Source organism: Streptomyces sp. NBC_00876 (assembly GCF_045207435.1).
Taxonomy (GTDB): domain Bacteria; phylum Actinomycetota; class Actinomycetes; order Streptomycetales; family Streptomycetaceae; genus Streptomyces.
In genome coordinates this window covers 5,965,072-6,022,405 of record NZ_CP108800.1, presented here as the reverse complement: position 1 = coordinate 6,022,405, position 57,334 = coordinate 5,965,072, and the positions used below count along the sequence as shown (strand labels likewise).

General features: G+C 71.0%; 51 protein-coding genes, 1 pseudogene and 1 riboswitch (2 of these 53 running past the window's edge). Of the genes and pseudogenes, 17 read left to right on the top strand and 35 right to left on the bottom strand.

Translation table 11 applies throughout. From position 1 onward, the window contains the following. A protein-coding gene (locus tag OG782_RS26655; protein ID WP_406455088.1) for a PQQ-dependent sugar dehydrogenase crosses the window boundary here: on the top strand, positions 1–351 show its 3' portion. It extends 846 nt beyond the left edge of the window; only the last 351 of its 1,197 coding nucleotides appear in the window; its start codon lies off the left edge, out of view; its stop codon occupies positions 349–351. A gap of 31 nt (positions 352–382) precedes the next feature. Beyond that, complete coding sequence (locus OG782_RS26650; RefSeq protein WP_406455086.1) at positions 383–592, top strand: DUF6191 domain-containing protein; 210 nt, start codon at positions 383–385, stop codon at positions 590–592. Between the two features lie 39 nt (positions 593–631). On the opposite strand, the gene OG782_RS26645 is transcribed toward OG782_RS26650, so the two are convergent. From OG782_RS26645 to OG782_RS26630, 4 genes are all read right to left on the bottom strand, one after another. After that, positions 632–3,784, bottom strand: coding sequence for an AAA family ATPase (locus OG782_RS26645; RefSeq protein ID WP_406455084.1), 3,153 nt, complete (start codon positions 3,782–3,784; stop codon positions 632–634). A 58-nt stretch (positions 3,785–3,842) separates the two neighbouring features. After that, entirely contained in the window at positions 3,843–4,022 is a 180-nt protein-coding gene (locus tag OG782_RS26640) for a hypothetical protein (RefSeq protein WP_406455082.1), read from the bottom strand. 258 nt (positions 4,023–4,280) lie between these two features. Beyond that, a complete protein-coding gene (locus tag OG782_RS26635; protein WP_406455080.1) occupies positions 4,281–4,919 on the bottom strand; it encodes a hypothetical protein in 639 nt (212 codons plus the stop codon). Positions 4,920–5,020: 101 nt separating this feature from the next. Further along, a complete protein-coding gene (locus OG782_RS26630) occupies positions 5,021–7,246 on the bottom strand; it encodes an MMPL family transporter (RefSeq protein ID WP_406455078.1) in 2,226 nt (741 codons plus the stop codon). A gap of 339 nt (positions 7,247–7,585) precedes the next feature. Here OG782_RS26630 and OG782_RS26625 point away from each other — a divergent pair, with 339 nt between their 5' ends. Next, positions 7,586–9,520 carry a protein kinase domain-containing protein gene (locus OG782_RS26625; protein ID WP_406455076.1) on the top strand — a complete coding sequence of 645 codons (1,935 nt, stop codon included), beginning with the start codon at positions 7,586–7,588 and terminating at the stop codon, positions 9,518–9,520. Positions 9,521–9,598: 78 nt separating this feature from the next. On the opposite strand, the gene gatB is transcribed toward OG782_RS26625, so the two are convergent. The 9 genes from gatB to OG782_RS26580 all read right to left on the bottom strand — a co-directional run bounded on the left by gatB (position 9,599) and on the right by OG782_RS26580 (position 20,718). Continuing rightward, entirely contained in the window at positions 9,599–11,107 is a 1,509-nt protein-coding gene (gene gatB / locus OG782_RS26620; protein ID WP_123461806.1) for an Asp-tRNA(Asn)/Glu-tRNA(Gln) amidotransferase subunit GatB, read from the bottom strand. Between the two features lie 16 nt (positions 11,108–11,123). Further along, the gene (locus OG782_RS26615) at positions 11,124–11,357 is read right to left on the bottom strand and encodes a hypothetical protein (RefSeq protein ID WP_311314467.1); all 234 of its coding nucleotides are present in this window, start codon (positions 11,355–11,357) and stop codon (positions 11,124–11,126) included. A 5-nt stretch (positions 11,358–11,362) separates the two neighbouring features. Continuing rightward, positions 11,363–12,865 carry an Asp-tRNA(Asn)/Glu-tRNA(Gln) amidotransferase subunit GatA gene (gene gatA / locus OG782_RS26610; protein ID WP_406455074.1) on the bottom strand — a complete coding sequence of 501 codons (1,503 nt, stop codon included), beginning with the start codon at positions 12,863–12,865 and terminating at the stop codon, positions 11,363–11,365. A gap of 5 nt (positions 12,866–12,870) precedes the next feature. Beyond that, positions 12,871–13,167, bottom strand: coding sequence for an Asp-tRNA(Asn)/Glu-tRNA(Gln) amidotransferase subunit GatC (gene gatC / locus OG782_RS26605; RefSeq protein ID WP_003966094.1), 297 nt, complete (start codon positions 13,165–13,167; stop codon positions 12,871–12,873). Between the two features lie 317 nt (positions 13,168–13,484). Further along, a complete protein-coding gene (locus tag OG782_RS26600) occupies positions 13,485–15,782 on the bottom strand; it encodes a putative bifunctional diguanylate cyclase/phosphodiesterase (protein ID WP_406455072.1) in 2,298 nt (765 codons plus the stop codon). 109 nt (positions 15,783–15,891) lie between these two features. Then, positions 15,892–18,219: an NAD-dependent DNA ligase LigA gene (ligA, locus tag OG782_RS26595; RefSeq protein ID WP_406455070.1), complete on the bottom strand. Its 2,328-nt coding sequence runs from the start codon at positions 18,217–18,219 to the stop codon at positions 15,892–15,894. Positions 18,220–18,249: 30 nt separating this feature from the next. Then, the gene (locus OG782_RS26590; protein ID WP_406455068.1) at positions 18,250–19,275 is read right to left on the bottom strand and encodes a methionine synthase; all 1,026 of its coding nucleotides are present in this window, start codon (positions 19,273–19,275) and stop codon (positions 18,250–18,252) included. 175 nt (positions 19,276–19,450) lie between these two features. Further along, a complete protein-coding gene (locus OG782_RS26585) occupies positions 19,451–20,140 on the bottom strand; it encodes an SDR family oxidoreductase (RefSeq protein ID WP_406455066.1) in 690 nt (229 codons plus the stop codon). 38 nt (positions 20,141–20,178) lie between these two features. Beyond that, positions 20,179–20,718, bottom strand: coding sequence for a TIGR00730 family Rossman fold protein (locus OG782_RS26580; RefSeq protein WP_406455064.1), 540 nt, complete (start codon positions 20,716–20,718; stop codon positions 20,179–20,181). A 77-nt stretch (positions 20,719–20,795) separates the two neighbouring features. Between OG782_RS26580 and OG782_RS26575 the strand changes: the two genes are divergently transcribed. Beyond that, positions 20,796–21,131, top strand: coding sequence for a DUF427 domain-containing protein (locus tag OG782_RS26575; protein ID WP_406455062.1), 336 nt, complete (start codon positions 20,796–20,798; stop codon positions 21,129–21,131). A 63-nt stretch (positions 21,132–21,194) separates the two neighbouring features. Further along, a pseudogene (locus tag OG782_RS26570) lies at positions 21,195–21,833 on the top strand (alpha/beta fold hydrolase); the annotation flags it as partial. Between the two features lie 126 nt (positions 21,834–21,959). Here the strand turns inward: OG782_RS26570 and mnmA are convergent. Continuing rightward, the gene (gene mnmA, locus OG782_RS26565) at positions 21,960–23,090 is read right to left on the bottom strand and encodes a tRNA 2-thiouridine(34) synthase MnmA (RefSeq protein WP_406455060.1); all 1,131 of its coding nucleotides are present in this window, start codon (positions 23,088–23,090) and stop codon (positions 21,960–21,962) included. 61 nt (positions 23,091–23,151) lie between these two features. Between mnmA and OG782_RS26560 the strand changes: the two genes are divergently transcribed. Then, positions 23,152–23,829, top strand: a complete 678-nt coding sequence (locus tag OG782_RS26560) for an N-acetylmuramoyl-L-alanine amidase (RefSeq protein WP_406455058.1) — start codon at positions 23,152–23,154, stop codon at positions 23,827–23,829. A gap of 60 nt (positions 23,830–23,889) precedes the next feature. Here OG782_RS26560 and OG782_RS26555 read toward each other — a convergent pair whose 3' ends face one another. From OG782_RS26555 to OG782_RS26545, 3 genes are all read right to left on the bottom strand, one after another. Next, a complete protein-coding gene (locus OG782_RS26555; protein WP_406455056.1) occupies positions 23,890–25,059 on the bottom strand; it encodes a cysteine desulfurase family protein in 1,170 nt (389 codons plus the stop codon). 143 nt (positions 25,060–25,202) lie between these two features. Beyond that, positions 25,203–25,559, bottom strand: coding sequence for a DUF4190 domain-containing protein (locus OG782_RS26550; protein WP_406455054.1), 357 nt, complete (start codon positions 25,557–25,559; stop codon positions 25,203–25,205). Between the two features lie 61 nt (positions 25,560–25,620). Next, complete coding sequence (locus OG782_RS26545; RefSeq protein WP_406455052.1) at positions 25,621–25,782, bottom strand: hypothetical protein; 162 nt, start codon at positions 25,780–25,782, stop codon at positions 25,621–25,623. 102 nt (positions 25,783–25,884) lie between these two features. Here OG782_RS26545 and OG782_RS26540 point away from each other — a divergent pair, with 102 nt between their 5' ends. After that, positions 25,885–26,526, top strand: coding sequence for a TetR family transcriptional regulator (locus tag OG782_RS26540; protein WP_406455050.1), 642 nt, complete (start codon positions 25,885–25,887; stop codon positions 26,524–26,526). A 145-nt stretch (positions 26,527–26,671) separates the two neighbouring features. Here OG782_RS26540 and OG782_RS26535 read toward each other — a convergent pair whose 3' ends face one another. The 11 genes from OG782_RS26535 to OG782_RS26485 all read right to left on the bottom strand — a co-directional run bounded on the left by OG782_RS26535 (position 26,672) and on the right by OG782_RS26485 (position 39,038). Then, positions 26,672–27,664, bottom strand: a complete 993-nt coding sequence (locus tag OG782_RS26535) for a helix-turn-helix transcriptional regulator (protein WP_406455048.1) — start codon at positions 27,662–27,664, stop codon at positions 26,672–26,674. Positions 27,665–27,821: 157 nt separating this feature from the next. Beyond that, on the bottom strand, positions 27,822–28,688 hold the full coding sequence (locus OG782_RS26530) for a thioesterase family protein (protein ID WP_406455046.1): 867 nt from the start codon (positions 28,686–28,688) through the stop codon (positions 27,822–27,824). Between the two features lie 135 nt (positions 28,689–28,823). Continuing rightward, positions 28,824–29,483: a trimeric intracellular cation channel family protein gene (locus tag OG782_RS26525; RefSeq protein ID WP_406455044.1), complete on the bottom strand. Its 660-nt coding sequence runs from the start codon at positions 29,481–29,483 to the stop codon at positions 28,824–28,826. 18 nt (positions 29,484–29,501) lie between these two features. Next, a complete protein-coding gene (locus OG782_RS26520) occupies positions 29,502–30,794 on the bottom strand; it encodes an ABC transporter ATP-binding protein (protein WP_406459294.1) in 1,293 nt (430 codons plus the stop codon). Between the two features lie 50 nt (positions 30,795–30,844). Beyond that, positions 30,845–31,933: an ABC transporter ATP-binding protein gene (locus tag OG782_RS26515; protein ID WP_406455042.1), complete on the bottom strand. Its 1,089-nt coding sequence runs from the start codon at positions 31,931–31,933 to the stop codon at positions 30,845–30,847. Then, a complete protein-coding gene (locus OG782_RS26510; RefSeq protein ID WP_406455040.1) occupies positions 31,930–32,940 on the bottom strand; it encodes an ABC transporter permease in 1,011 nt (336 codons plus the stop codon). The genes OG782_RS26515 and OG782_RS26510 overlap by 4 nt, the downstream gene beginning before the upstream one ends. Before the next feature lie 142 nt (positions 32,941–33,082). Then, positions 33,083–34,801: an ABC transporter substrate-binding protein gene (locus OG782_RS26505; protein WP_406459292.1), complete on the bottom strand. Its 1,719-nt coding sequence runs from the start codon at positions 34,799–34,801 to the stop codon at positions 33,083–33,085. Between the two features lie 117 nt (positions 34,802–34,918). Then, a complete protein-coding gene (locus OG782_RS26500) occupies positions 34,919–35,917 on the bottom strand; it encodes an ABC transporter permease (protein ID WP_406455038.1) in 999 nt (332 codons plus the stop codon). 427 nt (positions 35,918–36,344) lie between these two features. Continuing rightward, positions 36,345–37,148, bottom strand: coding sequence for an enhanced serine sensitivity protein SseB C-terminal domain-containing protein (locus OG782_RS26495; RefSeq protein ID WP_406455036.1), 804 nt, complete (start codon positions 37,146–37,148; stop codon positions 36,345–36,347). A 328-nt stretch (positions 37,149–37,476) separates the two neighbouring features. Beyond that, complete coding sequence (locus OG782_RS26490) at positions 37,477–38,247, bottom strand: enhanced serine sensitivity protein SseB (protein WP_406455034.1); 771 nt, start codon at positions 38,245–38,247, stop codon at positions 37,477–37,479. A gap of 104 nt (positions 38,248–38,351) precedes the next feature. Beyond that, positions 38,352–39,038: an AAA family ATPase gene (locus OG782_RS26485; RefSeq protein WP_406455032.1), complete on the bottom strand. Its 687-nt coding sequence runs from the start codon at positions 39,036–39,038 to the stop codon at positions 38,352–38,354. 171 nt (positions 39,039–39,209) lie between these two features. Beyond that, positions 39,210–39,303: riboswitch (glycine riboswitch) on the top strand. Between the two features lie 141 nt (positions 39,304–39,444). Here OG782_RS26485 and gcvT point away from each other — a divergent pair. From gcvT to OG782_RS26465, 4 genes are all read left to right on the top strand, one after another. Further along, entirely contained in the window at positions 39,445–40,560 is a 1,116-nt protein-coding gene (gene gcvT, locus OG782_RS26480) for a glycine cleavage system aminomethyltransferase GcvT (protein ID WP_406455030.1), read from the top strand. 101 nt (positions 40,561–40,661) lie between these two features. After that, the gene (gcvH, locus tag OG782_RS26475; protein ID WP_406455029.1) at positions 40,662–41,039 is read left to right on the top strand and encodes a glycine cleavage system protein GcvH; all 378 of its coding nucleotides are present in this window, start codon (positions 40,662–40,664) and stop codon (positions 41,037–41,039) included. Positions 41,040–41,057: 18 nt separating this feature from the next. Then, positions 41,058–42,317 (top strand): serine hydroxymethyltransferase, encoded by a 1,260-nt coding sequence (gene glyA / locus OG782_RS26470; protein WP_406455027.1) that lies wholly within the window; start codon positions 41,058–41,060, stop codon positions 42,315–42,317. Positions 42,318–42,530: 213 nt separating this feature from the next. Then, complete coding sequence (locus OG782_RS26465) at positions 42,531–43,913, top strand: L-serine ammonia-lyase (protein WP_406455025.1); 1,383 nt, start codon at positions 42,531–42,533, stop codon at positions 43,911–43,913. Positions 43,914–44,061: 148 nt separating this feature from the next. Here the strand turns inward: OG782_RS26465 and OG782_RS26460 are convergent, their stop codons facing one another. Continuing rightward, positions 44,062–44,376, bottom strand: a complete 315-nt coding sequence (locus tag OG782_RS26460; RefSeq protein WP_406455023.1) for an ABC transporter transmembrane domain-containing protein — start codon at positions 44,374–44,376, stop codon at positions 44,062–44,064. A 236-nt stretch (positions 44,377–44,612) separates the two neighbouring features. Between OG782_RS26460 and OG782_RS26455 the strand changes: the two genes are divergently transcribed. From OG782_RS26455 to OG782_RS26435, 5 genes are all read left to right on the top strand, one after another. After that, a complete protein-coding gene (locus OG782_RS26455) occupies positions 44,613–45,695 on the top strand; it encodes a 3-deoxy-7-phosphoheptulonate synthase (protein ID WP_406455021.1) in 1,083 nt (360 codons plus the stop codon). Between the two features lie 369 nt (positions 45,696–46,064). Continuing rightward, on the top strand, positions 46,065–47,051 hold the full coding sequence (locus tag OG782_RS26450; RefSeq protein ID WP_406455019.1) for an alpha/beta hydrolase: 987 nt from the start codon (positions 46,065–46,067) through the stop codon (positions 47,049–47,051). 726 nt (positions 47,052–47,777) lie between these two features. After that, positions 47,778–48,758 carry a terpene synthase family protein gene (locus tag OG782_RS26445; protein ID WP_406459290.1) on the top strand — a complete coding sequence of 327 codons (981 nt, stop codon included), beginning with the start codon at positions 47,778–47,780 and terminating at the stop codon, positions 48,756–48,758. 322 nt (positions 48,759–49,080) lie between these two features. Further along, on the top strand, positions 49,081–50,586 hold the full coding sequence (locus OG782_RS26440) for a carboxylesterase/lipase family protein (protein ID WP_406455017.1): 1,506 nt from the start codon (positions 49,081–49,083) through the stop codon (positions 50,584–50,586). Between the two features lie 217 nt (positions 50,587–50,803). After that, complete coding sequence (locus tag OG782_RS26435; protein WP_406455015.1) at positions 50,804–51,214, top strand: STAS domain-containing protein; 411 nt, start codon at positions 50,804–50,806, stop codon at positions 51,212–51,214. 80 nt (positions 51,215–51,294) lie between these two features. On the opposite strand, the gene OG782_RS26430 is transcribed toward OG782_RS26435, so the two are convergent. Continuing rightward, positions 51,295–51,510 (bottom strand): EF-hand domain-containing protein, encoded by a 216-nt coding sequence (locus OG782_RS26430; RefSeq protein WP_406455013.1) that lies wholly within the window; start codon positions 51,508–51,510, stop codon positions 51,295–51,297. A gap of 141 nt (positions 51,511–51,651) precedes the next feature. Here OG782_RS26430 and OG782_RS26425 point away from each other — a divergent pair, with 141 nt between their 5' ends. After that, complete coding sequence (locus OG782_RS26425) at positions 51,652–52,302, top strand: GNAT family N-acetyltransferase (RefSeq protein WP_406455011.1); 651 nt, start codon at positions 51,652–51,654, stop codon at positions 52,300–52,302. 75 nt (positions 52,303–52,377) lie between these two features. Here OG782_RS26425 and OG782_RS26420 read toward each other — a convergent pair whose 3' ends face one another. The 5 genes from OG782_RS26420 to OG782_RS26400 form a co-directional block, all read right to left on the bottom strand. Next, positions 52,378–53,565 carry a beta-propeller fold lactonase family protein gene (locus OG782_RS26420; protein WP_406455009.1) on the bottom strand — a complete coding sequence of 396 codons (1,188 nt, stop codon included), beginning with the start codon at positions 53,563–53,565 and terminating at the stop codon, positions 52,378–52,380. Further along, positions 53,565–54,374, bottom strand: a complete 810-nt coding sequence (locus OG782_RS26415) for a polysaccharide deacetylase family protein (protein ID WP_406455007.1) — start codon at positions 54,372–54,374, stop codon at positions 53,565–53,567. The genes OG782_RS26420 and OG782_RS26415 overlap by 1 nt, the downstream gene beginning before the upstream one ends. 450 nt (positions 54,375–54,824) lie before the next feature. Continuing rightward, complete coding sequence (locus tag OG782_RS26410; RefSeq protein WP_406455005.1) at positions 54,825–55,340, bottom strand: ATP-binding protein; 516 nt, start codon at positions 55,338–55,340, stop codon at positions 54,825–54,827. Positions 55,341–55,591: 251 nt separating this feature from the next. Beyond that, positions 55,592–56,359, bottom strand: a complete 768-nt coding sequence (locus tag OG782_RS26405) for an enoyl-CoA hydratase/isomerase family protein (protein WP_406455003.1) — start codon at positions 56,357–56,359, stop codon at positions 55,592–55,594. 172 nt (positions 56,360–56,531) lie between these two features. Continuing rightward, positions 56,532–57,334, bottom strand: the 3' portion of a protein-coding gene (locus OG782_RS26400; RefSeq protein ID WP_406455001.1) for an Ig-like domain-containing protein. 451 nt of this gene lie beyond the right edge of the window; only the last 803 of its 1,254 coding nucleotides appear in the window; its start codon lies beyond the right edge, outside the window — the gene reads right to left on this strand; its stop codon occupies positions 56,532–56,534.

Below are 57,334 nucleotides of genomic sequence, written 5' to 3'. Positions count from 1 at the left end.
GGGAACTACGGCTGGCCGGAGGCCGAGGGCAAGGCGGGCGAGACCGGTTTCATCGATCCCGTGGCACAGTGGAAGACGTCCGAGGCGTCGCCGAGCGGCATCGCCTTCGTCAAGGGTTCGATCTGGATGGCCGGTCTGCGCGGTGAGCGGCTCTGGCGGATTCCGCTGTCCGGTACGCCGGACAAGGAACCTCTGGCGGCCCCCCAGGCGTTCCTGGAAGGGAAGTACGGCCGTCTGCGCACCGTACTCGCGGCGGGCGGCAACAAGCTCTGGCTCGTGACGAGCGAGACGGATTCGCGAGGCACCCCGAAGCCGGGGGACGACAGGATCCTGGTCGTCGAGGTGCGGTAGCGGCTACAGCAGGCGGAAGGGTGCGCGGCCCGTGTTCAATTTCTTCGAGGAACTCTTCGCACCCGGCCGCAAGCACACGGCCGAGGAACAGAAGCGGCTGGAGCTGACCCGGGTGGACCTGGGCGTCGGCGACCCCGCCCGCGGCCCGATCGACCTCACCTCGGGCAAGGTCGTGGTCCGCCGCCCGGACGCCGGGGACGGGGACCCGGACGCCTCCGGGGACGAGGACGCGCCCGTGTGACGCCCGGGGCCGCCTGGCCGCGCTGCCCCGGGTAGCGGGTCAGGAGCTCTTCGGCATGCGGTAGAGGCGCAGCCTGTGGGCGAGTGCGGCCGCCTCGCCCCGGCCGGTGACGCCGAGTTTGGCGAGGATGTTGGAGACGTGCACGCTCGCGGTCTTGGGTGAGATGTAGAGCTCCTCGGCGATCCTCCGGTTGGTGAAACCGGCGGCGACGAGCCGGTGCACGTCCTGTTCGCGCCGGGTCAGCCCGAACGATTCCACGGCGGCGGCAGCCGCGGCCCGGAGCTGTTCCCCGGAGTGGTCCGGGCCCGCCGGTTCATGGCCGGTGTCCGCGACCACGACGGCCGTCAAGATCGCGTCACCCGGACCCGGGGCGGAGCCCTGGGAGGCCTCGCGCCCGGTGAGGGTGATGCGGGCGCGGCCGGCCAGCAGCTCGATGGTCTCGGTCAGGGGACGCGCCCCCAGACGCAGGGCGGCGCCATGTGCGTCGCGCAGCAGCGGGGTGGCCGCCGCGCGGTCACCGGCGGTGACGAGGAGGGCCTCCGCCCAGCGGTGGTGGATCTGGGCCAGTTCGTACGGGCGGTGCAGCGGGGTGAACGCTCCGGCGGCGCGCGACCAGTGCTCGGGGGTGTCGAGCCCTTCGGCCCTGGCCAGTTCGGCGTCTATCAGCAGACTGTAGGCAGCCCATACGGGGACGAGCGTCGGCAGCCGCTTGAGGTGGCTCCGGACGAGCTCGAGGATGGCCGGCCGGCCCGGTTCGGCGGCGGGCAGTCCCCGGGCATCGGCCTCGGCCGCCGCGACGACGTGCAGCATCGGGAAGGCGTACCGCTGGGTGCCGGTCGGGAAGCCCAGCCCGGCCTGGAGCTCGAACGCCGCACGGGCCTCGGTGAGGTTCCCCTGCTGCACGGCGATGATGATGGCGTGGCGGAGTGGGTTGATCGAATGCTGCGGCTGCGGGTCACTGGATCCGAAGCTCCGCCTGGTCAGGGCCAGTTGCTGTTCGGCCTCGGCGAGGTCACCGCGTGCCAGGGCGACTTCGGTGCGGCGTGCGGCGACCAGCCCCTGGGACTTGCGGGACAGCGCCTTGCGGGCGGCGGCCTCGGTGGTGGCCAGGGACTCGTCCCAGTGCCCCAGGGAGAACAGCGACATCGCCTGGTTGGTACGGACCCAGGCCTCCATGTCCGCGACACCGTGGTTGTGGCAGACGTCGATGCCGTGGTCGGCGGCGGCCACGGCCTCCAGCGAACGGCCCATGGCTTCGAGGGTGGAGGGGAGGTTGATGCCGGCGCGGCCCATGATGCCGACGAGGCCCAGTTCATCGGCGCGGTCCCGGACGGCGTACATCTCGGCGATGCCCTCGTCGACGGCTCCGGCGTCGGCGTTCAGCCAGCCCCGGGTGAGCCGTGCGTGCAGCTCGATGTACTCGTCGCCGACCAGCCGGGCGTACTCCACGGCCCGGTCGGCGGCGGCCAGGGTGTCGGCACCGGGGCGGTGCAGGGCGCCCCAGCCGGCCACGCTCATCAGCACGTCCGCGTGCACGGCCGACGGGGGCAGGCCGCGCACCAGCTCCTCGGCCGTGGCCAGTTCCTCCCAGCCGTCGCCCCGGGTGAGGTCCTGGGTCAGCCGGGAGCGCTGGACCCAGAACCAGGCGGCGCGCAGGGCGTCGTCCACGTCTTGAAGGATGCGCAGGGCCTTCTTGCAGATGGCGAAGGCCCGTTCGCGTTCACCGCCGAAGCGGGCGGCGACGGTGGCTTCGGCCATCAGGTCGAGGTAGCTCAGCGGGGCGGATCCGTCGCGCCCGCAGGCCGGATAGACCTCCGCGTAGTCGATGGGGCGCAGCGTGGCACGTATCGCCTCGGGGGCGTCGTCCCACAGCTCCATCGCCCTTTCCAGCAACCGCAGTTGTTCGGCGTAGGCGTTGCGGTGGCGGGCCTCCACCGATGCTTTCAGTACGGCGGGCAGGGCCTTGGCCGGATCATGTGCTCCGTACCAGTAGCTGGCCAGGCGCGTGGCGCGTTCCCCGTCCCGGACGAGGGTGGGGTCGGCCTCCAGGGCCTGGGCGTAGCGGCGGTTGAGCCGGGAGCGTTCGCCGGGCAGCAGGTCGTCGCTGACCGCTTCCCGGACCAGGGAGTGCCGGAAGCGGTAGCCGTTGCCCTCCGGGGTGGTGAGCAGGAGATTGGCGCCGACGGCTCCCCGCAGGGCTTCGATGAGATCGTCCTCGCCGAGGCCCGCGACGGCGGCGAGGAGTTCGTACTCCACGGCGGAGCCGCCTTCGGCGATGATGCGGGCGACTCGCTGGGCGTCGTCGGAGAGCGCCTCGACGCGGACGAGGAGGAGATCGCGCAGGGAGCCGGGGAGTCCGGTCCCGTCGCCGCACTCCAGGCTGCAGGCGAGCTCCTCGACGAAGAAGGCGTTGCCGTCGGAGCGCTCGAATATCTCGTCCACCAGGGCGGGTTCGGGGGTGTCCGCGAGGATGCCGACGAGCTGGCGGCGGACCTCGGCCCGGTTGAAGCGGGCGAGCTCGATACGGCGGACGGTGCGGACCCGGTCCAGTTCGGCGAGGAGGGGGCGCAGCGGGTGGCGGCGGTGGATGTCGTCGGCCCGGTAGGTGCCGATCACGACGAGCCGGCCGCTGCGCAGCGTACGGAACAGGTAGGCGAGCAGGTGCCGGGTCGAGGAGTCGGCCCAGTGCAGGTCCTCCAGGACGAGTACGACCGTGCGGTCGGCGGAGATCCGCTCCAGCAGCCTCGCGGTGAGCTCGAAGAGCCGGGCGGTGCCGTGCTCGTCGGCCGCGTCCCGGCCCGTCGCGCCGAGTTCGGGCAGCAGCCGGGCCAGTTCGCCCTCCTGGCCCGCGCAGGCCGCGGCCATCTCGTCGGGCAGGATGCCGCGCAGGGCGCGCAGGGCGGTGGAGAAGGGTGCGTAGGGCAGGCCGTCGGCGCCGATCTCGACGCAGCCGCCGACGGCGACGACGGCCTCGCGGCGGACCGCCACCGCGAGGAACTCCTCGACGAGGCGGGTCTTGCCGACGCCCGCCTCGCCACCGATGAGCAGCGCCTGCGGCTCCCCGGCGAAACCGCCGGACGGGCCGGCGGTTTCGGCGGTGGTGCGGGCGAGCGCATCGGTGAGCGCGGCGAGTTCACCTGCGCGGCCGACGAACACGGGACTGACTGACCTGGTCTCCACGTCGCCGAGCATCGCACACGGGTCCGACAGAGCGGACCCGGGAAGCCGGCCGGTCACTGTCGTCCGGCCCTTACGCGGCGTGCGCGAACCGCTCCCGGTCCGTGTCCGCACTCACCGTCCTCTCGCCTTCCTTGCGTGCGGAACCGCGGGCGGCCCGATGGGCCCGCCTGGCCTCGCGGACGAGCCGTGCGTTGTCCGCGCGACGGATGAGTTCGGCTTCCATGATCTTGTGGAGCTCCAGCTCGTACATGTGATTCCCCCTGGGGACCGGCCCGTTGGGCCTCGGTGGCGGCAGTGCTTCTGCCGTGCCACCACTCTCGTCCCCCAGGGGGTGGTGCCGCATCGGGCGGGTTGCGCATCTGTGGCGGGCCGGGTGCCTTAGGGAGGTGCTTACGTCACCGCACGAGGCCGGTCACCGCGCCGTACATGCCTTAGACGCCGCCGCGGGGCGACGTACGGAACGCGGATTCCTGGCGACGCGACGGTGCAAGGCCTGCCGGGAGGGGCACTAGCCGGCCGGAGTTCCCGCGGTCGGCAGGGCGACGACGAGATCGAAGTACATGGCCACGGCGATCAGCACGCCCAGGGTGCCCAGCGCGATTCCGCCCTTGGCGACCGCGCGGATCCAGCCGGGCTGCGGGTGGGCGGACGGGGCGCCGAACGCCGGCCGGACCAGGACATAGACGCCGACGAGCAGCGCGACCAGTCCGAAGAGGCCGTTGACCAGTGCGGTGGCGTGCCATGCGTCGCCGTAGATCTCGGAGATCTGCTGTGCGGCGGAACCGCCGGAGGAGGTCTTGATCTGCCCGATCAGCGTTTCGCGCTCGGCCGCGACGCGGCCGCTCCAGGCCCCGCTGAGCGAGACGACGCCGAGTCCGACGGAGACGACGGCCGCGGCGGCGGTGGCGAGGCCGGAGGACTCCTTGTCCGACTCGTCGTCGTCCAGATCCAGGTCGAGGTCGAGGTCCTGCTCCGGGTCGCGGTCGAGGTCCCGCTCCGCGCCGGCGCCGGACTCCGGACCCGCCTCGTCGGGCTTCGCCGTCGAGCCCTTGGCCACGGCGGTGTCGGTGATGGTCTTCTTCTCGCCCTCGTCCTCGGCGACGGGAACAGTGGGAGCAGTGGGAGCGGTGGGAGTCGTGGGGTTCATCTGCCGCACGCTAGGCGCGGCAGATGAGAGCCTTCTTAACGCCCCGCCCCGACCGGATCTCCGAGTCGCGTCTCACACCGTCCGGCGCGGCTCCGCGTCGGTCAGTGGACGCGCTGCGCGGCCGGTGCGGGCTCGTCGTCCTCGCTCGCGCAGGCCGCCGGGATCTCCGCACGCGGCGCCCCGCAGTCGGGCGGCTCGATGCTCAGGCGCGGCAGCCGCCGGTCCAGCCAGCCGGGCAGCCACCAGTTCGCCCCGCCCAGCAGATGCATCAGGGCCGGAACCAGCAGGGTGCGCAGGACGAAGGCGTCCAGGGCCACGGCGGCGGCCAGGGCGATGCCGAACATGGCGATGACCCGGTCACCGCTGAGGACGAAGGCGAGGAAGACCGAGATCATGATCACCGCAGCCGAGTTGATCACCCGGCTGGTCTCCGCGAGACCGACCCGGACCGCCCGCCGGTTGTCGCGGGTCTCCAGCCACTCCTCGTACATCCGGCCCACCAGGAACACCTGGTAGTCCATGGAGAGGCCGAAGAGCACGGACACCATGATCACCGGCAGGAAGGGTTCGATGGGCCCCGCGCTGCCGAGACCCAGCAGGTCGCTGCCCCACCCCCACTGGAAGACCGCGACGACGGCGCCGAACGAGGAGGCGACCGCCGCGACGTTCATCGCGGCCGCCTTCAGCGGGATGCCGATGGACCGGAAGGCCATCAGCAGGAGCAGACAGCCGAGCCCGATGACGACGCCGATGAAGAGGGGGAGCTTGCCGATGATGATCTGCGCGAAGTCGTCGTAGCTGGCCGTCACACCGCCCACATGGGCCTGGAGCGAGGTGTTCTCGGACGCCTTCGGCAGGACGTCCGTACGCAGCCGGTCGACGAGCTCGCTGGTCTGGCGGGACTGCGGGGCCGAGTCCGGGACGACGGTGACGTACGCGGTGTCGCCGCTGGAGTTGTACGTCACCGGGTAGGCCCGGGCTACCCCGTCGGTGGCCCGCAGCGTCGCGGGGAGCGCGTCCATCGCGAGCCGGTCGTCGGCGCCGTCGAGCTGCGCGGCGACGGTCAGCGGGCCGTTGACGCCGGGGCCGAATCCCTCGGCCAGCAGGTCGTACGCCTGCCGGGTGGTCGAGGACTTCGCGTTGTTGCCCTGGTCGGAGCTGCCCAGGTGGAGCGAGAAGGTGGGGAGCGCCAGGACCAGCATCACCGCCGCGGCGAGGGCGCCGAGCAGCTTGGGGTGGCGCTCGACGAAGGCGGACCAGCGGGCGGCGAAGCCGGTGGGCGGTTCGGGCTGCGGGCCGTGGGCGGCCAGCCGGGCGCGCTCGCGCCGGCTCAGTGCCCGCATGCCGATGAGGGACAGCAGCGCGGGCAGCAGGGTGACGGAGGCCGCGACGGTCAGCACGACGGTGAGCGAGGCGGCGATGGCGACGCCGTTGAGGAAGCTCAGCCGCAGGATCAGCATGCCGAGCAGGGCGATGCAGACGGTGGCCCCGGCGAAGACGACGGCCCGTCCGGTCGTGGCGACCGCGTGCTGCGCGGCCTCCGGTACGGTCATGCCGCGCCGCAGCCCCCTGCGGTGCCGGGTGACGATGAAGAGGGCGTAGTCGATGCCGACACCGAGCCCCACCAGCATGCCCAGCATGGGTGCGAAGTCGGCGACGGTCATCACGTGTCCGAGCAGCACGATGCCCGCGTACGCCGTTCCGACCGAGACGAGCGCGGTGGCGATGGGCAGCATGCTGGCGGCGAGCGAGCCGAAGGCGAGGAAGAGCACGACGGCGGCGACGACGACCCCGATGGCCTCGCTGAGGTGCACGGCGGGCGCTTCGGTGAGGGCGACGGCGGAGCCGCCCAGCTCGACCCGGAGGTGTTCGCCCTCGGCGGCCTTCGCGGTGTCCACGACCGCCCGCGCCTGTTCCACCGGTACGTCGTCGGCCTGCTGGTCGAAGGTGACGGTGGCGTAGGCGGTGTGCCCGTCCGCGCTGATCTGTCCGGCCCCGGCCCCCGTGTACGGCCCGCTGACGGCTCCGACGCCGGGCAGCCGCTCGACGGTGTGCAGGGTGTGGGTCATCCTCTGCTCGACGTCGGTGGCGCGGACGGTGGAGTCGTCGGTGTGCCAGACGATGGTGTCGGTGTCGCCGCCGAGATCCGTGAAGCCGCTCTTCAGCAGCTCGGCCGCCCGGCCGGACTCGGTGCCGGGTGCCTCGTAGTCGTTGGAGTAGGCGGAACCCGCGAACCCCGCGGCGGCGGCCGTGCCACCGAGGGCGAGCAGCCAGATGAGGACGGCGAGGAGACGGTGCGTGATGCACCAGCGGGCGACGGCAGCCAAGGGACATGCTCCCTGCGGGTTCGTGGTCTCCGTGGCGGTTCAGCAGAACCGTCCGCAGGAGAACGCATGACCTGAGAACCGTCACTCTGACAGTCATCTGTGATCCTTTGCCCGTTTCGTGGGCTTACTCACAGCGGTCGGATCCACATATGGGCGACATCGGCACCGCCGTACGGCAGAGGGTACGCACGGCGCGGGGACGGTCGCACGGCCCCGGCCGGCCCGCGCTCCCCCGGCGCGACGCACGGCTCGCGCGGAGGCCGTACCTGGTCACGTTGACCGCCGAAGCGCTGTCCCCGCTATCTTATGTACCGTCAATTACCGCCCTGGGGGGATCAGTTGAACAGTGCGTCGCACCACATCGGACCGGATGCGGCTCCGGACAGATACCGCCTGCTCAATTCCATCGGACGGGGCGGCGAGGCCGTTCTCTACCGGGCGGAAATAGAGCTCGACGGAGCGCCCGAGACCGTGGTCGTGAAGGTCCTGGACTCGAAGACCACGATCACCATCGAGCAGTTCCGGCGGCTCAGCACCAAATGGCAGGAGCAGGCGGAGCTGCTGCGGTTCGTGAACCGGCCGGGTGTCGTCGGCGTGCGCGAGCACTTCGAGGGCCCTCCGATCCACGGGGCCGGGGACGCATCGACCGCTGCCGGACGGGCCTTGGTCCTGGTCATGAACCATGTGGCCGGTCTCGACCTGCGGGACTGGCGCGCCGAGCGGACCCTCGCCTCCCATGCCGAGCGCCGCGAGGTGTTACGGACGCTGGAACAGCTCGCGGACGTCCTGGACTGGCTGCACTCGGGCCGGGCGACACCGTCCGGGCGCACCGTCGTGCACGGCGACCTGTCCCCCGGCAACGTCATGGTCGACGAGCACGGCCAGGCGACCCTGGTGGACTTCGGGCTGAGCAAGCTGACCGCGGACCACCAGACGGCGGAGGTGTGGTTCACTCCCGGCTACGCCGCCCCCGAGGTCTTCGAGGGCAAGCGGACGCCGGACACCGACCGGTACGCGTTCGGCGCGATCGCCTACTTCCTGCTCAGCGGCCAGGCCCCGCCCAGCACCCCCGAGCAGCTGCGCGCCGCTCTGCGCGCCCTCCCCCAGGTGGCCGCCGCGACTCCGGAGCGCTGCGAGCGCATCCTGTCCGTATGCGCGGCCGAACCGGACGACCGGCCGGAGAGCCTGTCCGCGTGGGTGAAGGACGTCCGCTCGGCCGTGGTGTCGACCACGGTCACCGGATCCTCGGCGCGCGACGCGGTAGGGGGGCCGGCGGCGAGCGGGGAGTCCGTACGGGACACCCCACCGGCTGTCGCTCCCGCCCTCATACCCCCTCCGCCACTGCTCCCGCCGCCGGGAGGTTTTGCCGCCGCTCCCCCTCCGGCGCCCAGCACGCCGCCCCCGGCGGCGGCGGACAGCCCTCAGTCCGTCTTCCCGCCACCGATCACCGCCTCGTCGGACCCGGGGGTGTCGCTGCCCTCGACGGTGAATCCCGACACCGCTACGGCGGCCTTCGCCTCTCCGGGCCTCTCCCCGGAACCGGACCTCCCCCGCCAGACCCTGCACACTCCGCCGTCTGCGCCGCCTGCGCCGCCTGCGCCGAAGAAGAAGCGCCGACTGCTGAAGATCGCACTGCCTGTGGTGGCTGCGATGCTCTGCGCCGGGCTGGGTGCGTGGGGTGTGCTGGCGCTGCAGGACAAGAGCGACGAGGGCGACAAGGGCTCGGGCGCCACCAGCACCCGGCCGTCGCTCACGCCCACCCCTTCGGCAACCGGGCAGGAAACCCCCGGCGCCCCGGCGGACACACCCGTCGGGGAGCCCGGCACCGAGGACGACGACCTGTCGTCCACGTCCCCGGAAGCGTCGACGCCCGGCTCCGTGGAGGACGTCTCGCAGGTCTCACTGACCACGATGAGCACGGTGACCGATCCCCAGTCGTTCACGGTGGGTTCCGCGAAGCTCAACACGCAGGTGCACAACGATGCCTTCGTGGCCACGCCGGACTGCAACACGAATCCGTACATGGAGTTCGACCTCGGCCGGGCCTGGACGACGTTCGAGCTGACGGCGGGAGTCGACGACGGCTCGAACTACGAATCAGGCCGGCTGACCATCAAGGTCGACGACACGACCCTGTGGGTGGGCACTCTGGAGCTGGGCAAGCCCCAGAAGCTGTCCCTGAAGGTGAAGAACGCGTTGCGCCTGCGCATCAGCATCGACAAGAACTGTTACGGCGCGAACCTCGCCCTCGGCACCCCCATGCTGAAGCGCTAGCGGTTCAGCAACGCCGAAGGGCGGTGCACCCGGTGGGAAACCGGATGCACCGCCCCTTCACGGACGTACGGAATGGGCTCAGCCCTCGACGCCGAGCTTCTCCAGGATCAGCTCACGCACCCGGGCCGCGTCCGCCTGGCCGCGGGTGGCCTTCATGACGGCGCCGACGAGCGCGCCGGCGGCGGCCACCTTGCCGCCGCGGATCTTGTCCGCGATGGCGGCGTTGCCCGCGATGGCCTCGTCCACGGCCGTGGACAGCGCGCCCTCGTCCGAGACGACCTTCAGGCCGCGCTTCTCGACGACGGTGTCCGGGTCGCCCTCGCCCGCGAGGACACCCTCGAGGACCTGACGGGCCAGCTTGTCGTTGAGGTCGCCCGAGGCGACGAGCTCTGCCACCCGGGCGACCTGCACCGGGGTGACGGGCAGCTCGTCCAGGCCGCGGCCGGTCTCGTTGGCGTTACGGGCGAGCTCGCCCATCCACCACTTGCGAGCCTGGTCCGACGGTGCGCCCGCCTCGGTCGTGGCCACGATCAGGTCGACCGCGCCCGCGTTGAGGATGGACTGCATGTCGTGCTCGGAGGCACCCCACTCCTCCTTGAGCCGGGCGCGGCGCAGCCGCGGCAGCTCGGGAAGGCCGCCCCGCAGCTCCTCGACCCAGGTGCGGGCCGGAGCGACCGGCACCAGGTCCGGCTCGGGGAAGTAGCGGTAGTCCTCGGCGTTGTCCTTGATGCGGCCGGCCGTGGTGGAGCCGTCCTCCTCGTGGAAGTGCCGGGTCTCCTGCACGATCGTGCCGCCGGAGTTCAGCACCGCGGCGTGGCGCTGGATCTCGAAGCGGGCGGCCCGCTCGACGGAACGCAGCGAGTTCACGTTCTTCGTCTCGGAGCGGGTACCGAACGCCTCGCGGCCGTGCGGGCGCAGCGACAGGTTCACGTCGCAGCGCATCTGGCCCATCTCCATGCGGGCCTCCGAGACGCCGAGCGCCTTGATGAGCTCGCGGAGCTCGGCGACGTACGCCTTGGCGACCTCGGGGGCGCGTGCGCCCGCTCCCTCGATCGGCTTGGTGACGATCTCGATGAGCGGGATGCCCGCGCGGTTGTAGTCGAGCAGGGAGTGGGACGCGCCGTGGATACGGCCGGTGGCACCGCCGACGTGCGTCGACTTGCCGGTGTCCTCCTCCATGTGGGCGCGCTCGATCTGCACCCGGAAGATCTCGCCGTCCTCCAGCTGGACGTCCAGATAGCCGTCGAAGGCGATCGGTTCGTCGTACTGGGAGGTCTGGAAGTTCTTCGGCATGTCCGGATAGAAGTAGTTCTTCCGGGCGAAGCGGCACCATTCGGCGATCTCGCAGTTGAGCGCGAGACCGATCTTGATGGCGGACTCGACGCCGATCTCGTTCACGACCGGCAGCGCGCCGGGCAGCCCGAGGCAGACCGGGCAGGTCTGCGAGTTGGCGTCCTGCTTCAGCTCCGTGGAGCAGCCGCAGAACATCTTGGTCTTGGTGCCGAGCTCTACATGGACTTCGAGGCCCATGACGGGGTCGTACGTCGCGAGGGCGTCCTCGTACGACTCCAGGTCAATGACAGTCACGGTGAAACTTTCCCTCTCAGCCCAGCAGGACGTCGTCGTCGCCGAGACGCTTCAGTTCGCGATAGAGGATCGCGAGGCCGGTGACGATGGCGGCGGCGGACACCGCGGCGTCGATGAGCCGCAGCACGTCGTTGTCGTTGCGCGCGAGCTTCGCCTGCTTGGCGACGCTGATCGCGCCGAACGCGGTGCTTCCGAGCGATACGTACAGCCCGGTCTTCGACTTCTTGAAGTTCTTGGCCTGCTTTGCCATGGCACTCACAGCGACGGAGCCTCCTCGAGCAGCGGGTGACCCCACTTTTCCACGAACGCGGCCTCGACGGCGGCTCCGACCTTGTACAGCCGGTCGTCCTTCATGGCGGGGGCGATGATCTGCAGCCCGACCGGCAGGCCGTCCTCCGGCGCCAGGCCGCAGGGCAGCGACATGGCGGCGTTGCCGGCCAGGTTGGTCGGAATGGTGCACAGGTCCGCGAGGTACATCGCCATCGGGTCGTCGGCGCGCTCGCCGATCGGGAAGGCGGTGGTGGGCGTCGTCGGGGAGACGATGACGTCCACCTGCTCGAAGGCCTTCTCGAAGTCCCGCGTGATCAGGGTGCGGACCTTCTGCGCCGAGCCGTAGTACGCGTCGTAGTAGCCGGAGCTCAGCGCGTACGTACCGAGGATGATGCGGCGCTTGACCTCGTCGCCGAAGCCGGCCTCGCGGGTGAGCGCGGTGACCTCCTCGGCGGACTTCGTGCCGTCGTCGCCGACCCGCAGGCCGTAGCGCATGGCGTCGAAGCGGGCGAGGTTGGAGGAGCACTCGGACGGCGCGATCAGGTAGTACGCCGACAGGCCGAGGTCGAAGGACGGGCAGTCCAGCTCGACGATCGTGGCGCCGAGCGACTTCAGCAGTTCGACCGACTCGTTGAAGCGCTGGACGACACCGGCCTGGTAGCCCTCGCCGGAGAACTGCTTGACGACACCGACGCGCATGCCCTGTACGGAGCCGTTGCGCGCGGCCTCGACGACCGGCGGGACCGGGGCGTCGATGGACGTCGAGTCGAGCGGGTCGTGCCCGGCGATCACCTCGTGCAGCAGGGCCGCGTCCAGGACCGTACGGGCGCAGGGCCCGCCCTGGTCGAGGGAGGAGGAGAAGGCGACCATGCCGTAGCGGGAGACGCCGCCGTAGGTGGGCTTGACGCCGACGGTGCCGGTGACGGCGGCGGGCTGGCGGATGGAGCCGCCGGTGTCCGTGCCGATGGCGAGCGGGGCCTCGAAGGACGCGAGGGCCGCGGACGAGCCGCCGCCGGAACCGCCCGGGATACGGGTGAGGTCCCACGGGTTGCCGGTCGGGCCGTAGGCGCTGTTCTCAGTGGAGGACCCCATGGCGAACTCGTCCATGTTGGTCTTGCCGAGGATGACGACGTCGGCGGCCTTCAGCTTCTTCGTGAGGGTCGCGTCGTACGGCGGGATCCAGCCCTCGAGGATCTTCGAGCCGACGGTGGTCGGCATGTCCTGCGTGGTGAAGATGTCCTTGAGCGCGAGCGGGACGCCGGCCAGCGGGCCGAGCTTCTCGCCCGCGGCCTTCTTGGCGTCGACGGCGCGGGCCTGCGCGAGCGCGCCCTCGCGGTCGATGTGCAGGAAGGCGTGGACCTTCTCGTCGATCGCGTCGATCCGGGCCAGGTGGGCCTCGGTGACCTCGACGGCCGTGAGCTCACCGGAAGCGATCTTCGCGGCGATCTCGGCGGCGGTGAGCCTGATGATGGTGCTGATGTCCGTCATGACTTTTAGTCCTCCCCCAGGATCTGCGGCACCTTGAAACGCTGCTGCTCCTGGGCCGGGGCGCCGGAGAGCGCCTGCGCGGGGGTGAGCGACGGACGGACCTCGTCCGCCCGCATGACGTTGGTCAGCGGCAGCGGGTGGGAGGTCGGCGGTACGTCTTGGTCGGCGACCTCGGAGACGCGGGCGACCGCGCCGATGATGTCGTCGAGCTGACCGGCGAAGTGATCGAGCTCTTCGCCCTTCAGCTCCAGACGCGCCAGCCGGGCGAGGTGGGCGACCTCCTCGCGCGTGATGCCAGGCATGCAGCGATCCTCAAGGGTTGGTGTGTGGTTCTGGCCGGGGCCGGCGGCACTTTTCCACCGTCCGTCCGAAGGACGGGCCGCGCGGCGTCCGGTGCGTCGATCGCAAGGCGCCGGAGCGCCCTCGTGGCGGAGCCACGTGAGCGATTCGGCAACGCGGCGAGCGTGCGGCCAGGCGTCGCGCGGCAGGTGGAAATGTGCCGCCGGCCCCCAATCCTATGGTGTCGCCCGCACCGGCCACGGCCACCCGGGGCACACCCGCTCCGGCGAAGCGGTCACCGGGCGGCCCCGCACGCCTCCCGCACCCCCGCCACCTCGCCCTACGTCGTCGCGGGCCGCGACTTGAGCGCCCGTCCCGACGGGCGCTGCTCCAGCTCGGGGGGCGTCACGACCGTCGTCACGGCGGCGGCCGCCTGTGCCGTCGCCGCGGCTGCCGCCGCCAGCTCCGACGGCCGCCGCCAGCCGTGCTCGCCGCGCGCCCGCAGCCAGGCGGTCGTCTCCTGGGGCGGCATCGCGGCCGCCACCAGCCAGCCCTGGACCGCGTCGCAGCGCAGGTCGCGCAGCCGCTCCCAGGTCTCGTCGTCCTCGACGCCCTCGGCGACGACCAGCAGACCGAGCGAGTGGGCCAGGTCGATCGTGCAGCGGACGATCTCCGCGTCCTCGTGATCGATGGCGAGCCGGGCCACGAACGAGCGGTCGATCTTGAGCTCGCTGACCGGCAGCCGGCGCAGATGGACCAGGGAGGAGTAGCCCGTGCCGAAGTCGTCGAGGGACATCTTCACGCCGTGCCCGGTCAGCCCGGCCAGAGTATCCGCGGCCCGCTGCGGATCCTCCAGCAGAACGTGTTCCGTTATCTCCAGCTGCAGCGCACCGGCCGGAACGCCGTGCCGGGCGAGCCGGGCGGCGACGCCGCCCGCGAACCCCGGGGTGTGCACGTCGCGCGGGGACACATTGACCGCGACCGGGACGAACAGTCCCTGCGCCCGCCACCGGGCGACCTGCGCCAGTGCCGTCTCCAGGACGTACTCCGTGAGGTGCGGCATCAGGCCGGACGACTCGGCGATGGCGATGAACTCGTCCGGGGGGACCCGGCCGCGCTCCGGATGCACCCAGCGCACCAGCGCCTCGAGGCCGGCCACCTGGCCGTCGAAGCGGACCTTCGGCTGGTAGTGGAGCTCCACCTCACCGGCGTCCAGCGCACGCCGCAGATCGCCGAGCAGGCCGAGCCGGTCCGGGGTGTTGCTGTCGCGCTTCGACTCGTACACCTCCACGCCCGTACGGTCGCGCTTGGCCTGGTACATCGCCACGTCGGCGCGGCGGAGCAGGCCTTCCGCGTCCAGCGCGTGGTCGGGGTAGACGGCGACGCCGGCGCTGGCCTCCAGCACCAGGGTGAGCCCGTCGAGGTCGAGCGGTGAGGAGAGCTCGGCGACCAGGTGGCGGGCGACGCGCTGGGCGCTGGTGGTGGAGTCCGCCGTCGGCAGCAGGACGGCGAACTCGTCGCCGCCGAGCCTGGCCGCCTCGGCGCCGCGCGGCAGGGCCAGCCGCAGCCGTTCCGCTATCTGCAGGAGCAGCCGGTCCCCGGCGAGATGGCCGAGGGTGTCGTTGACCGCCCGAAAGCGGTCGAGGTCGATCAGGACGAGGCCGACCCGGCTGCCGAGGCTCTCGGCCTCCTCCAGGGCCGTCCAGGTGCGTTCCAGCAGCCACTGCCGGTTCGGCAGTCCGGTCAGCGGGTCCCGCAGCTGCTCCTCGGCCCTGGCGCGGGCGATCCACAGCGTGGAGTCCAGCGCGATCAGCGGGACGGCGAAGAGCGGCAGCAGGACGGGCATGGCCATCGCGACGACGCAGATCAGTGGCGCGATGCCGAGCAGGGCGACCGCGACGAGGCCCTGGCGCAGCAGCGCGGTGCGGGCGACCGTCGGCAGCCCCCCGCCCTGGGGGGAGCGGGAGTACCACAGCAGGACGCGGGTGACGAGGAGATACGTGGAGGCCGCGAGCAGGACTTCCGGGACGGCGTCGATGCCCCAGTCGAGTGGCTGCCACGGCGATTCGACGGTCTGCACCTCGCCGAACGCGGCGAGCACCAGCGCGGCCGCCCCGACCCCGAGGATGTCCACCGCCCCGTGCAGCAGCCCCTGCCACCAGCGGTGCCTGCGGGCCACGCCGACGAGCACGACCACGACCAGGCTGACCAGTCCGGCGGGCACCCAGCCGTAGAGCAGCAGCACCGCAAGGGTGAGCGCGGCCCCGGAACCCGTGCCGCCCCACCAGCGGTCACGGCCGAGCGCGACCAGGTGGCCGACGACGATCCCGGTGAGGACGGCGAGCGACCAGCCGGCCCTCCCGTCCGGGAAGAGCGCGTGCCCTCCGCTCACGGTCCGGTAGAAACCGGTCGCGAGCTGAACCGCGGCGAGAGCCACGACGACGGCACCCACTCTGGGCGTGAGGCCGACGAAACCTTGCAGCCGCGACACCGGTGCGGCGTTCTCGGTCGGTTTCATTCCGTCCCTCTCACAGCCGGCGGTGCCGATGTCACCTGATGGTTCTGTTCCGTGCCACCGCGCCGCGTCACCGCCCGGCGGCCGGGCACCGCGGGCGCATCTCCCAACAGTAGGCCGCACAAGGCCTCTACGGGCAGCCGTCTACAGCTCTTGCCCGAATGCGAACCGACCGTCCGTCAGCATCTGCTATGCGCCGACCGGGTGAATCCGACTGTGTGTCGCCGGCCCCTCACGCTCCGGGCCCGTCGCTCTGTTCCCCGGACGGCACCGCGGCCCGGTCGCTCTGCCCCTCGGGCGGCACGGCGGCCCCGTCACTCTGCGCCTCGGGCGGCACGGCGGCCCCGTCACTCTGCCCCTCGGGCGGCACGGCGGCCTCACGCGCCGCGTCGGGTCCCTCGTCGAGCAGCACCGCGAAGCCGTCCTCGTCCAGCACGGGCACCTTCAACTGCATCGCCTTGTCGTACTTCGACCCGGGGTTGTCACCGACCACCACGAAGGAGGTCTTCTTCGAAACGGAACCGGTCACCTTCGCCCCGCGGCTCTGCAGGGCCTCTTTTGCGCCATCCCTGGTGTGCCCGGTCAGGGTGCCGGTGACCACGACCGTGAGTCCTTCGAGCGGCCTCGGCCCCTCCTCCTCACCGGCGCCCTCGTCCTCCATCCGGACCCCGGCCTCCCGCCACTTGCGCAGGATCTCGCGGTGCCAGTCCTCGGCGAACCACTGCTTGACCGAGGCGGCGATGATCGGCCCGACCCCGTCGGCGTCGGACAGCTCCTGCTCGGTGGCCTCCTCGATCCGGTCGATGGACCGGAACTGACGGGCGAGCTCCTGGGCGGCGACCGGTCCGACATGGCGGATGGAGAGCCCTGTGAGGACGCGGGCCAGCGGAGCCTCCTTCGCCGCGGCGATGGCGTCCAGCATGGAGAGGGCGTTCTTCTTCGGTTCGCCCTGCTGGTTGGCGAAGACCAGGGCGGTCTTCTCCTCACCGGTCTTCGGGTCCCGCTTGGGCAGCCCGCTGTCCATGTCGAGGACATAGGCGCGGATGGGCAGCAGCTGCTCGACCGTCAGCCCGAAGAGGTCGCCCTCGTCGCGCAGCGGCGGATCGGCGGGCTCCAGCGGCCTGGTCAGGGCGGCGGCCGCGACATAGCCGAAGTGGTCGATGTCCAGGCACTTGCGGCCCGCCAGATAGGCGACCCGCTCCCGCAACTGCGCCGGACAGGAGCGCGCGTTGGGGCAGCGGACATCGATGTCGGCCTCCTTCATCGGCCGCAGCTCCGTCCCGCACTCGGGGCAGTGGGTGGGCATGACGAAGGCCCGCTCGGTGCCGTCCCGGTCGTCGACGACCGGGCCGAGGATCTCCGGGATCACGTCGCCCGCCTTGCGGAGTACCACCGTGTCGCCGATCAGGACGCCCTTGGCCCGGACCACGTTCTGGTTGTGCAGGGTGGCGAACTCGACTTCGGAGCCCGCCACTTCGACCGGCACGACCTGGGCGTACGGAGTGACGCGCCCGGTGCGGCCGACGCCGACGCGGATGTTGACCAGCTTGGTGTTGACCTCCTCCGGCGCGTACTTCCAGGCGATCGCCCAGCGCGGGGCTCGCGACGTGGAGCCGAGCCGGCCCTGGAGCGGGATCTCGTCGAGCTTGACGACGACACCGTCGATCTCGTGCTCCACGGAGTGCCGGTGCTCACCGAAGTAGGCGATGAACTCCCGTACCCCCGCGAGGGAGTCCACCACCCGGTTGTACTTGGCGGTGGGCAGGCCCCACTCATGGAGCAGCTCATAGGCGTGCGAGAGGCGGTCGATGTCGAAGCCCTCGCGGGCTCCGATGCCGTGCACCACCATGTGGAGCGGGCGCGAGGCGGTGACCTTGGGGTCCTTCTGGCGCAGCGAACCGGCCGCCGCGTTGCGCGGGTTGGCGAAGGGCTTGTCGTCCGCCTCCACCAGCCGGGCGTTGAGCTCCTCGAACGCCTCCATCGGGAAGAAGACCTCGCCGCGGATCTCGACGAGCGCCGGAATCCGGTCGCCCTTCAGCCGGTGCGGGATGTCCGCGATCGTCCGGACGTTGGGGGTGATGTCCTCGCCCTCACGGCCGTCGCCGCGGGTCGCGGCCCGGGTCAGCAGCCCGTGCTCATAGGTGAGGTTGACGGCGAGGCCGTCGATCTTGAGCTCGCACAGGAAGTGGTATCCGGTGGCTCCGACGTCCCGGGCGACCCGCTCGCCCCAGGCGGCCAGCTCCTCGTCGTCGAAGGCGTTGTCCAGGGACAGCATCCGCTCGCGGTGCTCGACGGAGGTGAATTCCGTCCGGTAGGGCCCCGCGACCTTCTGCGACGGCGAATCGGGGGTGCGCAGCTGGGGGTGTGCGTCCTCCAGGCCCTCCAGCTCACGCATCAGCCGGTCGAACTCGGCGTCGCTGACGACCGGCTGGTCGTTCACGTAATAGCGGAAGCGGTGCTCCTCGATCTGCTCGGCGAGGAGCGCGTGGCGCTCCTGTGCCTCCGCCGGCACCGTGGTGCGCTGTTCGCCTGGCAGTGGCGTCTGCTGTTCGCCGGCCATCGTCCCGTCCTCCCGTTACCCAGTGCCCCGTTACTCAGGGTTGTCTGCGAGCGATCTCGCCGCCCGGGCGCAGTGGGCGAGCGCGGCCCGCGCGTACGCGGGCGACGCACCCGCGAGACCGCAGGAGGGAGTGATCACCACGGACTCGGTCAGAGTCCCCGGATTCAGCCCCAGCCTGCGCCACAGCGTCCTGACACCCATGACGCTACCGCCCGGGTCCGACAATTGACCCGAGGCCGGGTCGGTGCCCGGCACCACTCCGAGGAACAGCTGGGTTCCTCCTTCGACGGCTTCCCCGATCGCGTCCTCCTCACGCTCGGTGAGCAGGGAGAAATCGAACGAGATGCCCTCGGCGCCGGCCCTGCGCAGCAGCGCGAACGGCACCTCGGGCGCGCAGGTGTGGACGACCGTGGCGGCGTCACCGGCCGCGCCCAGCACCTCGCGCAGAGCGCCTTCCACGATCTGCCGGTCCACGGCCCGGTAGGTGCGATAGCCGCTCGCCGTCCGCACGCGCCCGAGCAGGACCCCGGTCAGGGACGGTTCGTCGAGCTGGAGGATCACCCGGGCGCCGGGCATCCGCCGCCGCACCTCGGCGAGGTGGTTGCGCAGCCCCTCCGCGAGCGATTCCGCCAGGTCCCGGCAGGCGCCGGGGTCGCCGAGGACGGCCTCGCCGCCGCGGCGTTCCAGTGCGGCGGCCAGCGTCCAGGGCCCGACGGCCTGCACCTTGAGCGGGCCCTCGTACCCCTGGGTGAACTCCTCCAGGGCGTCGAGGTCCTCGCCCAGCCAGGACCGGGCCCGGCGCGTGTCGCGCCCCGGCCGGTCACTGACGCGCCAGCCGCTCGGCTCCACGTGCCCGTACATCTCGACGAGCAGCCCGATGGTCCGCCCGATCATGTCGGCGCCGGGTCCGCGCGCGGGCAGTTCCGCCAGGTACGGCACACCCTGGCCGTCCCCGAAGGAGCCGGTGACGGTCTTCGCCGCCTCCCGGGCGTCCCCTCCGGGCATGGATCCGATTCCGGTGGCCTGGCACCCGCTGAACTTGCTCGTCTCGCTCACCCGGGAAGCCTACGGCTGTTCCGGGGTCCGCCCGTCAGCGGCCGGGGCGCATCGTTTCGCCGACCGGACCATCAGCGGCCGGGACGCACCGCGAGGTCGTGGACCGTCAGCGGCCGGGACGCACCGCGAGGTCGTGGACCGTCAGCGGCCGGGACGCACCGCGAGCCTCCGCCCCTCAGCGGCCGGGGCGCACCGTGAGGTCGTTGACCTCGGCGTCGCGCGGCAGGTCGAGCGCCATCAGGATCGTGGTGGCGACGGACTCGGGGTCGATCCAGCGGGAGGCGTCGTACTCCTTGCCCTCCTGCTGGTGGACCTTGGCCTGCATCGGGCTCGCGGTGCGGCCGGGGTACACGGACGTCACCCGCACCCCGTTCTCGTGCTCCTCGTGGCGCAGCGAGTCGGCGAGCGCCTTCAGGCCATGCTTGCTGGCGGCGTACGCGCTCCACTCGGCGTGGGCGGTGAGCCCGGCGCCGGAGTTGACGAAGAGGACGTGGCCCTGGGCGACACGCAGCTGGGGCAGCAGGAGGCGGGTCAGCTCGGCCGGGGCGATCAGGTTGGCGTTGAGCTGGAAGTGCCATGCCTTGGGGGTGAGCTCGCCGACGCGGCCGAGTTCGACGACGCCCGCGATGTGCAGCAGCGAGTCGAGACGCTCCGGCATCGGCTGCTGACCGAAGGCCCAGGAGAGCCGGTCCGGGTTGGACAGGTCGCCGACGAGCGTGCGGGCGCCGGGATGGAGCGCGGCCAGTTCCCTGGCCCGGCCGGCGTCACGGGCCAGGAGGACGAGTTCGTCCCCGCGCTCCGTGAGACGGCGGGCGACGGCTGCGCCGATGCCGGAACCGGCACCGGTGATGAGGTGAGTGGACATGGCCCCATCGTCGCACCCGTCGTCCCGCCGCCGGACCGTCACCGCAGGCCGGACGACTCCTCCAGGTAGGCCAGGGCGCCGATCCCGTCCTTCGCGAAGAACACCAGGTCGGCCAGCGGTAGCGGCAGGAAGCCCTCGTCCTCCATGCGCTGGAACTGCTGGCGCAGGCCGTCGTAGAAGCCCGCCGTGTTGAGCAGGACGACCGGCTTGGTGTGCTTGCCGTGCTTCTTCAGTTCCAGGATCTCGGTGGCCTCGTCCAGCGTCCCGGTACCGCCGACCATGACCACGATCGCGTCGGACTTCTCCAGGAGCAGCGCCTTGCGCTCGGCGAGGTCGCGCGCGATCACCATCTCGTCCGCGTTGGTACGCGCCTTCGCGGCCAGGAAGTCCACGGACACCCCGATCAGCTTCCCGCCCGATTCCTGCACCCCGTCGGCGACGACCTTCATCAGCCCGCTCTCCGACCCGCCCCAGACGAGCGTGTGCCCGCCGCGGCCGATCAGCTCGGCGAATTCGCGGGCGGGCACGGTGTAGCGGTCGTCGAGGTCGGCGGCGGAGAGGAATACGCAGATCTTCATGACTGCCACGGTAGAGCCCGTGACCGGCGGGGGCGGAATCCGGGAAGAAACCCGCGGGCGCCGGGGCTGAACAGGACATGACTTCCACCCGAGGACACCGCATCACCGTCGAGCCGGGCACCGAGCATGTACGCGTGATCCGTGACGGCGTGCTGCTCGCGGAGAGCCGGCGCCCGGTCGTACTGCGCGAGACGGGCTGTCCGGTCCGCTACTACCTGCCGCCGGAAGATGTCCGCACCGATCTCCTGACGGCATCGGACACCCGAACCCACTGCCCGTACAAGGGAGATGCCTCCTACTGGTCGCTGCCGGGCGCGGCCGACCTCGTCTGGGCCTACCCGCAGCCGAAGGACGAAGTGGCCGCGATCAAGGACCACTTCTGTTTCTACGACACCGAGGCCGTGGCGGCCTGACCGCCGACGGACCGTCAGCACCCCCTCTGAGCTGCGGAGAAGAGAAAGTTCAGAAAGTTTTCGCGGGGAGCGAGCTCCAGCGGCGACGGGTCGCCGTACGCGGTGGAGCGCGAGATCGAGGATCTGGCGGCGCTCGCCGCGGTGGCGGGCGGCAGGCCCTCGGTGTTCGGTGTCGAGACCGGGGGTGCGCTGGCCCTGGAGGCCCAGGCCGCCGGGCTCCCGGTCGCCCGGCTCGCGGTGTACGAGCCGCCCTACACCCCGGGCACGTCCGGTCTGCTGTTCAAGGCGGGCTGTACGGCCCGGCTGCACCGGCTGCTGTCGGCCGGCGACCGGAGTGGGGCGGTGGAGCTGTTCCTGTCCGTGACGGGTGTCGCGGCCGAGATGATCGCCAGGATGCGGAGCGCGCCGCTGTGGCGGACCCTGGAATCCGTGGCACACACACTGGCCTACGACGACGCGGTGCTGGGCAACGGCTCGGTGCCGGCCGAGCGCTTCGCCTCGGTGACGGCGCGGACCCTGGTGGTCTGCGGCGGTTTCAGCCCGGCCATCACCAGGTCGGCGACCCGCCTGCTGGCGGACGCCCTCCCCCGGGGCCGTCACCGCACGCTGACGGGCCAGACGAGGGAGCTGGCACCGCAGGTGATCGCTCCGGTGCTGGCGGAGTTCTTCACCCGGGACGTGTACGTGCGCCAGGCGTCCTGAACCCGGGGGTGCACGGAGGCCAGGCCTCCTGAGCGCACGCGGGCGGGCCGGGGGGCCGAGAACACCCCGCGCGGCCACGCCCGTACAGGGGTCGGGCGTTGCCGTGCGGGGTTCCGGCGGCGACGGTCAGCCGGCCGCGGCCGTCTCCCGCCGCACTGTGGTCGCGATCGTCGCCGAGCCGACGACCCGGGTCCCGTCGTAGAGCACGACCGCCTGGCCGGGGGCCACGCCCCGTACCGGCTCGGTGAACGTGACGTGGAGCGTGCCGTCGGTCAGCTCGGCGCTCACCTCGGTCTCGCCGCCGTGGGCGCGCAGCTGGGCGGTGTACGTGCCGGGGCCGGACGGCGGGGTGCCGCACCATCGGGGCCTGATCGCGGTGAGTGCGGTCACGTCGAGGGCCTCGACGGGGCCGACGGTCACCGTGTTGTTGACCGGGGAGATGTCCAGGACGTAGCGCGGCTTGCCGTCGGGGGCCGGGTGGCCGATGCGCAGGCCCTTGCGCTGGCCGATGGTGAAGCCGAAGGCGCCCTCGTGGGTGCCGAGCTTCGCGCCGGCCTCGTCCAGGATGTCGCCCTCCGCCTTGCCGCCGAGGCGGTCCGCCAGGAAGCCCTGGGTGTCGCCGTCGGCGATGAAGCAGATGTCGTGGCTGTCGGGCTTCTTGGCGACGGCGAGACCGCGGCGCTCGGCCTCGGCCCGGATCTCGTCCTTGGTGGTGAGGGTGTCGCCCAGCGGGAACATCGCGTGGGCGAGCTGGCGCTCGTCCAGGACACCCAGCACATAGCTCTGGTCCTTGGCCATGTCGGAGGCTCGGTGCAGCTCACGGCTGCCGTCCTCGGCGAGGACGACGGTGGCGTAGTGGCCGGTGCACACCGCGTCGAAGCCGAGCGCCAGGGCCTTGTCGAGCAGGGCCGCGAACTTGATCTTCTCGTTGCAACGCAGGCACGGGTTGGGGGTGCGCCCCGCCTCGTACTCGGCGACGAAGTCCTCCACGACGTCCTCGCGGAAGCGTTCCGCCAGGTCCCAGACGTAGAAGGGGATGCCGATGACGTCCGCGGCGCGGCGGGCGTCACGGGAATCCTCGATCGTGCAACAGCCGCGGGCCCCGGTCCGGAAGGACTGCGGGTTCGCGGAGAGGGCGAGGTGCACACCGGTCACGTCGTGGCCCGCCTCGGCGGCACGGGCCGCCGCGACGGCGGAGTCGACACCGCCGGACATGGCGGCGAGGACGCGGAGGGGGCGCTGGGAAGTCTGAGTCATAGCCTCACCAGGGTACGGGGCGCCGGGAACCGAAAGCTCGCGGATAAGCGTTGTCGACCACATGGGGACCAAGGGGACGACGGGCGCCAAGGGCCCCGCAGGGTCGGGGACCGGCACCGGCATCAGCCGGCGCGCGGTGCTCATCGGCGGTGCCGTCACGGCGGTGGGTACGGCCGCGCTGGCGCGGGACCGGCTGAAACGTGCCTGGTGGCGGCTGCCGGGCGTGGAGAAGCCGCGCAAGCCGGGTGAGGTGGATTACGCACGGGCCCGGTGGACGGCGGCGTCCGAGGCGAACTGGCGGAGGGCGGACCGCCCCGACGACTACGGCGTCGACCGCGTGGTCATCCATGTCACGCAGGGCAGTTTCAACAGCGCGGTCAAGGTCTTCCAGGACCCGGCGCACGGGGCGGCGGCGCACTACGTGGTGCGCAAGGACGGCCATGTGACGCAGATGATCCGCGAGCTGGACGTGGCCTTCCACGCGGGAAACCGCTCGTACAACGAACGCAGCGTCGGCATCGAGCACGAGGGCTTCGTGGACCGCCCGCAGGACTTCACGGCCGCGATGTACGGGGCGTCCGCCCGGCTCACCGCGGCGATATGCGCGAGGTACGGCATCCCGGTGGACCGCGAGCACATCATCGGGCACGTGGAGGTGCCGGGCACCGATCACACGGACCCGGGGAAGGGCTGGGACTGGGACCGCTACCTGAAGCTGGTCCGGGCGGCGAAGGCCTGAGGCCGCCGCATCCGGGCCGGCCCGCGCGGCGGCGAAGCCCGCAGGCCGGACCGGCGGGCGTCAGCTGAGCCCCGCCGTCCTGGCCCTCTCCACCGCCGGGCCGATCGCCCGTGCCACGTCCTCGACGTCCTGCTCGGTCGAGGTGTGGCCGAGTGAGAAGCGCAGGGTGCCGCGGGCCAGGTCCGGATCGGTGCCGGTGGCCAGCAGGACATGGCTGGGCTGGGCGATCCCGGCCGTACAGGCGGAACCGGTGGAGCACTCGATGCCCTGGGCGTCCAGCAGGAGCAGGAGCGAGTCGCCCTCGCAGCCGGGGAAGGTGAAGTGCGCGTTGGCCGGGAGGCGTCCGCCGGGAGCCGGGTCGCCGCCGAGTACGGCGTCGGGGACCTGCGCCAGGACGGCCTCGGTCAGCCGGTCGCGGAGCCCGCCGATCCTCCGGGCGAAGTCCTCGCGCCCGTCGGCGGCGTGCCGTCCAGCGACGGCGAACGCGGCGATGCCGGGCACATCGAGGGTGCCGGAGCGCACATGGCGCTCCTGACCGCCGCCGTGCAGCACGGGAACGGGGGTGTACTCACGGCCGAGCAGCAGCGCGCCGACACCGAACGGGCCGCCGATCTTGTGTGCGCTGACGGTCATCGCGGCCAGTCCGGACCGGGCGAAGTCGACTTCGAGCTGCCCGAAGGCCTGCACCGCGTCGGCATGCATGGGCACGTCGAACTCGCGGGCCACCGCAGCCAGTTCACGTACCGGCATGACGGTGCCGATCTCGTTGTTGGCCCACATCACGGTGATCATCGCGACATCGTCGGGGTTGCGGACGAGCGCTTCGCGCAGCGCGTCCGGGTGGACGCGGCCGTATCCGTCGACGGGGAGGTACTCGACGGTCGCGCCCTCGTGCTCGGCGAGCCAGTCGACCGCGTCCAGCACCGCGTGGTGCTCGACGGGACTGGCCAGGACCCGGGTGCGGCGGGGATCTGCGTCGCGGCGGGCCCAGTACAGGCCCTTCACCGCGAGGTTGTCCGACTCGGTTCCGCCGGAGGTGAGGACCACCTCGCTGGGGCGGGCGCCGAGGGCGTCGGCGAGGGTCTCTCTGGACTCCTCGACGGTACGGCGGGCCCGTCGCCCGGCGGCGTGGAGTGAGGACGCGTTCCCGGTGGCGGCGAGCTGCGCGGTCATCGCCGCGATCGCCTCCGGAAGCATCGGCGTGGTCGCGGCGTGGTCGAGGTAAGCCATGGTGGGCTCGATTCTACGAGCCTGCGGTGGGGCGTACGTCGGGCGCATGGTGTCCCGGTGCCCGCGCACCGCGGAGGGTGCGGTTCCGCCCGCCCCGGTCCGGAGCCCGATCCGGTGGGGGGAGCGCCTGGATTCCCGGCCGGTCAGCCGCCGAAGTTCCAGGCCACGACGCCGTTTCCGGTGACGAGGAAGGCCAGAACCACCAGGTCGGCGATGCCGAGCGCGAGCCCGAGGAGCGCGCGGCCGCGCCGGGTGGTGGAGCGGGCCAGGGCGATGACCGCCATGACGATGGCGGCCGGGCCGAGCAGAAGGTTCATCACCAGCAGCCCGACGAGACCAAGCACGAAGGAGGCGACGGCGAGACCGTCGGCGTCCCGGTTGGACCGCTCGGCCGGGGCGGAGGGGCCGGCCGGGGCGGAGGGGCCGGCCGGGGCGGATACCTCAGCGGCCGCGAGCCGGGCGGCAGCTTCGGAGCGGCGGGTGAGCGAGGTGAGTGTCATGGTGCGGACCCCTTCGGATCTGGATGCGCTGCGGCGGAGGGCTGGGCTGCGGAGAGTGCGGTCACCGGGGGCGGCGGCGCGCGCCCGTCCGCTCGCGTACGGCGAAGACCAGCAGCCAGCAGCCGATCAGGGCGCCGAACGTGAGGGACAGCGCGAACGGAATCTGGACCACCGGTCCCAGCACGATCCCCAGGAGGAGCAGGGCGGCGACGAGGACGATCATGATCAGCCTTTCCAGTATTGAGAGTACGACTGTTCACTGACTAGTCAGTCTAGACCCGTGTGCGCCTTCCCCACCCCGGAGAACAGTTGTTTACTGAATGGCATGAGTCACACCGCCGGCATCCGCCAGACCCAGAAGCTGAAGACGCGCCAGGCCCTGCTGGACGCCGCCCTCGGGCTGCTGGAGCACCAGAGCCTGAGCAGCCTGGGGCTGCGCGAGGTGACCCGTGCCGTGGGGGTCACGCCCACGGCCTTCTACCGGCACTTCGATGACATTCCCGCGCTCGGGGTGGCCCTCGTCGAGCAGACGCTGGGCAGCCTGCACGGCATGATCGGCGCGATGCTGGCCGAGACCGGCGACAGCGAGGTCCGGCTGGACCGCAGCGTCGAGCTGATAACACGTCATGTGCGGGAACAGCCGGCCCACTTCCGCTTCATCGCCCGGGAGCAGCACGGCGGGGTCGGCCCGGTCCGCGAGGCCATCGCCGCCCAGCTGCGGCTGTTCGCCGAGGAAGTGGCGGCGGCGCTCGCGGTGGAGCCGGAGTCGCGCGGCTGGAGCGAGGAGGATCTGCTGATGCTGGGCGGTCTGTACGTCGACCACATGGTGATCACCGCGTCGGCGATGCTGGACGCGGGCCCGGACGGTGACCGGCAGGTGGCCCGTGTCGCCCGGCGCCGGCTGCGGCTGGTCACGCTCGGCCGCCTGCACTGGCTGGACGACCCCGCGCCGGACACCGGGGCGTGAGCGGGGGACGCCGAGGTGTGAAGGGCCAGGCCCCGGGACACAGCTCACGGGCGTCACCCCCCGGCCCGCCCCCCGGCGGGCCGGGGGCGGTCCGACCCACCCTCCGGCGGGCCGGGGCGATCCGGCCCACTCCCCCGCCGGCGGATCACCCGCTCCCCGGCGACGGCCCCGGCGCCTGGTCCCCGTACAACTCCATGACCGCCGCCGCGTGCGCGGCGAGCACCGTGCGGGCCTCCGGCGGTGCCAGCACCTCGACGTTCGGGCCGAAGGAGAGCAGGGAGCGCGCCCACTCCACCGATTCCACGGCGAGTTCGGCCCGCAGCCACTCACCGTCCCGCTCCTCGGGCTGCGGCTCCCCCGTGAGCACCCCCGCGTTCAGCCGCAGGAACAGATCCAGCCGGGAGCGGTGCACGCGCACCCGCAGGGTCACCTCCCCCTGCCGCTCCTCGACCTGCCGGCGCAGCTCCTCCCAGACCTGCGCCAGTTCCACGCCGGGCCTGCGGACCACCATGTCCTCGGTGAGGACGGCCTCCCGCACCCGGTCCGCGCGGAAGAGCCGGGGTTCGCCCTCACGGTCGGCGACCAGGTACCAGATGCCCGCCTTCACGACCAGGCCGTACGGGTCGACGGTGTAGCTGCGCACGGTCCGCGTACCGCTGTGCCGGTAGTCCAGCCGCAGCCGCCGGTCGGCGAACACGGCGTCGTGCAGGTCCGCGATGTCGACCGCGGCGCGCGGGCCGCTCATCCAGCGCACCGGGTCGACGAGGATCCGCCGGCTGGTCGCCTCGGCGGCGGGCCGGTGCGGAGCGGGCAGCGCCGCCATCACCTTGCGCAGCGCGGAGCCGATCGCCTCGTCGAGCCCGAGCGCGGCGTGGGCGCCGTCCGCGGCCAGTACGAACAGGGCGCGCGACTCATCGGCGGTCAGCCCGGTGACATCGGTACGGAACCCCGGCAGCAGGGCGATGCCGCCGTGGCGGCCGCGTTCCGCGTAGACGGGGACGCCGGACGCGGAGAGCGCCTCGACGTCCCGGTAGATGGTGCGCACGGAGACGTCGAGGCGCTCGGCCAGTTCGGTGGCGGGCACCAGACGGCGGGTCTGGAGCAGCAGCAGGATGGAGAGCAGCCGGTCGGATTTCACCGGGCCAGCATGGACCGGACCCCGGCCGGATTTCACCTGGCCGGCACACCCCCGGTCCTGACCGGCACACCCCCGGTCCTGACCGGCACACCCCCGGTCCCGGCCGGACCTCACCGGGCCGGCACCCACCGCACCCGGACCCGGCCGGCGCGGGGCGTCAGCTGCGCGGTGCGCGGGCCAGCTGGCGGGACTGGGCGACCAGCCGGTCCGCGCTGTCCCAGACGTCCGCGTCCTCCTCCAGGAAGCCGCCCGCGAGGTTGCGGGTGGTGATGGAGACCCGGAGCGGGCCGGGGGCCGGGCGGCAGCGGATGTGGGTGGTGAGCTCGATGGTCGGGGTCCAGCCCTTGAGCCCCAGCTCGAACGAGGTCGGCGGCAGCGCATCGACCGTGAGGAGCAGCGACAGCGGGTCGGCGTCGCGGCCGTCCGCGAGCCCGAACCAGCCGCGCATCTCGCCCTTGCCGGAGGGCTGCCCGATGGCCCAGCCGAGCGTCGCGGGGTCGAGCTTGATGTCGAGCCGCTCGGTGATGGCGGAGCTGCCGGGGATCGGGGCCGGGCCGTCGCTCGGCCCCAGGCAGTGCTCCCTGGGCGGGATGGCCGGCGGGGTGGCCGACGTACGGATGTCGTCGGTCAGGGCGTCCAGGTCGCCATAGGTGGCGAGGACCCGGATGCGCTCGATCTCGGTGCCGTCCTGCGCGTACTGGAAGAGGGAGGCCTCGCCGGTGGAGAGGGTGCGGCCGGTGCGGACGACCTGGGTGCGGATCACCGCGGGGCCCGGGACGGACGCGGTGAGGTAGTGCGCGGAGACCGAGAAGGGGTCCGCGTGCGGGAGGGCCTCTCCGAGAGCGCGGCCGAGCATGGCCAGCAGGTAGCCGCCGTTGACCGCGTGGATGATGGTCCAGCCGGCGGAGAGCTCGGCGTCGTAGACGCCTTCCTCGCGGAGCGTGACGGCGGTGTCCCGGTCGAACTCGCTGTCACCGATGGATGCCTGCGCGGTCCGTGCCGCCTGAGTTGCTGCCTGTGCCATGGAATGCACCGTACACCGATTGTATTACTGAGCGGTAGCTTTTTAGGTCGGGGAGATTTCGGGCCGAGGGGACGAGAAGACCGGAAGACGGGAAGACGGGAAGACGACTGGCCGAGGGGACGACGGGACCGGGTCCTACCCCTCGTCCGCCGTTGCCGAGCGCCGGTTGTAGGCGCGCGGGGCCCGCCAGTGGTAGCGCAGCGCCAGCAGCCGCAGAACGAACGCCGTCAGCACCGCGCAGCCGCTGCTGAACGCGTTGAGCGCGTCGAAGCGGATGCAGAGCGCGATCATCGTCGCCCCGACGATCGCGGGCACCGCGTACAGGTCACGGTCCCAGCGCAGCAGTGACGGCACCTCGTTGGCCAGCACGTCCCGCAGCACACCGCCGCCGACCGCGGTGGTGAGGCCGAGCGCCGCCGAGGCGGTCAGGCCCAGGCCGTAGTCGTACGCCTTCACCGTCCCCGTGACACAGAAGAGCCCGAGGCCGGCCGCGTCGAAGACGTTGACGCCGAGCTGGATCCGTTCGACCTGCGGGTGCAGGAAGAAGACCAGGCCGGCGGCGAACAGCGGGGTGGTGAAGTACCCGAGGTCCGTGAAGGCGGCGGGCGGTACCGCGCCGATGATCACGTCACGGAACAGCCCCCCGCCCAGCGCGGTCACCTCGGCGAGTACCGCGATGCCGAAGACATCGAAGTTCTTGCGTACGGCGAGCAGAGCGCCGGAGATCGCGAAGACGAAGATCCCGACGATGTCGAGCGCATGCTGGACGGAGGGCGTGAACAGTTCGTTGAGCACCGGGCAATTGTGCCGGTACTACCCCTTCGGGCTGTCCTCCGCGGTACCGGAGGGTGTTGCGGCGTCGTCCTCGGCAACCGTGACGGCGTCGCCCTCGGTGACCGCGACGGCGTCGTCCTCGGCGACCGCGACGGCGTCGTCCTCGGTGACCGCGACAGGCGCCTCGGACACTTCAGACGCCTCAGCCGGCTCCGGCGCCTCAGCCGCCTCCGGCTCGCTCTTCGCCACCGTGACGAGCTCGACCGCTTCCCGTGCCACGGCCAGTACCTGCTCCCCCGGCACCTGGTCCGGAGCGTTCTCCGGGTGGTGGCAGGCGACCTGGTGGCCGGTCTTCAGCGCGATCAGCGGCGGCTCCTGCGTCTTGCAGATCTCCGTCGCCTTCCAGCACCGGGTGTGGAACCGGCAGCCGCTGGGCGGCGAGATCGGCGAGGGCACATCGCCCTTGAGCAGGATGCGCTCGCTCTTCAGCCCGCGCCGCCGCGGGTCCGGCACCGGCACCGCGGACATCAGGGCCTTGGTGTACGGGTGCATCGGCGCCGAGTACAGCGACTTGCGGTCCGCCAGCTCGACGATCTTGCCCAGGTACATCACCGCGATGCGGTCCGAGACATGGCGGATGACCGAGAGGTCGTGCGCGATGATCACGTACGTGAGCCCGAGCTCGTCCTGGAGGTCGTCCAGCAGGTTGACCACCTGGGCCTGGATCGACACGTCCAGCGCGGAGACCGGCTCGTCGGCGACGACGAGCTTGGGGCGCAGGGCGAGCGCGCGGGCGATGCCGATGCGCTGGCGCTGGCCGCCGGAGAACTCGTGCGGGTAGCGGTTGTAGTGCTCGGGGCTGAGCCCGACCAGCGACAGCAGCTCCTGGACGTGGCTCTTGAGACCACCCTCGGGCTCGACGCCCTGGAGCTTGAACGGCGCGCTGACGATGGTGCCGATCGTGTGCCGCGGATTCAGCGAGGAGTACGGGTCCTGGAAGATCATCTGGACGTCACGGCGCATCGGCCGCAGCTTCCCCATGGACAGGTGCGTGATGTCCCGGCCCTCGAACTCGACCTTGCCGCCGGTCGGTTCGATCAGCCGGGTGATCAGCCGGCCCATCGTCGACTTGCCGCAGCCGGACTCGCCGACGACACCGAGGGTCTCCCCCGGGTACACCTCGAAGTCGATGCCGTCGACGGCCTTGACCGCGGCGGTCTGGCGCCCCAGCAGGCCCTTGCGGATCGGGAAGTGCTTGACCAGGCCCTCGACCCGGAGCAGCGGCTCGCGCGAGGCGGTGGCCTGCTCCGGAATCTTCACGTCCTTCTCCAGCACCGGCGGATCCTTCTTCTCGCTCACGTCGCTCGCCTCACTCGCCTCGCTCACAGCTTCGGCGCAATCTCTTCGGTCCAGATCCGGGTCCGCTCCTCCGGTGCCATGTGGCAGGCGGAGAAGTGGCCGTCGGCGACCAGTTCCAGCTCGGGACGCGTCGTGCGGGTGAGGTTGTCCTTGGGGATGTCCGCGTACGGGCAGCGCGGGTTGAAGGCGCAGCCGGCCGGGACGTTGATCAGCGACGGCGGCTGGCCCTTGACGGGGATCAGCCGGTCGGTCTCCTCGCGGTCGATGCGCGGCATCGAGGTGAGCAGGCCCCAGGTGTACGGGTGCTGGGCCTCGTAGAAGACCTTCTCCGCCGGACCGCGCTCGATGCACCGGCCGCCGTACATCACCAGGAGTTCGTCGGCCATCTCGGCGACGACCCCGAGGTCGTGGGTGATCATGATGACGGCGGAGCCGAACTCCTTCTGCAGGTCCCGGATCAGGTCCAGGATCTGCGCCTGGACGGTGACGTCCAGGGCGGTGGTCGGCTCGTCGGCGATGAGCAGTTCCGGGTTGTTGACCAGGGCCATCGCGATCATGGCGCGCTGGCGCATACCGCCGGAGAACTCGTGCGGGTGGGAGTCGACCCGCTTGTGCGGCTCGGGGATGCCGACCCGGTCGAGCATCTCGATGGCCCGGGTGCGGGCGGTCTTCCTGCTGACCTTGTTGTGGACCCGGTAGGCCTCCACGATCTGCGAACCGACCGAGAAGTAGGGGTGCATCGCGGAGAGCGGATCCTGGAAGATCATCGCCATCTTGCGGCCGCGCAACTGGCGCACCCGGTTGTCGGACGCGCCGATCAGCTCCTCGCCGTCCAGCCAGACCTCGCCGGAGATGCGGGCGTTGGGGGCCGTGCGGTGCAGGCCGAGCACGCCCAGCGAGGTGACGGACTTGCCGGAGCCGGACTCGCCCACGATGCCGAGGGTCTGTCCGGGCTTCACGTCGAAGCTGACGCCGTCGACCGACTTGACCAGGCCGTCGTCCGTCTGGAAGTGGATCCGCAGATCCCGTACGGAGAGGAAGGCCTCGTCGCTGCCGGAGCGGGGGCCGGTCACCGGCCCGGCCGGCGTCTCGGTCTTGGAAACCTCACTCACGAGAGCCTCACCCTGGGGTCGATGGCGGCGTACACCAGATCCACCAGCAGATTGCAGATGACGATGAAGAAGGCGGCGACGAGCGTCACGCCCATGACGATCGGGAGGTCGTTCTCCTGCACGCTCTTGATGGCGTACTGGCCGAGTCCGGGGAAGGAGAACACTGTCTCGGTGATGACGGCGCCGCCGACCAGCAGGCCGAAGTCCATGCCGAAGATGGTCACGATGGGGGTGAGCGCGGCCCGCAGACCGTGCTTGCCGATGACGCGGCTCTCCTTGAGGCCCTTGGCGCGGGCCGTGCGGATGTAGTCCTCGCCCATCGTCTCCAGCATCCCGGCTCTGGTGATACGGGCGTAGAGCGCGGAGTAGAGGAAGGCCAGCGAACACCAGGGGATCAGCAGGTTCCACGCCCAGTCCAGCGGACTGTCCGTGAAGTTCACGTAGTTGACGGCTTCCCAGACGGGCCATTGCACCGTCAGCACACCCAGCGCGAGCATGCCGGTGAAGAAGATCGGCAGGGAGACACCCGCGAGCGCGACACCCATGAAGAAGCGGTCGAGGAACGAGCCCCGCCTCAGCGCGGAGACGACGCCGATCGCCACACCGCTGATCAGCCAGATCACCGCAGCGCCGATCGCCAGCGAGAACGTGATCGGAATGCGCGCGGTCAGCTCGGGCCACACCTCGACGTGGTTCTTGAAGGAGTAGCCGAAGCACGGCACACCGCAGTGCGTGACCTCGGGGCCGAACTTGAAGTCGGCGCCGACGAAGATCTGCTTGATGAAGTGCCAGTACTGGATGTACAGCGGCTGGTCGAGGCCGAGATTCTGCTTGACCGCGAGGATGGACTGCGGGTTGGCGTCCTTGCCCACGTACTGGGCTGCCAATTGGTCCATCGTCTGCCCGGCCAGCCGGGGGACGAGGAAGAAGATCGCGAAGGTGACTGCGCTGACGATCAACAGCAGCAGTACCGCGCCGAAGACGCGTCGGATGATGTACGCAGCCACAGCTATCCGGCGCCGGTATCTGCTCGCCGGGGGTGACCCAAGCGGTCGGACACCGTGCCTTCACCTGCCTTTCGGGACAATTCTTAAGGGTCCGGAGGCCGCTCCCCGGGCCGCGTGCGCGGCCCGGGGAGCGGGGCCGTTCCTACTTGGCGGAACCCATCAGCACGTAGTCGTACATGCCGAGGTAGGCCTGGGTGACCGTGACGTTCGTCGCGGACACCGGGCGGAGCAGCAGGTTCTTGCGGTAGATCAGCGGAACAGCGGTGGCGCCTTCGGCGACTGCCCGGTCGACGTTGGCCCAGGCCTTCGCGCGGGCGGCGTCGTCGGTGGTCGCGATGCCCTCGTTGAGCAGCTTGTTGATCTTCGGGTCGTTCAGTTCCTGGACGTTGTTGCCACCGGACGGCTTGATGGCCGAGCCGTTGATGATCTGGTCCAGGAAGCCGAAACCGGTCGGCCAGTCAGCACCCCAGGCGCTCATGATCATGCCGAGCTTGTTGGCGTGCACGTAGCTCGGGTTGCCCGCGAAGTTCTGGAAGTACTTGCCGGCCGGGAAGCTCTTGATCTCGGCGTTGACGCCGATCTTCTTGAGCGAGGCCTGCACCGCGGTGACCATGGCCATCTCGGCGGGACGGTCGGAGCGGGCCGAGATCTTGGTGTCGAAGCCGGTCGGCTTGCCACACTGCTTCAGCTCGTCCTTGGCCTTGGCCTCGTCGCCCTTGTGGCCGGCGGACTCGTACATGTCGAACTTCTCGTAGCCGTTGACCGTCGGCGGCAGCAGGGTCGTCGCGACGTCACCCTTGGGGTCGCCACCCTGTGCGGCCTGGATCGACGCCTTGTCGATGCCCCACTGCACGGCCTTGCGGCAGTGGATGTTGTCGAACGGCTTCACGTTGACGTTCAGCCCGATGTACGAGGTGGCACCCGCGTACGAGTTGTCGGTCTGCTTCTTCAGGTTGGGCTTGGTGAGCACGTCCGGCTGGGTGGCCGGGGCGACACCGGTGCCGGCACCGTCGACGGTGATGTTGTCGGAGATCAGGTTGTTGTCGACCGTCTCCTGCTTGACCTTGAAGCGCACCGTCACCTTGTCCGGCAGGGCCGGGCGCAGCGTGTCGGTCTTCGGGTCCCAGTTCGTGTTGCGGACGAGGGTCGCGCCGCGGCCCGCGTCGTAGGACTCGAACTTGTACGGGCCCGAGGAGACGATGCCCTTGACGTAGTCGGCACCCTTGTCCTTCGCGGCCGGCACGGGGGCCGTCTGCGAGAACGTCGCCAGGTAGTCGAAGTCCGCGAAGGCGTCCTTCAGCTTGAAGACGATCGTGGAGTCGTCCGGCGTCTCGATGGAGGCGATGCCGTCCGGGTTCTTGTCCTTGTACGGACCCTTGTACTTGTCGCCGCCGACGAGGTGGGCCTTGAAGTACGTCGGGCCGTTGGACAGGGCCTCGGGCGCGAAGTTGGAGCGCTCGACGGCGTACTTGACGTCCTTCGAGGTGATCGGGGTCCCGTCCTCGAACTTGAGACCCTTCTTCAGCGTGTAGGTCCAGGTCTTCGCGTCCGGGCTCGCCTTGCCGAGGCTCTCGGCGAGGTCCGGGACGATCTCCAGACCCTCCTTGCCGGCAGCCGGCTTGAAGGACGTCAGGGTCCGGCCGTACAGGCGGGAGAAGTTCTGCACCCAGCCGTAGTAGGTGTTGCCGGGGTCGAGCGAGTCGGGCTCGTCCGACATCTCGAGCTTGAGGGTCCCGCCCTTCTTGTCCGACGGGTTGACGATCGAGGTCAGCGCGGCGTCAGTGGCACCGGTGCCACCGTTGCCGCCCTTGCTGCCGCTGTTGTCGTCGTCGGAGCCGTTGCACGCGGACGCTCCGAGCATCAGGACCACAGCCGTGGCGACCAACGCGGTCGTTTTTCTGGTCTTCACCTGAGGAAATCCCCCTCAATCGATGGTTGCCGTGGCATGTCGCACGTCGTCGCGACGAGCGCCCGGGCATTACTTACTACGGGGGTCGAGCGCATCACGCAGCCCGTCTCCCAGCAGGTTGAACGCCAGGACCGTGACAAAGATGGCCACGCCCGGCACGATCATGTACATCGGGTCGTTCCGGTAGAAGTCGATCGCGTTGGTGAGCATCCCGCCCCAGGAGGACTGCGGCGGCGCGATACCGACACCGAGGTAGCTGAGTCCCGCCTCGAAGAGGATGTTCGACGGGATGAGCAGCGTGGAGTAGACGAGCACGGGCGCCACCAGGTTCGGCAGCAGCTCGCGGAACAGGATGAAGGGTCCGCGGGCGCCCAACGACCGTGCGGCCTCGACGAATTCGCGATTGCGCAGGCTCATGGTCTGGGCTCGGACGATGCGGCCCATGTACGGCCAGCTGAAGAATCCGATGACGAAGATCAGTACGGCGATCCGCAGCGGCAGCCCCTCCAGACCGAACGCCCCGTCCTGCAGCGCCGCCGAGATGGAGATCGCGAACAGCAGCAGCGGGAAGGCCAGGAAGGTGTCCATCATGCGGCTGATGACGGTGTCGATCCAGCCGCCGTAGAAGCCGGACACCACTCCGAAGAAGACGCCGATCACCACGGAGAGCAGGGTGGCTCCGACCGCGACGACCAGGGACACCCAGGAACCCTCGATGATCCGGGTCATGATGTCGCGGCCGTACTGCGGCTCGACGCCGAGCGGATGGCTCCAGCTGATGCCGCCCCAGTCGCCCTTGGGGGCGAGCAGTGCGGGGTCGATGAGGTCCTGGTGGAACTCGTTGGGGTCCAGGCCGAAGACGGCCTGGATCGGCTTGGAGAGCACGGCGAGCAGGATCAGCAGGATGACAACGATGCCGCCGGCCACTGCCACCTTGTCGCGCTTGAAGCGCGTCCAGGCGATCCGTCCGAGCGAACGGCCCTCGATCTGGCTCTGTTTGACTCCCGTGAGTACTGCCTCCGGCTGCGCCTGGGCAGCCGAACCGGTGGTCTCGATCGGTGCGGTCACAGTGCCTCTGACCCCTCCCGCCGGCGGTGGCCGGCCCCTACTCGCCGCGGTGACGGCCTGGCGCGTGTCAGCCGCGGCGCTTACTGCGGCTGATGTGTTCGGTGGTTCGGTGAGACGAATGCGTCTGCGGAATGACTGTCGGGGCAACCTTGTACAAAGGGCCGACGATCCCTACTAGCGGGGAGTCTTCAACGCAGCCGCGATCACCCGCCAGACCTGGCGGGGAATGTTTGCTCAAACGTGATGCGGTCAGTGAACTTCCGTTATCCGGACAGCTTGATCGAGTGAGCGGACCACTCAGGCGCTAATCCACCAGAACGGACATGACACCCAACAGGCGCCATTGGGTGGCTATTTGGGTGAGCGAAGCGGACGTCTCACCCAACGGGGTCCCCTTTGTCCGCTCTTGGCGGCGGGGCCGGCCGGCTCAGTACGCGCGCGGGGCCGGGCCGGGTGCCTGCGGGTAGCCGTAACCCGGAGCGACGGCGCCGCGCCCGGCCGGGGCGTGCGACTCGCGGTCGTAGAACGGCCGGGAGTTGGCACGCAGCCACATCCCGACCGGGTCGTACTCGTCGGCCATCGCGACCGTGGAGACCGGCAGCCCCTCCGGGACCGTGCCGATGGACTGCTGCATCATCGCCCGCACCGCGTCGACGGACGGCGGGCTCGTGTCGTACAGATCGAGGCCGATGGCGAGGTACGGGACGCCGAGCGCGGGCTGCACCCAGGCGCGCCGCAGCGAGCGGATCGCGGGGGTGCGGTGGGCGTTCTGCGCGAGCTGGGCGTAGAACTGCGGGATCTCGATGGCGGGCTCGCTGATCCGCAGCGGCCCGGCGGGCATCCGGTCGAGGCCGGTGGCGATCCGGCGCAGGTCCAGCCAGGGGATGCCGACGCCGCCGCCGGGCGCGTGCGGGTTGAGCCAGATGCCCCAGCGGTCGGGGAACAGGGCGCGGGCGATGTCGCGGCCCCCCACGACCTCGTGGTCGCGGCTCCAGCCGCTGGCGGAGAGTTCCTGGGCGGAGGTGACACAGGGGGCGTAGCCGAGGCCGTCGATCTCCATGTTCCCGTACTGGGCGTCGGGCGAGCCCGCCCGGCCGTGCCAGAGCAGCATCCAGATGCGGTCGGCCGCCAGGGCCTGGAGCAGCGCCTCGTACGCGTCGTAGCGCCCGGGCGTGACTTGGCGCAGCATGTGCTCGACCTTTCCGGCCGCCGCGGTGCCTGACGCACTCACCCTGGGTCCCGCCCCTCTTCGATCCTCTGTGTCGGCCTGCCGCTCCCGGGGCACTCGGGTACGGCGCGGTGCCGAGGCACCAGCCATCAAACCAGCTTATGCGGCGGTCTTGATACGGACTTGACTGCGGGGACCGGCGCTGTCGCCCGGCGGCGTGGGACGGCTAAGGGCTGTCCCGCTAATCCCCGGCGGGCGCACGACGACAGCTACGGCACCTCGCCGCGTTGTCGGAACGCCCGAATACATCCAGTATGCGGACGCCCCTCCGCCTTGCGATGCACCGCATCTGACGCCGCGCGCCGATCCGCCGGGGATTACGGGACAGCCCTTACTCGGCCGCGCGCTCGTAGAAGGGCCGCACGTGTGCGCGCATCCAGTCGGCGACCGGGTCCTGCGCCACGTCGAGCAGCACCAGGTTGACCGGCCACGGCGCCTGCGCGCGGCCCAGCGCGCGGCCCAGGGCATCCATGGGGGCGTTGCGCCCGGCGCCGTCCCAGGTCGAGAACTCGATGCCGACGAAGAGGACGGGGTCGCCGCCCTCGATGCTGGCCAGGGCCCGGCGGGCGCTGAGCACGACGCCGCTCTCCTCGAACTCGCCGGCCGCGGCGGAGAGGAAGTCGACGGGCTCCTCCTTCCAGTCCGGCTGGTACAGCCGGACCCGTCCTCCGCTGGCCGGTCCGTCCAGTGCGGAGCGTCCGGCCCGGCAGAGCTCGGCGACGGCGGGCGGGGGCAGCGGCATGCCGACCGCGCCGCCGGGGTTCACCGCGAGACCGAGCTGCGGGGGCAGACCGCGGGCGAACTCACGGGCGGGGGCCACGGTGAACGACATATGGGCGCCGACACAGGTGAGGAACTGATGTTCGGAGCTGTAGACGGGGACGTAGGGCGCGCCCTCGATGTCCAGCGTCGGCAGATCGAGGTCGGTGGCGTCCGGACCTCCGCCGTTGGGCAGGGGCACCCAGAGGTGGCTGCGGCCGATCACCTCGAGGAGCCGGCCGCCCGCCTCCGGGCTGCCGAGCGAGGCGCTCAGCACTTCTTCGAGCTCATTGGCCGGCCATCCGCTCTGCGGATGGGTGCGGGCCGGTGCCGGAATGTCCACTGTCTGCCTCTCTCGCCCCATGTCGTGCAGCAAGAGATTAGCGCCCGCGCCCCCGGCGCCCGGCCGACAGCACGCCCTCTGTCCAGCCATCGGACAGCCTTCGCTCAGCCCTCACTCTGTGCGTCTGCGAATGTGATCCGCGCCAGCAGCCCCGCCGCCTCACGGTCCAGCAGCACCGCCGAGGCGCAGCCGAGCGGGAGCAGTCCCGCCTCGGTGTCGCGCAGCAGCCGCCGCACGGCCGTGCGGTGCCGGGCGAACGCGTATCCGGAGACTCCCCGCCCGCGCTCGCGCTGCCCCTCCCGCGCCGTCTGCGGGCTGACGTCGAGGAGCACGAGGTGCAGGATGCGGCCGCGCCGCCGGGCGTCGCGCGCCAGCCAGCCGCGCACCCAGGCCTGGGTTCCGCAGTCGTGGACGACGACGGAGGCGCCGGAGCGCAGCACCCGCCAGAGCCCCCAGTAGTGGGCCGCGCGGACGAGCGGGCGGTAGAGCGCGTAGGGGAGTAACCGGGGCATCAGGGCCGCCCAGCGGTCCCTGGTGTCCTGGGAGTCGATGGCGTGCGCGGCGACGGCCCGCCTGATCAGGGTCGACTTGCCGCTGCCGGGAAGGCCGGAGACCACCACCACGTCGCCCGCCGCGAAGTGCAGGGTCCGCGGGCTGCGCCCGGCCCGCTCCCTCAGATCCCGTACGACGGGTGCGTGCGGGCCCAGCGTCTCCCTGGCCGGCGCACCCGGCTGCGCGGGCAGTGCGCCGTGCGCGACCCCCGCGGTCGTCGCGTACCGCTGCAACGTCATCGCCCTCCCCCTGTCGGCTGACTCACACCTGCCCAAGAAGTGTAAAGAAAAGGTAATGCGGCACAACCGTCCGACCCGCCGGATCCCGGGTGACAAGGCCATCGGTACCGGGACCCCCACTCTCCCGCAATGCGTGCGATGATGGCCCCCGTCAACTGCATAAAGGCCGTTCGAATCCGCGCGGGAGAGTCCCGGCCACCGTGCCGGGCGCCGAAGGAGCAAGATCCTCCCTTGAATCTCTCAGGCCCCGTACCGCGTGGATGAGGCAGATCTGAAAAGCGAGCCGCTCCGCGGCTCCACCCAAGGTGCAAGCCGAACCCCTGCGGGGACTCTCGGCGAACCTCTCAGGTTCCGATGACAGATGGGGAGGGATCGTCCTCGTCGTCATGCCCTGGGAGCCTTATCCATGAGCACCGCCCCCCGTCTCACCGCCCTCGATGCCCTGCACCGTTCGCTGGGTGCGACCATGACCGACTTCGCGGGCTGGGACATGCCGCTGCGGTACGCCAGTGAGCGCGACGAGCACAACGCCGTCCGTACGCAGGCCGGCCTCTTCGACCTCTCGCACATGGGCGAGATCACCGTCACCGGCCCCGGGGCCGTGGCGCTGCTGAACTTCGCGCTGGTCGGCAACATCGGCACCGTCTCGGTGGGCCGCGCCCGCTACACGATGATCTGTGCCGAGGACGGCGGCATCCTGGACGACCTGATCGTCTACCGCCTGGGCGCGAGCGAGTACATGGTCGTCGCCAACGCGGGCAACGCCCAGATCGTGCTGGACGCCCTGACCGCCCGCGCCGAGGGCTTCGACGCCGAGGTGCGCGACGACCGCGACGCGTACGCGCTGCTCGCCGTCCAGGGTCCCCAGTCCCCCGCCATCCTGGCCTCCGTCACCGACGCCGACCTGGACGGCCTGAAGTACTACGCCGGCCTGCCCGGCACGGTCGCCGGGGTTCCCGCGCTGATCGCCCGTACCGGCTACACCGGCGAGGACGGCTTCGAACTGTTCGTGGCCCCCGAGCACGCCGAGCAGCTGTGGCGGGCCCTGACCGAGGCGGGCGCCTCCCGCGGCCTGATCCCGTGCGGGCTCTCCTGCCGTGACACGCTGCGCCTGGAGGCGGGCATGCCGCTGTACGGGCACGAGCTGACGACGGCGCTGACCCCGTTCGACGCCGGTCTCGGCCGGGTCGTGAAGTTCGAGAAGGAGGGCGACTTCGTCGGCCGCAAGGCCCTGGAGGCCGCCGCCGAGCGAGCCGAGACCGCCCCGCCCCGCAAGCTCGTGGGCCTGGTCGCCGAGGGCCGCCGGGTCCCGCGCGCCGGATTCCCCGTCGTCGCCGGCGGCGAGGTCATCGGCGAGGTCACCTCGGGCGCGCCCTCGCCCACGCTCGGCAAGCCGATCGCCATGGCGTACGTCGACGCCGCACACGCCACGCCCGGCACCACGGGCGTCGGCGTGGACATCCGGGGCAGCCACGAGCCGTACGAGGTCGTGGCGCTGCCGTTCTACAAGCGCCAGAAGTAGCACCCCGGGCGGATCCGGTACTGCGCACGTGACGCAGTCCTGTCTCACACCGTAAGACCACCGTTCATCAGCACTCCCCCGCGTACAGGAGAATTCAGGTCATGAGCAACCCCCAGCAGCTGCGGTACAGCAAGGAGCACGAGTGGCTGTCGGCCGTCGAGGACGGTGTGGCCACGATCGGCATCACGGAGTACGCGGCCAACGCGCTCGGTGACGTCGTCTACGCCCAGCTCCCCGCGGTCGGTGACACGGTGACCGCGGGCGAGACCTGCGGCGAGCTGGAGTCGACCAAGTCGGTCAGCGACCTGTACTCGCCGGTCACCGGCGAGATCACGGACGCGAACCAGGACGTCGTGGAGGACCCGTCGCTGGTGAACTCCGCTCCGTTCGAAGGCGGCTGGCTGTTCAAGGTACGCGTCGCGGAGGAGCCGAAGGACCTGCTCTCCGCCGACGAGTACACCGAGTTCTCCGGTAACTGAGACCCAAGGGACCACCTGATGTCGCTTCTCAACTCCTCCCTCCACGAGCTGGACCCGGACGTCGCCGCCGCTGTCGACGCCGAGCTCCACCGTCAGCAGTCCACCCTCGAGATGATCGCCTCGGAGAACTTCGCTCCGGTCGCGGTCATGGAGGCCCAGGGCTCCGTCCTGACCAACAAGTACGCCGAGGGCTACCCCGGCCGCCGCTACTACGGCGGCTGTGAGCACGTCGACGTGGTCGAGCAGATCGCGATCGACCGCATCAAGGCGCTCTTCGGCGCCGAGGCGGCCAACGTGCAGCCGCACTCCGGTGCGCAGGCCAACGCCGCCGCGATGTTCGCGCTGCTGAAGCCGGGCGACACGATCATGGGCCTGAACCTGGCCCACGGCGGTCACCTGACCCACGGCATGAAGATCAACTTCTCCGGCAAGCTCTACAACGTGGTCCCGTACCACGTCGACGAGACCGGCACCGTGGACATGGCCGAGGTCGAGCGCCTCGCCAAGGAGTCCAAGCCGAAGCTGATCGTGGCCGGCTGGTCCGCGTACCCGCGTCAGCTGGACTTCGCCGCCTTCCGCCGCATCGCGGACGAGGTCGGCGCGTACCTGATGGTCGACATGGCGCACTTCGCCGGTCTGGTCGCCGCGGGCCTGCACCCCAACCCGGTGCCGCACGCCCACGTCGTCACGACCACCACGCACAAGACCCTCGGCGGTCCGCGCGGCGGCGTGATCCTCTCCACCCAGGAGCTCGCCAAGAAGATCAACTCGGCGGTCTTCCCGGGTCAGCAGGGCGGCCCGCTGGAGCACGTGATCGCGGCCAAGGCGGTCTCGTTCAAGGTCGCGGCGACCGAGGAGTTCAAGGAGCGCCAGCAGCGCACCCTGGACGGCGCCCGCATCCTCGCCGAGCGTCTGGTGCAGTCGGACGTCACCGAGGTCGGCGTCTCCGTCCTGTCCGGCGGCACGGACGTGCACCTGGTCCTGGTGGACCTGCGCAACTCCGAGCTGGACGGCCAGCAGGCCGAGGACCGGCTCCACGAGCTGGGCATCACGGTCAACCGGAACGCCATCCCCAACGACCCGCGGCCGCCGATGGTCACCTCGGGTCTGCGGATCGGCACGCCGGCGCTGGCCACCCGCGGTTTCCAGGCCGAGGACTTCACGGAGGTCGCCGAGATCATCGCGTCCGCCCTGAAGCCGTCGTACGACGCGGACGACCTGAAGGCCCGCGTCGTCGCGCTCGCCGGGAAGTTCCCGCTGTACCCCGGCCTGAAGTAGTCCGGACCTGCGTATTTGCACGTTGGGGAGGGGCACCGCGCACACTGAACAGTGAGCGCGGTGCCCCATCCCTTGGGGGGTGTCCCGTCGATCATGGCCGGGATCCGGCCCTGACCAGTCAGACACCCCTTTGTCCCCGCTCTTCGGGCCCACCCCGCCCGTACCGCACCACCCGGCAGACAACGGCGTCTACCAACCCTTAGGAGTCACCCCGTGGCCATCTCGGTCTTCGACCTGTTCTCGATCGGCATCGGCCCGTCCAGCTCCCATACGGTCGGCCCCATGCGCGCCGCCCGTATGTTCGCGCGCCGGCTGAAGAACGAGGGCCTGCTCGCCCACACCGCCTCGATACGCGCCGAGCTCTTCGGTTCGCTCGGCGCCACCGGCCACGGCCACGGCACCCCCAAGGCCGTCCTGCTCGGCCTGGAGGGCGAGTCCCCCCGTACCGTCGACGTCGAAACGGCGGACGACCGGGTAGAGGCGATCCGCACCACCGGCCGGATCAACCTCCTCGGCATGCACGAGATCGCCTTCGACGCCGACAAGCAGTTGGTCCTGCACCGCCGCAAGAGGCTGCCGTACCACGCCAACGGCATGACCGTCTTCGCGTACGACCACGAGGGCGCCCTGCTCCTGGAGAAGACGTACTACTCGGTCGGCGGCGGCTTCGTCGTCGACGAGGACGCCGTGGGCGAGGACCGGATCGTGCCCGACGACACGGTCCTCAAGCACCCGTTCCGCACCGGCGACGAGCTGCTGCGGCTCGCCCGCGAAACCGGCCTGTCGATCTCCTCCCTGATGCTGGAGAACGAGCGCGCCTGGCGCACGGAGGACGAGATCCGCTCCGGCCTGCTGGACATCTGGCGCGCCATGCAGGCGTGCGTGTCCCGCGGCATGGCCCGCGAGGGCATCCTGCCCGGCGGCCTCAAGGTCCGCCGCCGCGCCGCGAACACCGCCCGCCAGCTGCGCGCCGAGGGCGACCCCCAGACCCACGCGATGGAGTGGATCACCCTCTACGCGATGGCGGTCAACGAGGAGAACGCCGCGGGCGGCCGCGTCGTCACCGCCCCGACGAACGGCGCCGCCGGCATCATCCCGGCCGTGCTGCACTACTACATGAACTTCGCGGCCGGCGGCGCGACCGAGGCGGAGAAGGACGACAGCATCGTCCGCTTCCTGCTGTCGGCCGGCGCCATCGGCATGCTGTTCAAGGAGAACGCCTCGATCTCCGGCGCCGAGGTCGGCTGCCAGGGCGAGGTCGGCTCCGCCTGCTCCATGGCGGCGGGCGCCCTCGCCGAGGTCCTGGGCGGCACCCCCGAGCAGGTCGAGAACGCCGCCGAGATCGGCATGGAGCACAACCTGGGCCTCACCTGCGACCCGGTCGGCGGCCTCGTCCAGATCCCGTGCATCGAGCGCAACGGCATGGCAGCGGTCAAGGCCGTCACGGCGGCGAAGATGGCGCTGCGCGGCGACGGCAGCCACAAGGTCTCCCTCGACAAGGTCATCAAGACCATGAAGGAGACGGGCGCCGACATGAGCGTCAAGTACAAGGAGACGGCCCGGGGCGGGCTCGCGGTGAACATCATCGAGTGCTGACGAAAGCGCATCCGATCGGGGATTCCCCGCCTTCGATCCTGGCACGGACCGTCCGCCGCGCCCGGCGGGTCGTCCCTGGGAAGTTCCTGGCGGATCCCCCGGGACAGGCATCCTGCCCGGGGAGCGGTATGCGCTCGGCCGCCACCGCCTACACGCTCATGAAGGTGCGCCAGAGTTCGGCATAGCGGAGGTCGGTGTACAGCATGTAGGCGACCAGGACCCCTGCTGTCAGCGTGCCCGCCCCGACCCGTTCGGAGGCCAGGCCCAGTACGCCGATGGTGGCGAACGAGGCAAGCAGTTGCACGAACGGGAAGTAGACGGCCATGAGCCACTGCCCGCGCACTCGGGCCCGTCGGTAGCCGGCGCTGTACCTGGTGAAGCGCTGCACACGGTCGGCCTCACGGCCGAAGGACTGCAGGACGCGCAGACCGGCAAGGGTTTCCTGGAGATCACTGTTGACCACGCCGGCATGCTCCCTGCGCTAAGCTGCGCCACATGTCTACGAGGTTCGGTTGGTATCAGCGCTTTACGCTGGCTCTGGGTGGAGCCGGCGGTCATTTGCGCTGACCGTCGATCGGACATCCGGAGCCAGCAAGGCAGAGACGATTCGTCTCTGCCTTTCGTCGTTTGAGGCGGCTGGTACACGGAGACACACCTGGGACAGGTCCGGGGCCGCCTCACCAGAGACGGGAACACCCCATGACAACGCCGCCCCACCCCCCTACGCAGACCAACGACCTCCGCGTCACCGGCTTCCAGCCGCTGATCGCGCCCGCGACGCTGCGGGCCGAACTCCCCCTGACGCCGTCCCACGCAGCCCTGGTGGAGAGCAGCCGCGAAGCCGCCAACCGGGTACTGACCGGTGAGGACGACCGCCTCCTGCTGATCGTGGGGCCGTGCTCCATCCATGATCCGCGTGCGGCGCGGGAGTACGCGGAGCGCCTGGCGGCCGCGGCCGCTCCGTTCCGGGACGAGCTGTGCGTCGTCATGCGGGCGTACTTCGAGAAGCCGCGTACGACGGTCGGCTGGAAGGGGCTCGTCAACGACCCCCACATGGACGGCTCGCACGATGTCCAGCACGGGCTGCGTATCGCGCGTCAGGTCCTGCTCAGTGTGCTCGACACCGGTCTGCCGGTCGGGTGCGAGTTCCTGGAGCCGACAAGCCCGCAGTACATCTCCGACGCGGTGACGTGGGGCGCCATCGGGGCGCGTACACCGGAGAGCCAGGTGCACCGTCAGCTCGCCTCGGGACTTTCCATGCCGGTGGGCTTCAAGAACGCCACGGACGGGGACGTGCAGGCGGCCGTGGACGGCTGCCGTGCGGCCGCGGGGAGCCATGTCTTCTTCGGTATCGACGGACAGGGGCAGGGATCGGTCGTGTCCACGAAGGGCAACCCGGACTGCCACATCATCCTGCGCGGTGGCCGGGGCGGCCCCAACTACGGCCCCGAGGACATGCGCGACGCCCTGGCGCTGCTGGCCAAGGCCGGTATGCCCGAACGTCTCGTCATCGACGCGAGCCACGCGAACAGCGGCAAGGACCATACCCGCCAGTCGGGTGTGGTCCGCGAGGTCGCCGAGAGGATCGCGGAGGGCGAGACCGGAATCGCCGGCCTGATGGTGGAGAGCTTCCTGCATGAGGGCCGCCAGGAACCGGGTCCCCTCCCGACGCTCACCTACGGGCAGAGCGTGACCGACGCGTGCATCGGCTGGGAACAGACCGAGACCCTGATCGGCGAGCTGGCCCACGCCGTACGCCGACGCCGAGTCGTGCGCGGCTGAGCACTCGGTCCGATCCCGGTGCGGGTTCCCGCTCCCGGTGCGGGCTCCCGCTCCTGGTGCCGGTTCCCGCTCCCGGTGCGGGCTCCCGCGAGGCCCGCTCCGCATCCGGGGGCGGCTCCCGCACCAGGGCGCACGCGTCCGGCAGCCCCGGCCGCTCGCCGTCCGTAGAGGCCGGGGCCGCTGGACGCGCGTCTGCCGCACTCCACTGCCGCCCTCCGGGCAGGCGGCCCTGCCCGTGACGAGTGTGCGGGCCGTCCGTTTGCCAGTACGGCAACAGAGCTCGCGGCCGGTCCGGCGGGCGTCGCATGATCGTGGCCGGAGCCGGACGTCCGATTCGGACGGGCGCCGCCCGACAGCCGTGGAGGAACCATGCCTCAGCAGCCCGACCGCTCCCCCGCCGTCACGCACCGCATGGTGCCCTCCCCGGCCGGCCGGATCCACCTGGTGGAACAGGGTGCGGGACCGCTGGTGCTGCTGGTGCACGGATTCCCGGAGTCCTGGTACTCCTGGCGCCATCAGCTGCCCGTACTGGCGGCCGCGGGATACCGGGCGGCCGCCATCGATGTGCGCGGCTACGGCCGCTCCTCCCGGCCATCGGACGTGGCCGCGTACCGGATGCTCGAACTGGTCGAGGACAACGTCGCCGTGGTGCACGCGCTCGGTGAACGGAGCGCGGTGGTCGTCGGCCATGACTGGGGGGCGACGATCGCGGCGAACTCCGCGCTGGTCAGGCCGGACGTCTTCCGTGCGGCCGGGCTGCTGAGCGTCCCGTACACACCGCGCGGCGGTCCGCGCCCCAGCGAGGTGTTCGCGGCGATGGGCGGGGACGAGGAGTTCTACGTCTCGCGCTTCCAGGAGCCGGGCCGGGTGGAGGCCGAGATCGAACCGGACGTCCGCGGCTGGCTCGCGGGCTTCTACGCCGCGCTCTCCGCCGACACCATGCCCGCGCCCGAAGCCCCCGACCCGCATTTCGCCGCCCGTGGGGGCACGCTGCGCGAGCGGTTCCCCGACCGGCGTCCCGCCTGGCTGGGCGAGAGTGAACTCGACTTCTACGCGGGAGAGTTCGAGCGTACGGGCCTGAGCGGGGCGCTCGGCCGCTACCGGAACATGGACCGGGACTGGGAGGACCTCGCCCGCTTCGACGGCGCTCCCGTGCATCAGCCGTCCCTCTTCGCCGGCGGAGCGCTGGACGCCTCCACCACCTGGCTGGCGGATGCCATCGAGGCCTACCCCACGACTCTGCCCGGACTGACCGCGTCCCACATCCTGGACGGCTGCGGTCACTGGATCCAGCAGGAGCGGCCCGCGGAGATCAACCGGATCCTGACGGACTGGCTCGAATCACTGCCGGGGTGAACCCGCCCCGGGGTGAACCCGCCGGCCCCGCACCCTCTTGCATCACGCCCCCTTGCGCCGCACCTCATTGCGCCACACCCTCTTGCGGCAACTCCCCTCGCAGTGCACCGAATCGGCCATGCGTTCGCACAGCAACCCGCACCCCGGTCGGCACAGGAGTGCACCAACTGCTCATAACTGAGCAGGCGTTCGCGGCGATCACACATTTTCAGTCACAAGCGACTTCCCTCCCCCGCATACTGGGAGTTCACTGGTCGTGACGAGTGGTGACACAGCCGCCGCGCACGTCAGGCGGTCCGCTGCCCCGGTTCTTGCGGGGCACGGCTGCGCAACCCCGGTCCCTGCGGAGGAAAGAGGACAGCGATGACAGCCGCCCCTCCCGTGACGCACACCCGGCGGGATCCGGCCGTCCGGCCCGGCCCCGCCGCCCCACGAGGTCCGCGGCGCCCCCGCAGCGACCAACCGCCCCGCAGATCCTGATCCTTCCCTCCTGCGGCGGCCCCCGCCGCAGGAGGCTCACGACCTCACCGCCCCTCGGATACGCCGGTGCGGACGGCTGTCCCCCGCTGACACGGCTTCGTCGAAGCGCCGATCGACGACCTCGCGTTCACCGCCCACCGCCCCGGCCCCTGCACGCGTGAATCCATTTCACGCGTCCCCCTTCCCTGTTCTCTTTTCGTTCAGACGAGGTGCACCATGAGCAAGATCGCGCTTCCAGAATTCCACATGCCGTTCGAGAGCGCGGGATGTCATCCGGGAGTCGAGCAGACCAAACAGGCCGCCTGGGAATGGGCGGCGGCCAGTGACCTCACCCTGTCACCGGTGGCCCGGAAGAAGATGATCAGGACCCGTCCCGAACTCTGGATATCCCTGATATTCCCCCGGGCATCCCAGACGCATCTCGACCTGTTCTGCCAGTGGCTCTTCTGGGCGTTCCTCGTCGACGACGAGTTCGACGACGGCCCGGCCGGCCGGGACCCCCGGCTGTGCGAAGGCGCGATCGCCCGGCTGGTGGACGTACTCGACGGCAGCCGGGCCCCCGTCGGCCCCATGGAGCACGCCCTGGACGAACTGCTGGTCCGGACCTGCACGGACAGGCCCGCCGGCTGGGTGCGCCAGTTCCGCCGCGATACGGCCGCCTGGCTGTGGACGTATTACGCGGAGGCCGTGGACCGGGCCGCGGGCCATGTGCCCAGCACGGCCGATTTCGTGAAGCACCGCCGCGACTCCGTGGCGATGCAGCCATTCCTCGATCTGCATGAGATCACTGCCGGAATCGACCTCCCGGAATCCGCCCGCAGCCTGCCCGCCTACATCGCCCTGCGTAATGCGGTGACCGACCATTCGGGGCTCTGCAACGATATCTGCTCCTTCGAGAAGGAAGCCGTTCTCGGATACGAGCACAACACCGTCCGGCTGATCCAGCGGGACCGCGGAGGAACACTTCAGGAAGCCGTGGACGAGGCCGGGATCCTGTTGTCCCGTATAGCCGACCGGGTACAGCGGGCCGAGAAGGAACTCGTCGAGGAAATGGAGGCGGCCGGAATCGAGGGCCTTCCGCGAGCCGCTCTGGAGCGCTGCGTGCAGGACTACCGGGGCCTCGTCCGGGGGGACTTCGACTACCACGCACGGGCTGAGCGCTACACCCGCCCCGACCTCATGGAGGTCGACCAGCAGGACTCCATGTCGCGGAACTTCGCCGCCTGAGCTGACGCGAGGCGCCGCCGGAGAAGAGCCGGTGGCGCCCGCGCGCGGGCCGGGCGGGACGGCCGGCGACACCGGAGTACGGGCCCACACCGGCGATTTCCGGACATTTGTCGCCCCAATGACCCGACCTCTCGCGGCTGCGGCAAACGAGAGGCCCCAGGGCTTCCGGTCCTCCGCCGACGGCCGGAATCCCCTACGACCTGAAGTAGCCCACACCGGCATCGCCGGCGGGACGGGCCGTACCCGCACGGATGGCCCGCCGCTCCCGGCCGTGATCTGCTGGTGCACACGCCCGACGACGCGGAAGGGCCGGAACCGAGCCATGACCGCCGCACCCCCTCCGATATCCCCCTCCGGATCCGGGCCCCGCGCCGGCCGGCCCGCTCCTCCGTACGCCGACACGGTCCAAGGCACCCTCCGCGGCGCGCACGAGCAGGGCGTCGCCGTGTTCCGCGGCATCCCGTACGCGGCTGCCCCGGTGGGCGCCCGCCGGTTCCGTGCGCCGGAGCCGCCGGAGCGCTGGGAAGGCGTGCGGGAGGCGGTGGACTTCGGCCCGACCGCACCCAAGCGGCCGTACGCCCCGCCGCTGGACCGGCTTCTGCCGGACCCCGAGGTACCCGGCGACGGCTGCCTCAATCTCAACGTGTGGACACCCTCGCCCGCGCGCACCGGCCTGCCCGTCCTCGTCTGGATCCACGGCGGCTCGCTGCTGCACGGCTCGTCGGCCGTGCCGCTGTACGACGGGGCGGCCTTCGCCCGCGACGGCGTGGTGTGCGTGTCGGTCAACTACCGCCTGGGCATCGAGGGCTTCGGGGTGTTCCCGGACGCCCCCGCCAACCGGGGTCTGCTCGACCAGCTCGCGGCGCTCGGCTGGGTGCGGGACAACATCGCGGCGTTCGGCGGCGATCCGGACCTGGTCACGGTGTGCGGGGAGTCGGCGGGCGCCATCTGCATCGGTGCGCTGCTCGCCGCACCACGGTCCCGGGGCCTCTTCCGGCGTGCCGTGCTGCAGAGCGGGGTGCCGTCCGCGGTGTCCGTGGCCGCGGGCCGCCGTACGACCGGGCTGATCGCCCGACGGCTCGGGGTCGCGGCCACGGCGCGGGCGCTGGCGGCCGTCGGCCCTGCCGCGCTGCTGGCCGCGCAGACCGAAGTGACCGGCGGCGGCTCCCCGTTGACCGGCGGGCACGCGTTCCGGATCGTGGTGGACGGCGATCTGCTGCCGCGCGATCCCGACGCGGCGCTCCGGGACGGGGCCGCGTCAGGGGTCGGTCTGCTGATGGGAGCGAACACCGAGGAGTACCGGCTCTGGTTCGTGCCCAGCGGTCTCACCGAGCGGCTCTCCCGTACGAAACTCCGGCTGGCGCTGCTGAAGTTCAGGGTGCCGGGCGCCACGGCCCGTACGTACCGCGCCAACCGCCCCGGTGCCACGCCCGGCGAGCTGCTCGGCGCCCTCGCCACCGACCTCCTGCTGCGCGTACCGCTGAACCGGCTGGCCGACGCCCGGGGGGCCGCACCGGCGGCCACCCACCTCTACGAGTTCGGCTGGCCCTCCCCCGTACTGCGGCTCGGCGCCTGCCACGGGCTGGAGATCGGCTTCGTCTTCGACAACCTGGCCGGGCCGGACGCGGTGGCGCTCGCGGGCGAGGACGCCCCGCAGGAACTGGCCGACGCGATGCACGCGGCATGGATACGGTTCGCCGCGACCGGCGACCCGGGCTGGCCGGCCTGGGACGCCTCGCGTCCGGTGATGCGCTTCGGGCCCGGGACCCCCGAGCTGGTGCGCGCCCCGCGCGACGACGAGCTGCGCGGCTGGCCGCCGTACCGGTAGGGCCGGCCGCCCCCTTCCGGACCGACAAACACACAGAGACCTCCCGACGTCCATGGGAACACCGGACGTTCACCCGAAGGGGGCATTAGGTAAGGCTCGAACGTTTCTGCACCACCGCACACCGGGACCCTCGGGTTAGGTTCACCGACTGTCACCTCACCGACTGTCACCCAGGCCCGGGTACCCACGCGGGTTCGGCGCTGCGAGGAGAGGCATCATGACCGAGAGGCCTGCCCCCACGGCATCCCCCGCCCTGGTACCGCTGCCCGAGCCGTGCGGCCGGGTGTACCGCAGAGGCGGACGCACGGTGGTGGCCCTGCGCGACGAGATCGACATCGCGACCGCCGCTCTCATCGCACCGGCCCTGGACGTGGCGACGTCGGACGGCGCACCGCAGGTGGTGGTCGACCTGACGGAGGTGAGCTTCGTCGACTGCTCGGGGCTGAACCTGCTGCACCGGGCCCGGCGGCGTGCGCTGGACCGGGACGGACGGTTCTGGCTCGTCTGCGGCAGTCCGCGGATCCTGCGCCTGCTGCGGGCCGGCCGGCTGCACGATCTGTTCCGCCCGGTGGCGACCCCGGACGAGGCCTTCCGTACGGAGGAACCCGTCGGGCCGGCCGGTTCCTGAACGGACGCGACTCCCGGCGCCCGGCCCGCCCGGCACGGGTCCGCGGCCCCCCGGCCCGCCGGCCGGGGGTCACCCGGACGTCAGCCCTTGTTCTGCGCGGCCCAGAACTCGTCGAACGTGAGGAGCCCGTCCCCGTTGGCGTCGTGAGAGTTGATCACGGCCTGCGCGACCGGCACGGTGACGTAGGGGTCACCCAGCTGAGCCATGACGCTCGTGTACTCGGCAGCCGAGATCAGCCCGTCGCCGTTCAGGTCGAACCGCTCGAATGCCTTGCGCGCCGACTCGATGTCCGCCACTGTTCCGCCCCTTCGTATGCCTATCTGACGAAGGTCAGATTAACGGGCGCGACAGATGGCTTTCGCGGCGGCCGGTCGTCGATCATGGGTGGGCCGCCCGCCGCCCGGCGGCCGGTGGCCCGACCGGGGAGCTAACGCGCGATGACCGATGCACTGGCACAGATCCTGGCGGCCGCGGCGCAGGGGCGGTTTCCGCCGCCGGACGGCTCCACGACGGTGGTCCGGCAGCCGGCGGCACGGGATGCCGGGGTGCTCGCGTTCACCGCGCACTCGGTGGTGTTCACGGACGAGGACCCGCGCTGGGTGCGCTCCGTGCTGGCCGCCACCCCGGGCGACGCGCTCGCCGCGACGATGAATCCGCACTTCCTGAGCGCGCTGCTGGCCCGCACGGGCCGGCACATGAACACGATCGACCTGCTCACGGTCGCGCCCGCGCTGCCCGGCGCACCGGAGCCGGAGCTGGAGTTGCGGGAGATCCGCGACCCGGAGCATCCCCGGGTGGCACGGGCGATGAAGTTCCGTGACGAGGTGCGGGTCTGGGGAACCGGGGACGGCGACGGTGTACTGATCCTCGGACGCGGTGTCGCGGGGCGTTGGGAGACCGCGATCGAGGTGGCCGAGGAGGCGCGCGGACAGCGGCTCGGCGAGCGTCTGGCGCGGGCGGCCCGGCAGCTGGTTCCGGACACCGTGATCTGGGCCCAGCAGTCGCCGGGGAACGCCCGCAGCGTACGGACGTTCCAGACGGCGGGCTACCGGCCGGTGGGCTCGGAGGCCCTGCTGATCGCGGGGTGACCCCCGGCCGGTCGCCGGGCCTCCCGGGTTCCCGGGCGTGGGGCCGGGAACCCCGCCCCCGGTTCCGGGCGGGGCTCAGCGGAAGACGCCGGTGTGGCCCAGTGAGTAGCGGCCCGGCTGCGGATAGACGGCGAGGCCGTGCGGTCCGCTGCCCACCGGGATCCGGGCGAGCTGCTTGCCGGTGGTGGTGTCGATCGCGTACACCTCGGCGTTGTAACGCCCCGACAGCCACAGGACCTTGCCGTCCGCCGAGACCCCGCCCATGTCCGGGCTGCCGCCGTTGGGCAGATGCCATTTCTTCGCCAGCTTCTTCTGCGCGAAGTCGAAGACGGAGACGGAGCCCTCGCCCCGGTTGGAGATGTACATCTCCTTGGAGTCGCGGCTGACGTAGAGCCCGTGGCAGCCCTTGCCCGTGGGCATCAGCTTCGGGGTGGTGAACTTCTTTCCGTCCAGCACCCAAACCCCGTTGGCCATCATGTCCGCGATGTAGAACGTGCCGCCGTCGGGCGACAGTTTGACGTCCTGCGGCATGGCGCCCTTGAAGGGCAGCTTCTGCTGTCCCACGACCTTCATCCTCGCCGTGTCGACCTTGAGGAGTTCGCCGGAGAACTCGCAGGAGACGATGAAGTACCGGCCGTCCGCCGAGAAGTCGGCGTGGTTCACTCCCGCGCAGCTGACCGGGACGGCCTTGGCGGTCTTCATGGTGTGCGCGTCACGGAAGACCAGTTCGCGGTCCATCGAGGCCATCACGACGGCGTACTTGCCGTTCGGGGTGAAGTAGAGGTTGTACGGGTCGGAGACGCCGACCGTCTTCCCCGCCTTCCCGGTCGCCGGGTCGATGGCGGTGAGACTGTCACCGACGTCGTTGTTGACCCAGAGCGTCTTCAGGTCCCAGGACGGGACGACGTGCTGCGGCTGCCGTCCGACCGGGATGGTCTCGATGACCTTGTACGTGGCCGGGTCGATCACGGACACCGTGTTGGAGTTGGTGTTGGGTACGTAGACCCGGGCGGGGAAGTCCTTGACGGCCGGTGACAGCATTCCCGCCGCGTCGGCCGCGTACACGTTCGCCGGGTCGAGCACCGGCGGCATCCCGGCGAGTCCCGGCGGCGCGGGCGGGGTGACGTGCTTGGGCCTGACGGGCGCGGCGGCCTCGGTGGCGGCGGTGGACGCCTCGTTCCCGGCGGGAGTTCCGCAGCCGGTGAGTACGGCGAGCAGGACGCCGCCGAGCAGGGCCGCGGTGCGTGTGGTGGAGGGGGACATCAGGTCAGCAGCTCCGTGGTCGTCACCGCACGCAGTTGGCGGCGGTCGAGTTCGGTGAGGAGGAGGGGCAGCGCGGCGACCGTGTCCGCGTAGCCGAAGTGCATGCTCACCACCGATCCGTTGCGGATCTCCCCGGCCACCTTGCGGGTGACGGCCGCGGCGCCGGGCGAGGTGAAGTCGAGGGAGTCCACGTCGTAGGACAGGACGTGCGGGTATCCCGCCCGGACGGCGAGCCGCTGGACGAGAGGGGTGGCGAACCGGGTGCGCGAGGGCCGGAACCAGGTGCCGATGGAACCCGTGAGCCTGCGCAGCCGCTGGGCGCAGGCGGTGATCTCCGCGTACGCCTGCGCCTCGCCCATCGTGGAGATGTCGATGTGGCGCTGGGTGTGGTTGCCGAGGTCGTGGCCGCCGTCGAGGATCCGGCGGGCCATCCCGGGGTGCTCGTCGAGCCAGCTGCCCACGGCGAGGACGGTGACCTGCACCCGGGCCCGTTCGGCCTCGGCCAGCACCGTCCTGGCGATGGCGGGGTCGCCCTGGCCGTGGAAGGTGAGGGCGACGCGGGCGCGGTCCCGGGGGCCGTGGTCGATCTGCACCGGCTGCCCGGGGAAGCGGTGCGGGGCGGGCGCGGGGGCATGCGCGCCGGCGGCGGTGGTGGCCGGCTTCCTCGGTGCCGCGTGGGTGAGGGGCCTCGCCTCCGTCCCGGCGGTGTCCTGGTCCGCGCAACCGGCGGTGAGGGCGGCGGCGAGTGCGGCCCCGGCTCCTGCCCGCAGGGCGCTGCGGCGGTGCACCGCCGTATCGGAGGCTTTCATGTGCAGAACAGTAGGGGCGAGATGTCTGGAAAATAACAATTGACCCCATTGGCGACTTCGCCGGGTCACACGGATGCGCACCGCCCGCACCTCGAGCGATCGATGAATTACCCGTACATGCTCATGCAAACTCGCAGATTTCCAGGTAAGTGACCCAACGCACCTGTGATTCAGCTAAGAAATACCAGCAGATGTCCACCCTTGGGCGTTTTGAGGCTTTGGCGGTGGAGTCGTCCGTCTGCCATAGTCGGGGACACGATCCCCTTGACCCGGGCCAGGTCGTCATAAGCGGCCGTGAACACACCCCCCATTTCACGGCCCCCACACCGAAGCCCCCGAAGCGCCGCACCACGGCCGATCCGGGGGCTTCGGTGCGTCCGGGCGCCCTCGCGCCCGGACGTCAGCGGACGTCAGGGGACGTCAGCGGTTGTCAGCGGTTGTCAGCGGTTGTCAGCGGTCGGAGATACGCATCTCGAACCAGGTGGTCTTGCCTCGCGGCTGCAGGTCCACGCCCCACCGGTCGGAGAGCTTGTCGACGAGGAAGAGACCTCGCCCGCTGACATCCATCGCCTGAACCGGCATGAGGCACGGCAGTCCGCGCGAGGGGTCGCGCACCTCGATCCTGATCCAGCCGCGGCGGCGCAGCATCCGCAGCCCGAAGACCCTGGCGCCGGTGTGCCGCACCGCGTTGCCGACGAGTTCGGACACGAGGAGAACGGCGTGTTCGGCGGTCTGCGAAGACAGCGCCCAGTGGTGCAGCACCACGCACGAGGTGATCCGGCGCGCGGTGGCGGCGGACTCCGGGCGGGAGGGCAGCCGGACTTCGTCCTCCGTCGGGTCCCCGAACAACGCCAGCGCTTTGAACGCCTGTTCGTCCTCGACGGCCGGCATCCTCCGTGCCGCTGTCGCGCTGCTGCGCTGTCGCGGCTGCTCCACACCCTCCAGGCCCGCCATGGACACCATCATGGCCGCAAGGCGGGTGCTCCGGGGCCGTTCCGAGGGAATCCCTGACCCGGAATCAGTGATTCCATAGAGGTCGGTAGGCATATGCCACTGGCAGAATGTCGCCGCCCACACACCGGCTGACCTGCACGGACACCCCTTCCGGGTGGGTTCACCGGCAGACGGACGGCGCCGAGCCTTAAGGCTGTCCTAAGGCTCGGCCAATCCGCCCGCACGGATGAACGCGACCCGGGCCGTTCCCAACTGTCGTTCGGTCAGAGGAATTTGGCCTTGCCCGGACCCTCCTCGACAAAGCTGCGCATACCGCGCTCCCGGTCCTCCGTGGCGAAGAGTCCGGCGAACCAGGTCCGCTCGATCGTGAGACCCGTGTCGATGTCCGTCTCCAGCCCGGCGTCCACGGCCTCCTTGGCGGCACGCAGTGCGAGCGCCGGCCCCTTCGCCAGCCTGGCGGCCCAGGCGTGTGCGTGCTCGTACACCTCGGCGGCGGGCACCACCCGGTCCACCAGACCCATGGCCAGGGCCTCTTCGGCCTTCACATGGCGGCCGGTGAAGATCAGGTCCTTGGCCTTGGAGGGGCCCACCAGGCGGGCGAGCCGCTGAGTGCCGCCCGCGCCCGGGATGAGACCGAGCATGATCTCCGGCTGCCCCAGCTTGGCGTTGTCGCCCGCGATCCGGAAGTCCGCGCAGAGGGCCAGCTCGCAGCCACCGCCGAGCGCGTAGCCGGTGACGGCCGCGACGACCGGCTTGGGGATCCTGGCCACCGCGGTGAAGGAGTCCTGCAGCGCCTTGGACCGTACGACCATCGCCGCGTGGTCCATCGCCTGCATCTCCTTGATGTCCGCCCCGGCCGCGAACACCTTCTCGCCGCCGTAGAGCACCACCGCGCGCACGTCGTCGCGCCGGGAGGCCTCTTCGGCGAGCTCACGCAGCCGGTCCTGGGTCGCGACGTCCAGGGCGTTCATCGGCGGGCGGTCCAGCCGGATCGTGCCGATGCCGCTGCTCACTTCAAGGGTTACGGTCATGAGAGGCAGGTTAACCGGCGCTAACGACAGGCGGGACAGGCCCCGCGGCGGTGCCGTTCGTCACAGGCGACGACGACGGGCCCGGCACTGTTCGTCACAGTGCCGGGCCCGCCGGTGTTCCGTTGTCCGTGCGCGGGACCTGCCAGGTACCTGCCCGGTCCGTGAGCGGTCCCTACTTGGTCCACTCCGACCAGTTCATGTTCCAGCCGTTGAGACCGTTGTCCGGCTGGATCGTCTTGTCGTGGGAGTTCTTCACGATCACGACGTCGCCGATGAGCGAGCTGTCGAAGAACCAGGCAGCCGGGGTGCCCGAGTCACCGCCGCCGCGTGCGTCCTGCATGCCGACGCAGCCGTGGCTGGTGTTGGTGTTGCCGAAGATGCCGGAGCCACCCCAGTAGTTGCCGTGGATGAAGGTGCCCGACGTGGACAGACGCATCGCGTGCGGCACGTCCTTGATGTCGTACTCGCCGCCGAAGCCGACGGTGTCACCGTTCATCCGGGTCACCCGCAGCTTCTCGCTGATGACCATCTGGCCGTTGTACGTGGTGGTGGCCGGGGCGCCCGCCGAGATCGGGATGTCCTTGATCTGCTTGCCGTCCCGGACGACCTTCATCCGGTGCGAGTCCGCGTCGACGGTGCTGACCTGCCGGCGGCCGATGGTGAAGGACACCGTCTTGACCTGCTTGCCGTAGACCCCGGGACGCCCCTCGACACCGTCGAGGTTGAGGCTCACGGTCACCTTGGTGCCCGCGGCCCAGTAGTCCTCGGGACGGAAGTCCAGGCGGTCGTTGCCGAACCAGTGGCCCTCGACCGGGACGGCGGGCTCGGCCGTCACCTTGATGGCCTTCTCGACGGCCTCCGGGTCGGTGATGCCGCGGGTGAAGTGGATCGAGACGGGCATGCCGACGCCGACGGTGGACCCGTCCTCCGGGGTGTACTGCCCGATGAAGGTGTTCTGCGGAACCAGGGTGGTGA

Coding starts and splice junctions, on each gene's coding strand:
- OG782_RS26440 (WP_406455017.1), top strand. CDS start 49,081: ATGACCGCCGCACCCCCTCCGATATCCCCCTCCGGATCCGGGCCCCGC.
- gcvT (WP_406455030.1), top strand. CDS start 39,445: ATGAGCACCGCCCCCCGTCTCACCGCCCTCGATGCCCTGCACCGTTCG.
- OG782_RS26415 (WP_406455007.1), bottom strand. CDS start 54,374: ATGAAAGCCTCCGATACGGCGGTGCACCGCCGCAGCGCCCTGCGGGCA.
- OG782_RS26405 (WP_406455003.1), bottom strand. CDS start 56,359: ATGACCGTAACCCTTGAAGTGAGCAGCGGCATCGGCACGATCCGGCTG.
- OG782_RS26450 (WP_406455019.1), top strand. CDS start 46,065: ATGCCTCAGCAGCCCGACCGCTCCCCCGCCGTCACGCACCGCATGGTG.
- OG782_RS26585 (WP_406455066.1), bottom strand. CDS start 20,140: ATGTCCACTCACCTCATCACCGGTGCCGGTTCCGGCATCGGCGCAGCC.
- OG782_RS26505 (WP_406459292.1), bottom strand. CDS start 34,801: ATGCTCGGAGCGTCCGCGTGCAACGGCTCCGACGACGACAACAGCGGC.
- OG782_RS26425 (WP_406455011.1), top strand. CDS start 51,652: ATGACCGATGCACTGGCACAGATCCTGGCGGCCGCGGCGCAGGGGCGG.
- OG782_RS26580 (WP_406455064.1), bottom strand. CDS start 20,718: ATGAAGATCTGCGTATTCCTCTCCGCCGCCGACCTCGACGACCGCTAC.
- gatA (WP_406455074.1), bottom strand. CDS start 12,865: ATGACGGACATCAGCACCATCATCAGGCTCACCGCCGCCGAGATCGCC.
- OG782_RS26550 (WP_406455054.1), bottom strand. CDS start 25,559: ATGACACTCACCTCGCTCACCCGCCGCTCCGAAGCTGCCGCCCGGCTC.
- OG782_RS26420 (WP_406455009.1), bottom strand. CDS start 53,565: ATGTCCCCCTCCACCACACGCACCGCGGCCCTGCTCGGCGGCGTCCTG.
- OG782_RS26445 (WP_406459290.1), top strand. CDS start 47,778: ATGCCGTTCGAGAGCGCGGGATGTCATCCGGGAGTCGAGCAGACCAAA.
- gatC (WP_003966094.1), bottom strand. CDS start 13,167: ATGCCTGGCATCACGCGCGAGGAGGTCGCCCACCTCGCCCGGCTGGCG.
- OG782_RS26455 (WP_406455021.1), top strand. CDS start 44,613: ATGACAACGCCGCCCCACCCCCCTACGCAGACCAACGACCTCCGCGTC.
- OG782_RS26435 (WP_406455015.1), top strand. CDS start 50,804: ATGACCGAGAGGCCTGCCCCCACGGCATCCCCCGCCCTGGTACCGCTG.
- OG782_RS26560 (WP_406455058.1), top strand. CDS start 23,152: ATGGGGACCAAGGGGACGACGGGCGCCAAGGGCCCCGCAGGGTCGGGG.
- OG782_RS26645 (WP_406455084.1), bottom strand. CDS start 3,784: ATGCTCGGCGACGTGGAGACCAGGTCAGTCAGTCCCGTGTTCGTCGGC.
- OG782_RS26615 (WP_311314467.1), bottom strand. CDS start 11,357: ATGGCAAAGCAGGCCAAGAACTTCAAGAAGTCGAAGACCGGGCTGTAC.
- gcvH (WP_406455029.1), top strand. CDS start 40,662: ATGAGCAACCCCCAGCAGCTGCGGTACAGCAAGGAGCACGAGTGGCTG.
- OG782_RS26530 (WP_406455046.1), bottom strand. CDS start 28,688: ATGGCACAGGCAGCAACTCAGGCGGCACGGACCGCGCAGGCATCCATC.
- OG782_RS26410 (WP_406455005.1), bottom strand. CDS start 55,340: ATGATGGTGTCCATGGCGGGCCTGGAGGGTGTGGAGCAGCCGCGACAG.
- OG782_RS26485 (WP_406455032.1), bottom strand. CDS start 39,038: ATGACGTTGCAGCGGTACGCGACGACCGCGGGGGTCGCGCACGGCGCA.
- OG782_RS26540 (WP_406455050.1), top strand. CDS start 25,885: ATGAGTCACACCGCCGGCATCCGCCAGACCCAGAAGCTGAAGACGCGC.
- OG782_RS26555 (WP_406455056.1), bottom strand. CDS start 25,059: ATGGCTTACCTCGACCACGCCGCGACCACGCCGATGCTTCCGGAGGCG.
- OG782_RS26635 (WP_406455080.1), bottom strand. CDS start 4,919: ATGAACCCCACGACTCCCACCGCTCCCACTGCTCCCACTGTTCCCGTC.
- OG782_RS26545 (WP_406455052.1), bottom strand. CDS start 25,782: ATGATCGTCCTCGTCGCCGCCCTGCTCCTCCTGGGGATCGTGCTGGGA.
- ligA (WP_406455070.1), bottom strand. CDS start 18,219: ATGGCCGGCGAACAGCAGACGCCACTGCCAGGCGAACAGCGCACCACG.
- glyA (WP_406455027.1), top strand. CDS start 41,058: ATGTCGCTTCTCAACTCCTCCCTCCACGAGCTGGACCCGGACGTCGCC.
- mnmA (WP_406455060.1), bottom strand. CDS start 23,090: ATGACTCAGACTTCCCAGCGCCCCCTCCGCGTCCTCGCCGCCATGTCC.
- OG782_RS26640 (WP_406455082.1), bottom strand. CDS start 4,022: ATGTACGAGCTGGAGCTCCACAAGATCATGGAAGCCGAACTCATCCGT.
- OG782_RS26575 (WP_406455062.1), top strand. CDS start 20,796: ATGACTTCCACCCGAGGACACCGCATCACCGTCGAGCCGGGCACCGAG.